The organism is Cocleimonas flava (genome assembly GCF_004339015.1).
Taxonomy (GTDB): domain Bacteria; phylum Pseudomonadota; class Gammaproteobacteria; order Thiotrichales; family Thiotrichaceae; genus Cocleimonas; species Cocleimonas flava.
Genome location: NZ_SMFQ01000004.1, coordinates 735,243 through 792,913, shown reverse-complemented (window position 1 = coordinate 792,913; position 57,671 = coordinate 735,243). Strand labels below are relative to the sequence as shown.

Genomic DNA, 57,671 nt, shown 5'->3' with positions numbered 1-57,671 from the left:
TGACAATGAGCATAACAATACGGCAACTCTTTCAACCGGTGCTCAATTGTATACGTGGGATTCACTGACTCCTGCCTGTGAGTTATTAGGAGACCATGGAGCAGCAGCTTCTGTTACCTGTACTCAGCTTTCAGCTGCTATAGATGATATAGGCCCAGGTGCATCAGTTCCAGATGGTTTGAATGATTTAGTGATTCAGATTGATCTAGACAATATTGATGTATCGGATCCAGACAATGATGCGAATTTATTCGAGGTTCGATTAAATGTTTGGTTTGATAAAGTAAATGATATTGATAACCATCAAACCTGTAATGAGTTAAACCAGCCAGAGTGTATTAATACAACAACTAATCGTGTAGGTTTTTGGGATGGGTCAAGTACGATTTTAGACTCATTCGATGAGACTAATGATAATGCTCCTACAGGAAATAACCCTGGTATCGTTTCTACAGAAGATTCAGCGGGCAATCATGTTGACAATTATAATGATGGTGAAGAGCCATTTCCAAATGAGGTTTCATACCCGTTGACGACGTCTTCACCCGGTTCTTTTGTGGTTCATAAAGCATTTACTAATCTTTTTCCTTTTGCTGATAGGAAGTTTCCTGATCAGAACATGGCTGCTGGTGAGACGCGCCCATTCTTAATGAATGTCTATGATTATCGTTTGATTGATCAGGCGGAAACCCAAGTGTGCGATAAAATCGATACGCAAGTGTTTGAATACGCAGGCGTTGCGCCACCAAATCAAATAGGGAGTCCTGCTCTATATGGTTGGAATCAAAACCAACCTTGGAATCCAGTTGTTTCTACATGGGATGGAGCTGTTGGAACGACACTAGCCGATGGTTCGAGTTTAGTAAATTTTCTATTTAGTAATCATCCATACGCCGCTGACCCCATAACTAACCAGGCCGGTTATTTGGAAGAATTGAGAACTGCTAGTTGTAATGATGATATTAACAATGATGGTTTTGTTGTTATACAAAACGAAGATGGATCATTAGTTGATGAAAATGGTGATACTGCCACAGGTACTAATATTGATTGGTGGCGAAATGCTGATGACGTACCTCCTGTAGCAGGTGGTGCTGGTGCAGATGAAAATGTTACCCGTGTTAGACAAAACTCAATTTATGATGCTGCCCTTGCTACTGCACAGGATTCAACGCATAAAAAGTTTGCAGTTACCGTAAATCATTTAATCACTGCAAAACTTATTACAGAAAGTCCCTACGGTACAAATAACCGCTTACCTAACTTTGCTTCATACAACCGTCAAGAAGCTGACGGAACTTACACGGGCTGGACACATGTTGGAGCGAATACTGTAGATCCTTCCGCTGACGCCACGTTTGCTATTCAGTCAGGAACAGTTGATAGAATGACTTTAGTCCCTTCTTCTCATTCCATAGAAAAATACACTGAACCTCGTGGAATTAAAGTAGTACGCGGTGGTGATACTGTCGATTTTATTATAGAACCTGCTGTATTTGGTTTGTGGGATGACACCTCTGTAAACACTGCAACAATCGGTGATAACTTGCCCAATGGCACGGACTATATCGCTAATTCAGAAATGTTTAGTTCTGATGGTGGAACAACCTGGTATACCCGTGCGGAATGGGATGCCCGATTTAATGGTGGTATGGAGGATGTATCTGTAACAAGTGCGGCACATGCGGGTGGTGCAGATCCTCTTAGCTGGGTGTTTGGTTCACTGAATTCTTCAGGAGGAAATAGTGATCAGCTGCCGTTAATAAAATATTCGGTTTATGTTGATCCTGCTAGAGTTTCGGGTACTTTTGTTAATATCGCTAATATTAACTCAGGCGTAATTGGTGGTGATGCTAAAGAAGCGAGATATCAGTTAACCATACTGCCTGAATTTGGGTTAGATGTTTTGAAAAGTGTCGATGAAGCTGTCTACCAAACGAATACTCCGTTTAGTTTTAATTTAGTCTATAAAAACCTTGGTGGTGAGGATTATTCGGGTGCTGAATTCATTGATATTTTACCGTATAACGGTGATGCGGCTACAACTACAGGTGGAATAAGCAGTACACGTGATCCCGAATCACTATTTAATGGCACTTATGAGGTAACTTCAGTATCAGGAAGTAACGGAGAAACCTTTTATGCCACGGTAACAGCGCCCTCAAATATTGAAGAAGACCCTTGTCATGCGAGTAATTTACCGAATGGTTATAACCCTGATGTAGATGGTGGTGTGTGTAACCGTTACTTTGATAATAATGGTAGTTTGCCAGGTGGTGGTAGTGTTGGTACAAATTCGACAGGGTGGGTTCAGTGTAGCGCTTTAAGCCCTTTAAGTTGTGGTGCTCTATCTAATGCAGATATTACTGCAATAAAATTTACGGTGCCTACCTTAGCGGCCACAGATGGAGGCCAAACAGTAACGATTGAAATCACACCTAGCGGTAACAAGGGTGGAACACCAAGCTTAGATGCAGAAGGGAATGTAACGGATGCATCTACCGGTGATATTTACACCAATACTTTTGGTGGACGTATTCCAGAAATCTCATTAAACGTGATCTCTAATGATGTTAGTGTCACTGTTGTTTCAGGTTCAATCGGCAGTGTGTTGTGGATAGATCAGGATGGAAGTCAGACGCAAGAAGGCATTGAAGACATTATCCCGAATGTAACCGTTAATTTATTAGATGGTAATGGCGATCCAATCTTGATCGACCCAGTAACGGGCTTAGTTGTTCCAGCAGGAACACCTGATGCAATTCCTTATACCGTTGTCACAGGTACTGATGGTTCTTACTCGTTTGATAATCTACCCGCTGGCGATTATCAGGTGCAGGTGGATACGAACGATCCTGATTTTCCTCCCAATGCTTCTCAGACCTACGACACCAATGGCACAGGTACGGACAGTATTTCAGACGTTACTCTAGGTGCTGAAGTAGATCCAATTACAGGTGAATTAACCAATGTGTCCAGTGATATGGATCAGAGCTTTGGTTACAGGCAACTATCTGCGCTAGGTAATTATGTGTGGGATGATGTGAATCACGACGGTATTCAGGATAGTGGAGAAATCGGTATTGCTGATGTGACAGTCACCTTGTTAGATACCAGCGGTGATCCGGTATTGAGTGACCCAGCAGATCCGAATTCTGCACCAATAACCACAATGACAGCCTCTGATGGTAGTTATTCATTTACAGATTTAGAACCAGGAACATACTCTGTCAGCTTTAGTACATTCCCCGAAGATTTCATACCGACACTGGCCAATGTCGGTGATGATACAACAGACAGTGATGCCAGTGCTGCCGATCAAGCGACATCACCTGTAACTTTGGTAGCCGGTGAAACCAATAACACTTTAGACCTGGGTTTATATCTACCTGCAACATTGAGTGGCAGACTGTGGAACGATGAAAATAACGACGGTATTCAAGATTCGGGTGAAGCCGATGTTGAAGGCGTCACAGTGACCTTATTAGATGGTTCTGGTAATCCGATACTGGATGCTTCTAATAATCCGATCACAACCACCACCGATGAATTTGGTAACTATGAGTTTACTGGCTTGGTTGCCGGTGACTATTCCGTTGCGTTCTCTAATCTCCCTGCAGGTTTTGAAACCACAAAGTCTGGGGTTGGTTCAGATGATGCTGTCGACAGTAATGTGGGTACAGATGGTAAAACAACCTCAGTCACCTTAGCGGCAGGAGAAACAAACGATACGCTAGATGCAGGTATCTTCTTACCCGCTACCTTAGGTAACTATGTTTGGAACGATCTCAATAACGATGGAATTCAAGACCCAACAGAGGAGGGTATAGAGAACGTTACGGTAACATTACTCGATGGTTCGGGTGATCCAATTCTCGATGAGAATAATGACCCAATCACGACAACAACCGATGAAAACGGGGCATATAGCTTTACCGGTTTAGCACCAGGTGACTATGCCGTTCAATTTAGTGACTACCCCACCGATTTTGAGCAGACCACAGTTAATGCGGGTGCCGATATTGGTTTGGATAGTGATGCCGGAACAGACGGCAAAACAGCTGCTGTAACACTCGAACCCGGAGATAATAACGACACACTTGATGCGGGTCTCTATCTACCTGCATCGCTTGGCAACAGAGTCTGGAATGATCTCGACAGAGACGGCGTACAAGATGCCGGCGAAGCGGGTGTAGCGAATGTGTTAGTAACCTTACTCGACGGTGCAGGTGATCCCATACTGGATGATGCAAACAATCCAATCACCACCACTACCGCACTAGACGGCAGCTATTTATTTACAGGTTTAGCGCCTGGAACCTACTCAGTAGGGTTCAGCAACTTCCCGGCAGGGTTTGGCTTAACACTCAATGATATCGGTGACGATGCTCTGGACAGTGATGTTGGTGCTAACGGTAAAACAGCGCCCGTAATACTCGAACCCGGAGATAATAACGACACACTCGATGCGGGTATATACCAGCCAGCCTCTTTAGGGAATAAAGTCTGGAATGATCTCAATAACGACGGTATTCAAGATGCTGGTGAACCGGGTATTGCTGGCGTAACAGTCACCTTATTAGATGGCTCAGGTAACCCGATACTGGATACTTCAGGTCAGGAAATCACCGTCGTGACAGGTTCAGATGGTAGCTACTTATTCGGTGGTTTAATACCGGGAAGCTATTCAGTCGCATTTAGTGACCTGCCAGAAGATTACGGCTTCACCAAGGCCAACATCGAAACAGATGATGGCGTTGATAGTGATGCGGGCACAGATGGCAAGACAGCGGCAGTAACACTCACCGCAGGTGAAAACAACGACACCCTTGATGCCGGTATTTTCAAACCCGCTTCAATCGGTGATACCGTATTCTATGATAAAAACAACGATGGCATCATAGATGCTGGAGAAGGCTTATCAGGCGTAACCGTTGAACTAACCAAACCAGACGGCACCAAAGTGACGCTGGAAACTGACAGTAATGGTAACTATCTATTCGAAGACCTTATTGGTGGAGCATACACGGTAGAAGTCATCGAATCGACACTACCAGCCGCTTTACAAGGTAACAACACCGTAGAGCCAGGTTCTGAAAGCGACTCGACATCAACACTGGTACTGGGTGAAGGTGAAAATAATCTGGACCAAGACTTTGGTTACTATGCGCCTGGTTCAATCGGAGATACCATCTGGCATGACATCAATGATGACGGCATAGTCGATCCTGGTGAAGCCTTGGCAGATGTAACCGTAGAATTGACTCAGCCAGACGGTAGCAAGATCACAGCGGTAACAGATGTTGATGGTAAATACCTGTTCAGCGATTTACCAGAAGGGGACTATACGGTAGAAGTGGTTGATTCAACCCTGCCTGATGCACTTCAAGGTAATAACATCATTGACCCTGATGAAGACAACGACGCTAAATCGACTGTTTCTTTAGGTTCAGGTGAAGACAATACGGCTCAAGACTTTGCTTATTACATCCCAAGCTCAATCGGTGACACCATCTGGCACGATAAGAACAACAATGGTGTCGTAGACCCGGAAGAAGCGTTAGAAGGCATAACGGTTACCTTAACACTGCCTGATGACAGCACTCTGACAACAGAGACAGATGAAAATGGTAACTACCTGTTTGAAGAACTGCCCGCAGGTGACTATGTTGTTACGGTTGATGAAACCACACTACCTGCTGACCTACAAGGCAACATCAGTGTAGATCCAGACGGTGGCAGTGACTCCATCTCTGCAGTCACCCTTAACGGTGAAGAAAGTAACCTCGATCAAGACTTTGCTTATGTAAACCTGGGTTCAATCGGAGACACCATTTGGCAGGATATCAACTATGACGGTATAGCCGATACTGATGAAGGTCTGCCAGGAATCACTGTTACGTTGCTTCCTCCTGCTGATATCGACTTAGGTAATGGTCCTGGCGTAGCGATAGAAACAGTCACCTTAGCTGATGGTAGTTATGTCTTTACTGAGTTGCCTGCAGGTGAGTATGAAGTGAGTGTCAATACCGATACCTTACCAACTGGTTTAACCAATACGGTTGATCCTGATGGTGACCTAAACTCAATCTCAACCATCGAGCTGGGCGAAGGTGAAGATAATATCGATCAGGACTTTGCTTATGCTGATTTAGGTGTCATCACAGGTAATGTCTCTATAGATACCGACGGTGACAATATCGGTGATGAGCCAATGTCTGGCGTACTGATGAGATTATTAGACAATGAAGGTAATCCGGTAATGGACAGTGAAGGTAATCCAATTACCGCACTGACGGACGAGCTTGGTAATTACAGTTTTGCCAATATCATACCGGGTGATTATCAAGTCGCTCAATCTCAACCGGTTGGTTATCAATCAACCACAGGCGAAGGTCAGCCGGATGATCTGATTAGCGCTATCAATGTTAATGGCGGAGAAACGGCAGTGTCGAATGACTTTGTTGAGAGAGTGGTGAACCCTGCGAACATTCCGACACTCAGTGAGTGGGCAATGATCTTCTTGGTGATGATGCTTGGTTTGATCTCTCAACGCGAAGCATTAGCGAGGAGAAGGCGTTACTAAGCTTAACTAATACGTTTAACGAAAAATGAAAAAGGCGAACTGAAGTTCGCCTTTTTTTTTGTTCGCAATATTAAGTAAACCACTGTCTTATATGGCTTTAGCCTAGACTCAAAGGTGAGGGGAAGTTGGTGAAATCATTATCATGCGAAGACTAGAAGACTTGGTTAGGATCAAGGGTCATTTACGGATAATCAGGAATAAGCCCATACTATGATGCATCTAAAAAAGTGCTTCAAAGTAGGGGGGTGACATTACACTTTTATTTATGTGCTTAATTTGCCTATTCGCATAATTAGGACTACGTTTAGTTAGCGATTAACAACAAATCATATATCCAAACATAATCACTTAATAAAGGAGTTTTAAAATGACCGCTATTACATTACATGGAAATGCCATTCACACTAATGGAGAGCTACCATCTGTTGGAAGTCAGGCACCTGATTTCGTTTTAACAGCAGGTGATCTTTCTGATGTGTCATTGGCTGATTTTGCCGGCAAGAAGAAATTACTGAATATCGTTCCGAGTCTTGATACGCCAACGTGTGCGCTGTCTACCAAGAAATTTAACGAGTCTGCCGCACAACACGATGATACTGTTTTCTTAACCGTTTCTGCAGATTTGCCATTTGCTCAAGGTCGTTTTTGTGAGGCTGAAAGCTTAAACGTGATCAAGCCATTATCTATCATGCGTTCACAAGCTTTCTCTGAAGATTACGGCGTTAAAATTGTTGATGGTCCACTTGCAGGGATTACTAGCAGAGCGATTGTTGTTATGGATGAGAACAATAATGTTGTCTATAACGAAATGGTTCCTGAAATCGGTGACGAGCCTGACTATGACAAAGCTTTAGCTGCACTTTAAATTTTTTTAAGGGCCTTATTTTTTTAAATATTTTAAAAAAACTGCCCCAAAGTAGGGGGGTGTATTTAACATTCCCTTGCTTCAAAAAATCATTAAAGTATTAAGAATAAAATAGCTAAAAAGTGAATATTAAGATACTTTATGCGAAGTTTGAGATGTACCAAGAACTATCCAGATTTTGGATTCTTAGAAATTAATTAGAAAAGGAAAGTAATAATATGGCCAGCATTAATAAAGTCATTCTTGTCGGAAATTTGGGTCAAGACCCAGAAGTAAAATACATGCCTAGTGGCGGTGCAGTAACCAATATAAGTATTGCAACGACAGATTCGTGGAAAGATAAAGCGAGTGGCGAGAAGAAAGAAAATACAGAGTGGCACCGAGTGGTATTCTTCAATCGTCTTGCGGAAATTGTTGGCGAATATTTACGCAAAGGTTCTCAGGTTTATATCGAAGGTAACTTAAGAACACGTAAATGGCAAGATCAAAACGGTGTTGATAAGTACACGACTGAGATCGTTGCACGTGAAATGCAAATGCTAGGTGGCAGAACAGGTGGAAGCAGTGAGTTTAATCAAGCTCCACAAAGAGAGTCTCGTCCTCAGCAAGGTAGCGGCGGTGGAGAAAGAGGTGCACAAAGAGCGCCACAAAAAGCCCCTTCACGTGATAATACGCCCCCACCACCACAGAATTTTGATAACTTTGATGATGATATTCCGTTCTAGGGAACACCTCATGGTGTGATTGTAGAGATTGAATAGCATTTCTCCAGTACATATAAACAGACAATAAAAAACCCGCTTTAAGCGGGTTTTTTATTGTCTGAATTGTTTTTAAAGTATATCCAGAGAATTTAGATCTGTAGAGTTATTAACTACTGTCCAACAACCTCACAACATCCCGTATAGAACTCACGATTTACCGTAGCATTTACTTCGTAGGTGAATCGGGTTTTTGATAAACCGTTGTAACAAGCATTGGTTTTTTCCAGGTTAACTTCTACATTGTTACGTCCCTGGTTGCCTCCAATATTCATACGCACCTGATTAGGTGTTGCCCAGGCGTGATAGTTAATGGGTACATTAAAGGCTTTGTTTTTGCCGAATTTGATATTCATATTGCGATTAGCAACATTCATTTTAATGTTCCACAACTTAGGGCTTTTACCATTACAAAGCAGCATTTTCGCATTAGGCTGGTTTGATTCGTTTATGTCGAAAGCCGTCTTCATTTCAGTAGCTGCGCCTTCGACAGGTTGATCATAACGATCTCCACCATATTCTGCTGGTCTATCATTGAGTGATTCAACAGGAGCAGCTAATACTTTTGCAGTGCGTTGTGGTGCGTTGATGGATTTATTATTTCTAGAAGCGGCAGCAACATTACTGTTTGCTGGATTAGGTCTTAACAACACCCCCGTTTTTACGAGGTAATTAGAATTGACCCAGCCTTTATCTTTTCTCCAGTTAACTTCCACCCACTTAGTGCCGTTTACAACACGTTGCTTGCCTGTTTCAGTCAGGTCTATGGCGTTGTAAGGTAGTCTTTGTTTGATTCGAGATTTAGTGCTCGGCCACGCACGAAGTTTAAGTGTGTTATTTGGTGAGACTTTGTTTACTTTAAATATTGTAATTTTTTTATCTGTCGTTTTTGCATAAGCCATTGTGATGGACGCATCAACAGTGATTAATGCAAACACAATGAGCGTCGATATTGATACGCGCTTCATAGCTAATTCCCCTTTTTTTATGTACACATCTACTTAAGATTTATACAGCCCGTGGACATATTAGCGCAAACTATAGGATATATCAAACAGTTTACTTTAAGTGATAAGGCCTAAACTGTTGCTAAATATAGTAAAATTAGCTTTTTAGGGTTTTGATGACAATAACGCTAACATCGCGGATAATGGGCGTCCAATTTGTTAAATAGTAATTAGTTATGTCCGTTAAAGAGCCAAATGAAATGGCAGATACAAACATCAATGAAAATGCTGGTGTAAACCTAGGTAAAGACGTCGGTAGAAAAGTCGAGACACAAGTCGATTCACAAGCCATAGACACCAGTAATACTTCAGGCAAGAAAGCCGGAAAGATATTTATCCAGACACATGGTTGTCAGATGAATGAGTATGATTCAGCGAAAATGGCTGATGTACTCAATGATGCTAATGGCATGGAATTGACAGATAACGCTGAAGAAGCGGATGTGTTGTTATTGAATACCTGTTCGATTCGTGAAAAAGCGCAAGAGAAAGTATTCCATCAACTAGGTCGCTGGCGAAAACTCAAAGAGAAAAACCCTAATGTGATTATCGGGGTAGGTGGTTGTGTGGCGAGTCAGGAAGGCAAAGCCTTGCATGATCGTGCGCCGGTTGTGGATGTGGTTTTTGGTCCTCAAACCTTACATCGTTTGCCTGAAATGGTTGCCGAAGCGAAAAGAGATAAGTCGTTCGTTATTGATACCACATTCCCTGAAATTGAGAAATTCGATCGCTTGCCAGAACCAAGGGCAGATGGGGTAAGCGCGTTTGTATCGATCATGGAAGGTTGCAGTAAATACTGTACGTTTTGTGTTGTGCCTTACACACGCGGTACTGAAATTTCTCGACCTTTTGATGACATCATTGTTGAAGTCGCAGAGCTTGCGAATCAGGGCGTTCGTGAGATTAATTTACTCGGTCAGAATGTAAATGCCTACCGCGGAACCATGCACGATGGTGAAATTGCTGATCTGGCAATGCTTATTCATTACGTTGCTGCGGTTGAAGGTATTGATCGAATTCGTTACACCACATCACATCCGGTTGAGTTCAGCGATAGTCTGATTCAAGCATATGCAGAAGTTCCTGAACTTGTTGACCATTTACACCTACCCATCCAAAGTGGCTCAGATAGAATTCTGGCAGCGATGAAGCGCGGGCACATGGCAATCGAATATAAACAGAAAATTCGTAAGCTTAGAGAGGTTCGTCCGAATATCAGTTTATCGTCTGATTTCATTATTGGCTTTCCGGGTGAAACCGATAAAGACTACGAAGATACGATGAAACTGATCGAAGATGTGGGCTTTGATAAAAGCTTTAGCTTTATCTACAGTGCACGTCCGGGAACACCTGCGGCATCGTTTGAAGATAATGTACCAGATGCGGTTAAGAAAACGCGTTTATACCGTTTACAACAACGCATTACTGAGATGGAACAGGAAATCAGCCAGAAGATGGTTGGCACTGTACAGAAAGTATTGGTAGAACGCGCTTCTAAACGTGGTGAAAATCAGGTTGCTGGTCGAACTGAAAATAACCGCATTGTGAATTTTGATGGCGATGCGTCATTAATCGGGAATTTTGCTGAAGTTGAAATAACTGAAGCACAACCAAATTCTTTGCGTGGCACGTTGATTTAGAATTCTAAATGAGAAAAAGTAGTATATTTGTATGACTTTACAATATCTTTACAAGTAATAAACAAAGGTTCCAGGTATGAAATGGCGTGATAGAAAACAAAGCACACATGTTGATGATAGACGTGGTCGCAGCGGTGGTGGAGGCGGAAGAGGATTGCCTTCAATCGGTACATTAATGTTTTTATGGCCGATAGTTAAGCCATTATTACGCTCGAAACTTGGAATCGCAGTAGTAGGCATTGGCGCTGCAGCCTACTTTATCGGTCCATCATTATTAGGCATGGGTGGCAGTTCTAGCTCAAGTGATATTGATCCTAATAGTGAAGATGCGGCATTTATCAAAACCGTTCATGGTGATATAGAAACAGTATGGGCTAAGATTTTTGCTCAGGCAGGGCAACGTTACCCAGTGCCGGAATTGGTTTTATATACAGGCTCAACCAGCAGTGGTTGTGGTCCTGCAAGTTCGCGTATGGGGCCATTCTATTGTCCTGCCGATACAAAGATTTATGTCGACATGGGTTTTTTTGATGATTTGAAGAACAAGCATGGAGCAGGTGGTGATTTTGCTCGTGCTTATGTGCTTGCGCATGAAGTAGGGCATCACATTCAAAATCTTGAAGGTACGCTGGATAAAGTTGAAACGGCTAAACATCGCGTTACCGGAAATGACAAGAATCAATTGCAGGTTCGTGTTGAACTTCAAGCTGACTGTTATGCAGGTGTTTGGGCGAATCACGTGCAAAAGCAATTTAAAGCGTTAGAACCAGGTGATCTGGAAGAAGCGCTTACCGCTGCTGCCTCCATTGGTGATGACCGATTGCAAAAGCAGGCTCAAGGGTTTGCAATTCCGCATACGTTTACTCACGGTAGTTCAAAACAACGCGTTGAATGGTTTGCTCGAGGTGTGAAAAACGGTCGGGTTCAAGATTGTCAAACCTTTGGTGGTTAAAGCTAAAAGTTCTCAAAGCTCAAATTTATTAATCATAAAGACAAGGCTCTGATTGTTAGAGTCTGGTCTTTATGCATTATTCAGTCTGTATTTGCCTTTCTAAAAAAGTGCTTGAGAGCCATTATGATAATGGCACCCCCCTACTTACAGCCCTTTTTCATAAGAATTTCGTATAAATCCCCCTGTATAGTTTCTCTGACTTGGTTTATTCATGCTAGAATAAATTTTTGAATAAAACTATGAAACGGAAAAATAACCTCATTTGAACATAACAAAAGCAGCTTCACCTGCAGACGGCTCTAAGCACGTCACTGACTCTAATCGTCACTCCCTTTCTTTACACCTTGAACCAGAAGACAATCAACGACTGACAAATTTGTGTGGTCAGTTTGATCAGCACTTGCATCAAATAGAAAAACATTTTGATGTGATCGTGAGTAATCGCGCCTTCGATTTCACTATTTCAGGGTTGCCGTTACAAATTCAGAAAACGATTAATCTGTTACAAGAGCTTTACGATTTAACGGCTACGGAGCAATTGGCTCCTGAAAAAATTCATTTGTTTTTGCAGGAATCAAATCACTCAGAAGCGGTGCTAGATGGCGACGGCAAGGTCGATCCTAATAAAGACGCGAGTGTCACAGCTACAATCAGAACCAAGCGTGGTTTATTGCGTGGTCGTGGTCCGAATCAGAACTTTTATATCCGCAGTATTCAAACACACGATTTAACATTTGGTATCGGCCCTGCAGGGACGGGTAAGACCTACCTTGCTGTTGCTTGTGCCGTAGAAGCTTTGGAGCGAGATGAAGTAAGACGCATCGTGCTGGTAAGACCTGCTGTTGAAGCGGGTGAAAAGCTCGGATTTTTACCGGGTGATTTATCACAAAAAGTTGACCCTTATTTACGTCCGATGTATGACGCACTTTACGAGATGCTGGGCTTTGAAAAAGTCGATAAACTGATAGAAAAGAACGTCATTGAAGTTGCACCATTGGCTTATATGCGTGGCCGTACGTTGAATGATTCTTTTATCATCATGGATGAAGCACAGAACACCACCGCTGAACAAATGAAAATGTTTTTAACCCGTATTGGCTTTGGTTCAACCGTTGTTGTTACGGGTGATATCACTCAAATTGATTTGCCGAATAATCAACGTTCTGGTTTAAAGCATGTAATTGACATTCTTCAAGGGGTTAAAGAAATACGATTTTCCTTTTTTGAATCTAAAGATGTTGTCAGGCACAGTCTGGTTCAGCGCATTGTTGATCTATATGAAAAGTATGAGGCTTAATAAACCGTTGCTGATAGTGCGACAGTTAAAGCAATCTTAAAAAATAGTTAAATTGAGTCATGAAGATTTCTGAAAAATTACCGTCTGTTGATGATATGCCCAGCATAAATGTCGAGGTGGAGCTGCAAAATCCCTGCAATTACTCATCGATTCCTTCGATAGAAGAGTTGGAATCCTGGAGTGCCAGTGCCTTGCAATCAGGAGTTGCCGAACAAAAAAAACTGCTTGAAAGTGGGGGGGTGACTTTAGTTGTTCGTGTGGTTGATGATGAAGAGGGGTTAGCGTTAAATCAGACCTATCGAGAAAAACCTAGTACCACTAATATTCTTTCATTTCCTTATGAGTTTCCAGAGGAACTCTTGGCGATTCCAGAGCTCCAAGATCAACCTGTTCATTTAGGAGATCTGGTGGTTTGCGAAAGTGTTGTGAATAGAGAAGCGAAAGAGCAAAATAAAACAGCAAAGCAACATTGGGCACATTTGATTGTACATGGTGTGTTGCACCTGCAAGGCTATGATCATATAGAAGATGATGAAGCTGAATTAATGGAAGCTTTGGAAATAAAAACGTTAGATAAATTGGGATTTAAGAACCCTTACTCATGAATCAAGAAGATAAAAAAATTAAAGCGCGACCGTGGCTTCATAAATGGTTGAGAAGCACGATAGATACCAGTGTCATAGATCAGGAGGAGTTAGTTGCTGAGCTAAGACAATCACAAAAAAATAATATTATTTCATCTGAATCTTTGGGAATGCTTGAAGGTGTTCTGCAGGTGGATAATCTTCAAGTGCGCGATATTATGATTCCGCGTGCCAATATTGGTTTTTTACACCTGAATGACAGCTATCACGATATTTTAAAAACGGTGATGAAGGCAGGGCACTCACGTTTTCCGGTCATTGATGAAAACAAAGATGATGTTGAAGGCATTTTGCTCGCCAAAGACCTGCTGAAATATGTCGGCGATGAGGAAAGTTTCGATATTGATGACATTATCAGGCCGCCTTCGTTTGTGCCTGAAAGCCAAAAACTCAATACACTGCTAAGCCAGTTTAGAAATAGTCGCAACCACATGGCGATGGTAGTCGATGAATATTCAGGAACTTCAGGATTGGTAACCATCGAGGATGTTCTGGAACAGATCGTCGGTGATATCGATGACGAACATGATGATGTCGACGAAAAGAAGAATATTCTGGCGCAAAGTGATGGCAGATATACGATTCAGGCGAGCACTGAGCTAGAAGAATTCAATGAATATTTTAATTGTGATATGCCATTGGATCAATATGACACCTTGGGCGGCTTGATTTCACAAAAAGCGGGCAAGATACCAAGGCAGGGCGAGGAAGTGAAGCTGAATAAGTTTTCCTTCAAAATATTACGCAGTGATGGCCGCAGAATACAATTGGTAGAAGTACGAAGATTAGAGAAGTTATAAGAATAAAAGTATGAAGCTGCCTGGGATTCAATCACATTTATCTAAATGGAATTACTTGCTCGTATTGCTTGCAGGCGCGATGCTGGTTTTTGCATTTTCCCCTTTTAATATTTATCCGTTGGCGTGGTTTAGTCCTGCCATCTTGTTTTATTCCTTAAGCAAAGCGCAAACCAAAAAGCAGTATTTTATGCTGTCCTGGTTTTACGGAATAGGCATGTTTGGTGCAGGTGCATCCTGGCCTTTCTATAGTTTGTACTTTTTTGCGCATGCTCCTTTGTTTGTTGCAATACCGGCTACAGTGGCATTTGTCTTGATCGTTTCTTTATTGAGTCTCGGCTCCTTTGGTTTGCTCGCCTCTTTATTTAGGTACAGACCGTTATTCTTAAAATTGCTGATTTTCTATCCGGCGTCATGGGTGATCGCTGAATGGTTTCGTTCATGGTTTCTCACGGGATTCCCCTGGCTCTATTTAGGCAATAGTCAAATTGATACTTTTTTTGCAGCTTTTGCTCCAGTGGCGGGTGTATTTGCGGTGAGCCTATCGAGTGTCATTATTGCTGGTGCCTTACTGAGTTTCGTCCTGGGTAATTCAGTGCAACGACAGGTGTATATAAAATCTGACCCTGTGCATCAATCTGTCAGTGATAATGCCTTGGTGGAAGAACGTTTTGGTTCATCTATTCGAATTTTATCGGCGCTAATTATTGTGCTGTTGGTGAGTAGTGCGTTTGCGTTACAAAACATAAACTGGACAGAGAAAGTTGATAAGCCATTGAAAGTGAGTGTGCTTCAGTCGAATATTTCTCAGCTTGAAAAATTGAATCGCGATAACTTGATACCCTCGATAGATCTTTATCGCAGTATGACGTTGAAAAGCATGGGCAGTGATTTGATCGTTTGGCCGGAAACGGGCTTATTCGACTCATTTGATCGGCACATGGAATCACTCATTCAGCCATTACAAAAATCAATTGCTAATACTAATAAAACCATACTGATTGGTGGCTTTTATATCAATGAAAATCAGGGAGTAGAGAATAGCGTATTGGCAGTCTCTGCGGATAATCGGGAAATATATTCCAAACGACATCTGGTGCCCTTTGGAGAATATACGCCTTTATTAGAGTACATTCGCTGGTTGAGTAAATGGATTCAATTGCCTTACGACAATATAACCCCGGGCGTGAATAACGGCACACTGAATATTGGTGACCAGATTGCCCAAATGACAATTTGCTACGAAGATGCATTTGGTTCTGAGATTATTCAATCCTTGCCGCTGGCAACTATGTTAATAAATGTAACGCATGATGGCTGGTTTACGGGGTCTTTAGAGCCGCAACAACACATGCAAATAGCCAGAATGAGAGCGTTGGAAACAGGGCGCTATATGGTGCGTTCTACAACCACGGGACCATCGGGAATAATTAATGAAAAAGGCGAGTTAATTGAAACTGCGCCATTAAATACTAAAAGTATCATTACAGGCAAAGTTCAGCCATTTGTTGGTATGACGCCTTATGTGCGTTGGGGAAATTGGTTGATTATTGGCATCTTAAGTGTCATTTTACTACTAGGCATAAGCTGGAAAAGGGAAATTTAAACAATGGCTACGATAAAGAATGTTGCTCAATATATTCATGAATTACTCGACGTTGATGCATTCAAGGATTACGCACCAAATGGCCTGCAAGTTCAGGGTAAAGAAAAGCTGAAGAAAATAGTCATGGGTGTTTCTGCGACTCAGGCATTCATTGAAGCTGCCATTGAAAAAGAAGCCGATGCCATACTCGTTCATCATGGTTGGTTCTGGGATAAAGAAGACCCAAGAATAATCGGCATGAAGCATAAACGACTCAAGTTATTGATGGAACATGATATAAATCTACTCGCGTATCATTTGCCTTTAGATGCTCATCCTGAACTTGGTAATAATGCTCAGCTAGCCAAAGTATTGGATATTCACATGGAAGATGTGATGGATGGACAAGGCGTTGGTAATTATGGTCGTTTAGAAGAATATATGAGTCTTGAAGAGCTGGGACAAAGTATCGAAAAGAAACTGGGGCGTAAGCCGATGCTGATAAATGCAGGTGACCATGCTATCAGAAGAGTTGCCTGGTGTACTGGTGGTGCGCAGGGATATATTGATAAAGCCGCCAAGGCAGGGGTCGATGCTTATATCAGCGGTGAGATTTCAGAACATACCACGCATACAGCGCGTGAAAATGGTGTTCATTATATAGCGGCGGGTCATCATGCGACCGAACGTTATGGTGTGCAGGCATTGGGAGAGCATGTTGCTGCTAAATTTGGCTTACTCTATGAATTTGTGGATATCGATAACCCTGCTTAAAAAAACGCCTCAAAGTAGGGGGGTGACTTATAGAGTAATGAGTTAGAAGTACTATCTAAGTAACTTTAAATAGTCCTGTTTAGTTCTATTTATTACGTTCTGATATGTTTAAAAAGAGATTTATTGTGTGGTTACGGTTACGGTCACGACATCTCTGTAGATACCAGCCGGAATAAACGCATCAAACCCAGCCAAAGACCATCCAACAAGAATAAAATCTAAATCAGTTGGATTTGTATTACATGGAATGCTTAGCTGAGGATTGCTTGTCTCTTCAAAAGTCACCGTTCTATAAATGATTCTATAATTCGCTAAATCATCATTGTTCACTGTGTGACGAAGTTTGAAATTATTCTGTGTAGAAAAGTCTAAATCACAATCTCCCGATACATTTGATGCAAGTCCCATCGTTCCCAGATTTACTTGAACTGGAAAGATAAAATTCAATACATCGCCATTGTCGTAAAAACGTGACGCACCAGGTGCTGTCCCTGTGAAATTCACATAAGGGGCGTAAGTATGAGATAGTGTTATTTCTGTATTATCCGACGCTGCGTGAGCTGTAGAAAATGCAGATACAGTTAATAGTAAAGCTATTGCTGTATTTAAGGGTTTGTTTAATTTCATTATCATTATTAGTATTATTTGGTGGGTTGCCAAATTTGTATGCATCAACAATATCTGATTTTAACTGAACCTTACCTGAATACACCGTTCAGTTTGTCGGAATGGCGTGAACCTATTGCAATTCCAGATTGTTATTTCAGGGTAAAAGAAACCCTTTAATTCGCAGCATTTCAGAAAGTTTAATTAAAGGTAGGCCTATCAAGGATGATGGGTCTTCACCTTCTAATCGTTTGAATAAGGTTACCCCTAATCCTTCAGATTTAAAACTGCCAGCGCAGCCATAGGGTTGCTCTGCCTGAAGGTATGATTCTATTTCTCTTGCAGACAGATCACGAAAATCAACATGAAAAGGTACCATTTCTAGTTGATAGCTCTGGTCGCTGCAATCATAAAGGCAAAGACCAGTGAGGAAGCTCACCCGGTTGCCGGAGCTTTCTGTTAATTGTGTGACTGCGTTCTGATGATTGCCTGGCTTGCCTCTAATTTCGCCATTTAAAACTGAACACTGGTCTGATGCAATGATCAAGGCATCGTCATGCCTTGTTGCAACTGCTTTTGCTTTTTCCAGAGACAGGCGAATCACATAGTCTTCCGGAGTCTCGTCTTGTAATGGGGTCTCATCGATATCAGGTGAGTCAGTGCTGAAATCGAGCCTTAACCTTTCCAGTAGTTCTTTGCGGAAGGGTGAGGTAGAACCTAAAATGAGGGGTTTTTGTTGCTTATCTGGCATGATTTTTTAAAAGACTCTGGTGTAAAATTTATGATAATTACGGTTGGAATCGTATTTTAGCGTTAGCGTATAAAATAAAGAAGTAAATAAAAACATCGTAATAGTATTAATAATACTTTACAGCAGGGGTATATGCTTAATATAATTCCGCTCTTATGTCGGATAACAGTCAAATACAACGTTTACCGGTTGAGGTAGACCCATTCAAACTAGTAGAACAGGGTCGTCAGTTCGAAGGCAGAATGCCTTTAAGTGATTTTCCTCGCCTTAAAGATTTACTTTATAAGAGTGAATCTGAGACTAACGAAAAACTCGTTAAGGTGGATTTAGAGTTCGCCCGAAACGAAACAGGTTTACCTGTTATCAAAGGACAGATTACAGCAGAAATGCAAATGATATGTAATCGATGTCTTGATGCTACAGCGTTAACCGTTGAAACTCAGACTGAAGTAGTGCTGGTTGGAAGCGATGCGCAGGCAGAAAGATTGCAGGATAGTTTTGATATTTGGTTGGTAGAAGACCAAACACTGGTTTTAAAAGACTTCATCGAAGATGAATTATTACTGGCAATGCCTTTAGTGATAGCACACGATGAATGTGAACCAGCAAGAAGATTGATCGAAGCTTTACCTGAAGATGAATATAATGATGAGCAGAAAGAGAAAGATAACCCTTTTGCTGCTTTAAAAGATATAAAACTTAATTAAGAAACTAGAGTTGATAAATATTGTATTTATTAATTTTTTTTACGTATTGGAGTAACTCATGGCAGTTCAAAAAAGTAAAGTAACGCGTTCAAGAAGAGGACAGCGTCGCTCTCACGATTCTTTATCGAATCCTACATTATCTGTTGATCCAGTTTCTGGTGAGACTCATTTGCGTCATCATATGACACCAGACGGATTTTACCGTGGTCGTCAAGTTATCGCTTCTGCAGTAGAAGTAGAAGACGAGGATGATGACGAGTAAAAATTGTGTTTTACCATATTGAACATTAAAATCGCGGGCATAGACTCGCGATTTTTTGTATATAAAACATAAAAGGTTTGCACGTTAATGACAGAGTTACATCGTATTGCAATAGATACAATGAGCGGAGACAACGGCTTATCAGCTGCAATACCTGCAGCATTGTTATTTTTAAAAGAATACAATGATACCGCTCTAATCCTGGTTGGCGATGAATCTAAAATATTAGATGAGTTAAGAAAGCATAATCAGGAACCTAACGAAAGAATAAAGGTTCAACACGCATCTGAAGTCGTGTTGATGAATGAGTCACCCGCTTTGGCCTTACGCGGTAAAAAAGACTCATCAATGCGCGTAGCGATTAATCTTGTTAAAGATGAGTCTGCTGATGCTGCTGTAAGTGCTGGTAATACTGGTGCTTTAATGGCCACTGGCCGTTTTGTTCTGCGAACATTGAAAGGCATCGATCGTCCAGCTATTTGTGCGCCAATACCTGCCGCATCGGGTCACACTTATGTGTTGGATCTTGGTGCTAATATTGACTCAACTTCAGAACATTTATATCAGTTTGCTATTATGGGTTCAGAGCTAGCAACGGCTATTGATGGTGTTGAAAAACCGCGTGTGGGTTTGCTCAATATCGGCTCTGAAGATATGAAGGGTAATGAGCAGGTAAAAGCTGCACATAAACAATTACAAGATGGTGGTTTTAATTATATTGGCTTTGTGGAAGGTAATGATATCTTTCATGGCGAAGTTGATGTCATCGTTTGTGATGGTTTCGTGGGTAATGTTGCACTGAAAACCTCTGAAGGCCTGGCAAAAATGCTTTCACAAGAAATTAAAGCAGGCTATACCAAATCTATATTTACCAAAATTGCAGCTTTGGTGTCTTATCCGGTTCTTAAATCGTTCCGTCAACGTTTTGATCACAGGCGCTATAATGGTGCCAGCTTTCTGGGCTTGAAAGGTATTGTGATAAAAAGTCATGGTGGGGCGGATGATGTCGCTTTTGCTAACGCGATAGGGATTGCGCGAAAAGCGGTTATCGAAAAAGTACCTGATAAAATAGAAGAGCAACTGCAAAAACATTTAGTCGATTAGTTCTTTAATATGTCTGTAGTAATATAGTAACCAAATAAAATAGAGAAAATAATAGGATACAGGATGAATTCTAAAATCACAGGCACAGGTAGTTACTTACCTGAAAAGGTATTAACCAACCATGATCTTGAAAAGATGGTTGATACCACGCATGACTGGATTGTAGAGCGCACAGGTATCGAAAAACGTCATATTGCAGCAGCGGATGAAACGACTTGTGATCTTGCTGAAAAAGCCGTCTTAAAAGCCATGGAAATGGCGGGTAAAACGGTTGATGATATTGATCTTATTGTATTTGCTACAACCACTCCTGATCTCATTTTCCCAAGTACTGCGTGCCTATTACAAAAAAAATTAGGTATTAGCGGCTGTGCGGCTTTTGATATACAGGCTGTTTGTACAGGCTTCGTTTATGCATTAGGCGTTGCTGATAAGTTTATTAAAAGTGGCTCTCATAAATGTGCGTTGGTTATCGGTGCGGAAAAATTCTCCAATATTATCGACTGGACCGACAGAGGAACCTGTATTTTATTTGCAGATGGCGCTGGAGCTGTGGTTTTAGAAGCAACTGAGGAAGAGGATGGTATTCTTTCTACTCATCTACATGCTGATGGTAAGTATGAGAACTTACTCAATACCACAGCTGGTGTCTCTAAAAACAAAGCCTTGATGGATTCTGGTGGGGCTTTTGTGCAAATGAAAGGTAATGAAGTTTTTCGTGTGGCGGTGAATACGCTTGGCCGTATTGTTGACGAAACACTTGAATACAATAATATGGAAAAGTCTGATATCGATTGGTTAGTGCCACATCAGGCTAATATTCGCATTATAAAAGCGACAGCTAAAAAGCTTAAGATGCCAATGGATCGAGTTGTTGTTACTGTGCATGAGCATGGTAATACCTCTGCAGCGTCTGTTCCGCTAGCCTTAGATGTGGCAGTTCGTGATGGACGCATCAAGCGCGGTGAGGTTATTCTGCTAGAGGCCTTTGGTGGTGGTTTCACCTGGGGTTCTGCGCTCATTAAGTTTTAAAAGGTTATTCCAGCTAATTAATGATAGCTCGATCTGCGATAAACGGAATTGGTATTTGTGCTTCGCGAGTTGTTTCTTATTGAGTGCTCTTCGTTTGCTATTATGATGCTTCTGTTTAGTAAGTTATTATGATTTTTCCATTGTTGTAACACTCACGACTCTTCTTGGTTTTTTGTTGTTTCACCGCTAGTTATTAATATCTTCTTATAAATTATATGACGAACGATCCTAATCAAGATGCTGAAAATCACGAAGAAGGTAGTCAAACCTTTGACAGTAAGTCTTTCTTAAAAACAGTTCCACATAAACCCGGCGTATATCGCATGATTTCGGAGGATGAAAAAATCCTCTATGTGGGAAAAGCAAAAGATCTCAAAAATCGAGTATCCAGTTATTTTCGTGGAAACATCGTAAACTCTCGGACCTATTCAATGGTCAAGCAGATTCGAGACGTACAGGTAACGATTACTGCGACGGAAGCTGAAGCCCTATTGCTCGAAAGTAATTTAATCAAAAAACATCAGCCTCGTTATAACATCTTGCTTCGAGATGATAAAAGTTATCCGTATATTTATCTGTCTAAGCATAAATACCCGCGTTTAACATTTCACCGTGGTGCTAAAAAAGGGAAAGGACAGTACTTTGGACCTTATCCAAGCGCAGGTGCAGTGCGTGAAACCCTCGCTTTGTTGCAGAAACTGTTTCAGGTGCGACAATGTGAAAATAGTTATTTCAGTAATCGTTCGCGGCCTTGTCTGCAATATCAAATCAAACGTTGCACAGCACCCTGTACAAATGAAATATCCGAAGAAGAATATAAAAAGCAGGGAGTTAGTCATACCATTAAGTTTCTTCAAGGTAAGAGCCAGCAGGTTATTGAAGAATTAGTAGAATTGATGGATAAGGCTTCGAATGAATTAAATTTTGAACAGGCTGCTAACTACCGTGATCAGATAGAACAATTGCGACAGGTGTCTCAACAGCAAAGTATTAGTGTCGGTCAGTCTAGTGTGGATGTGATTGCATTGCAGTTCGCTTCTAATATTGCCAGTGTTCAAGTGTTAACGATTAGAAATGGGCACAATTTGGGTAATAAGAATTTTTTTCCTAAGTTGCCTACTTTTTTTAAAGAAGCTAAGGGAGAGAAAGGCAAGGGAGAGGATAAGAAAGAATCGGATATTATCAGCCCTGAAAAAAGAATTCTTTCTTCATTTCTTTCCCAGTATTACATCTCGCGTGAAATTCCCTCTGAGATCTTATTGAGTCACAAACCTGAAGATAATGAACCACTGGAAGAGATGCTGTCACTGAAAGCTGAAAAGAAAGTGACTTTGGCTTATAAGCTCCGAGGAGATCGACAACGCTGGGTAGACATGGCAGCAAGAAATGCTCAGCATGCCTTGTCTACGCATTTGGCATCTAAAGCAGGTGTTCAAAAACGTGTATTGGCGCTTCAGGAAGAGCTGGGTCTGGATTATATACCTGCACGCATGGAGTGTTTTGATATCAGTCACATGATGGGTGAAGCAACGGTGGCTTCTTGCGTAGTGTTTGGTCTGGAAGGTGCAATCAAGTCCGAATACCGACGATATAATATCAGTGGAATTGTAGGTGGCGATGATTATGCCGCGATGCATCAGGCTTTAGAAAGACGTTATAAGAAGGCCATAGAAAAAGACAGCAAGCTACCTGATATACTCTTTATTGATGGGGGTAAAGGTCAGGTTACACAAGCCGTTGACGTACTCAATAAATTGCAAATAAGCGGTGTTGAGATAATTGGCGTGACCAAAGGTGAAGGGCGTCGTCAGGATATGGATACATTAACGGTACTTTCGCAGGAGGACGGCGTTTCATCGGTGAAAGAGAAAATAATGTTGCCTGCACATTCAAGTGCGCTGCATTTAATACAGCAGGTACGAGATGAAGCGCATCGATTTGCCATAAGTGGGCATCGACAAAGACGTAAAAAGACGAGAAATACTTCTCCTCTGGAAGGTATTGAAGGCTTGGGCCCAAAGCGGCGCCAGGATTTATTAAAACGTTTTGGTGGAATTAGAGCGATCACCAGAGCAAGTGTGGAAGAGTTAAGTAAGGTCAATGGAATTAGTGCGAAACTGGCTCAAAAGATTTATGATGTATTTCATTCTGAATGATTTATATGAAACCCAACAAACACCCAATTTATAAAGGTAACCGTGACTTTTAATCTACCTATTTTTCTTACAATACTGAGAATACTTGCGATTCCTTTGGTGGTTTTGTTTTTCTATCTGGATATGCCACTTACTGCATCTACCATATTTGGTTTGGCAGGCCTGACAGATTTTATTGATGGCTATTTGGCTCGAAAATATAATCAGGAATCACGGTTTGGTGCTTTTCTTGATCCAGTAGCGGACAAACTCCTCGTCGCTGTAGCCTTACTGTTGATTGTAGAACGCGAAGGCACGATGTGGATAACCATGGCTTCCGTTCTGATTATCTCTCGTGAGATTACAATATCAGCGCTTAGAGAGTGGATGGCAGAAACAGGCCAGCGAAGTAAAGTTGCAGTGGCTTATATTGGCAAGGTTAAAGCCGTTACCCAAATATTATCGTTAATCTTTTTGTTGTATAACCAGGACTTGTGGGGACTCCCACTTAGAGAAGTCGGACTGGTTTTCCTTGTGATCGCGACGGTATTGACTGTTGTTTCGATGGTGCAATATTTACAATCGGCATTTTCATCAGGAAACACAGAGAAATAAATTAAAAAAAGTGCCTGAAAGTAGAGGGGTGTATTAAATGTTTAAATTACCCTTCATTCAACGATATTCACCAGAGTACCTACTTCTACTTGATCGAAAAGGTCTATGATTTCTTGATTTCCCATGCGAACACAGCCATGAGATGCCGGTGTACCTAAGCGGCCTTCTTCGTCTGTGCCGTGAATATAAATATATCGATCGTGACTATCAACGTTTCCACCTGCGTTAACGCCTTGTTCCATCCCTGAAAGCCGGAGAATACGTGAAGTGATATAATCACCATCACTTTTCTCATCCGGTTTTTTGAGAATTTTTACGATCTTTTGGGTGTTTTTACGTGCTTTGAATATTGTACCTAACTCAGCGCCTTCACCAATTTTTTCATCAATTTTGTGCACGCCTAATGGTGTTTTAAAGCTGCCTGATAAATTACCTAGACCTGCTTCTGCGGTAGATATGGAATAGCTGGAAATAACTTTGTGGTTTTTAATTAGAATTAATTGCTGACGCGTTGCAGAAACAACGATTAGAAGGTCGTGAGGGGAGTCAGGAAAGCGCTGCTTCAGCTCATCAAGCATTGGTAACAAAGCTAGACTATCGGGCTTAACAGCGCTCATCGTTTAAATGGTATGTAACGTCATTAGATTATTATGTGTCTATTAATCGGTATCTGACATATCTATAGCAACCATATTGGCTTTATCTTTCTTTTTGCCGTCATTACGACGTGCTTCCAAGTCAGTAAAGTAGCTTTCTGATTCACCAGTGATATATTTTCCTGTAAATACCGAGCAATCAAACTGTGTGAGTTTAGAATTACCTTTGGTAATTGCGTCAATAAGGTCATCCAGTTCTTGATAAACAAGTCGATCAGCGCCGATTTCTTTAGCTACTTCTGCTTCTGTTCTGCCATGCGCAATAAGTTCTTTTGCGGCAGGCATATCGATACCATAGATATTAGGATAACGAATCGCAGGTGATGCAGAAGCGAAATAAACATTCTTCGCGCCAGAGTCTCTTGCCATTTGAACAATCTCTTTTGAGGTTGTTCCGCGAACAATAGAATCATCAACAAGCATGACGTTCTTGCCTTTGAATTCAATGTCGAGTGGATTCAATTTACGACGGACAGATTTCTTGCGTTGCTTTTGTCCTGGCATAATGAAGGTACGACCGATGTAACGATTTTTAATATAACCTTCGCGATATGGCACGCCCAGGGTAATGGCCATTTCAAGTGCGGATGTTCGGCTGGTGTCGGGAATAGGGATGACCACATCAATGTCGTGATCAGGCCATACCTTCATGACTTTTTCAGCAAGGTTGTGCCCCATTCTCATACGGGCTTTGTGCACATATACCTTGTCAATAACAGAGTCAGGGCGAGCGAAATAAACATATTCGAAGATACAGCTATTGTAAGTCGCTTTGTCAGAACATTGTTTGGTATGCACTTCGCCATCTTTGGTGATGAAAATAGCTTCGCCAGGTTCGATATCACGAACAATTGCGTATCCCTGAGTTACCAGAGCAACACTTTCAGAGGCTAGCATGTAATCAGTGCCTTGCTCAGATTCGCGTTTTCCAAGCACTAACGGGCGAATACCATTAGGGTCGCGGAAACCTACAATGCCATCACGAGTTATCATGGCAATAACCGCATAAGCTCCGACACAGCGTTTGTGTACGCCTTCAACTGCAGCAAAGACTTCTTCTGGGTGAACACTGTAAGCTTTGTATTTCTGTAATTCCTGAGCAAATATATTAAGAAGAATTTCAGAATCAGACGATGTGTTTATATGTCTTCTATCCTGTTTATAAAGTTCTTTCTTTAATTCGTGGGCATTGGTCAAATTCCCATTGTGCGCCAAAGAAATACCGTAAGGAGAGTTAACATAAAAAGGCTGGGCTTCAGAGTTTGAAGAACCACCTGCTGTTGGGTAGCGCAGATGACCAACGCCCATATTACCTACCAGGCGTTTCATGTGTTCTTTACGGAATACATCGGTTACTAAGCCGTTTTTACGACGAATATAGAGTCGTTTGCCATCGCTGGTGGCCATTCCAGCAGAATCCTGGCCTCGGTGTTGTAGGACGAGCAAGCCGTCGTAAATTTCTTGATTGACGGGTGTATTACTTAAAATACCAATTATTCCACACATGGAAGATGACCTGAAAAATTAATTACTAGAAGGGACGATTGTATTGATGGGGGTTTCTGTGTCATCTATGGCAGAGTCTCCAGAATTAGAACCATCAGATGGCGTGAGTGTCGTTGTGCCACTCCCACCGTTGTTATCATTAATGTACTGATTTAGATTATCAGGAATTAGCGTCTGTAACCATGCTGAAGCTTCCTGAAACTTAGGTATTAAGGCAGACTCGCTCCACGATTTTTGATTGGGTAACTCTGTCAAGCCCAATAGCATAGTCAATAACGTAATGGCCAACGCACCCAGTGCTACGCCGAGACCAGCACCTAAAATTCGATCAAATGCACCTAAGCCTACGGCATCTACAGCTTTACTAAAGAGGAAGTTAATTATTGCCCCTAATATCAGTACGCCAAGAAAAATCAGAAGTGCTGCTAAACCAGTCTGTGCAATTTCACTACTAAGTTTGATAGGTAACGCTGCAGCGACTGCATCTTTGTACTTAATCGCTAATAAAATTGCGGCTGCCCATGTGGCAAGGAAAATTCCCATCCATACTATACCGCGCATAAAACCAATCAAGGCAGTAATTAATATAATGACAACTATCGCTATATCAAAATAGTTTAAGTCCATTTAAATATCCTGTGTTTTCAAATAAGTGTCTAAAAAGTTTTTCATGATTATAGTTTCTAAAGAGTATGAGTCATGAAAGAAAGTATAAAACTAATTTAGAAAGACTATTTTGAAACCACTAAGCTATTTTGTACAAAGAAATTTTTCTTATAGCGTCTTTTCATTGAGTCTTGAGCTTTGATTGCGCTATTACGATCGTTATGACCACCAACACGAACACGGTAAAGTATTTTGTTGTTGCTTGTTGTTTGTGTGATGAATGCTACATAACCTTCGCTATTCATAGTGCTAGCTAGTTTATTAGCGCGTGATTGGCTTGATGTCGCTAATAACTGGATAGAGTATTTCCCGCCAGTAGGGTTAGTGTTAGCTGCAGGTGCTGCTTTCTTTGGTGCAGGCTTCTGTTCCACTTTCTTTTTTGCGACCACTTTTTTCTTGGCAGGTGGTTTTGCTTTAGGTTCTTCTTCGATAGTTGGTTTAAATACTTTTTTAGCAGGCTTAGGGTTACTGCTTGCGACTACAGTGTCTTTTTTTACTGGAGCTGCTGTAACAGCCGCCGTGGTAGCTTCGGTCGCGCCTTGGTCCGATGTGCCAACATTATCAACAATTTCTTTTTGTTCATTAAGATTAGGAGGTCTGAATGAAAAGCCAGGTTTAGTGCCGTCATTAGTAGCAGAGTCAGTGTTTGCAGAGGTTACATTTTCAACCGCTGTTTTAGCTGAATCGGTAACAGATTTTACACTATCAGTTGCTGTTTTTAAGGTGCCAGTAGCAGATGCGACAACCGCACTTCCTGCATTTGTTACTGTGTCTTTCGCTTCGCCAACTAAGCTGGCAGCCGAATCTGTTACTTTGCTCGTCGCTTCGGATAGGCTTGGTATATTAATTTCAGGTGCTCCAGGGAGTTTCATGTCAACCACTTCCTGACGCTCGCGACTCTTGTCTTTTAGCAAGTACCCTAATAGTAACGCTGCAATTATTGCTAAAACAATTGCCCCAATTCCACGTTTTACCATTGCATTATCCATGATTAAAAAATCTCCTAAAATTACTATTATCTAATACTTCTGATACTACCAGAAAAGAGCCAAAGGCAACTACTCTATCTTCATCTTTAGTGATGTTTTTAAGTAGTTGGCAGGCATCAGAAAAGCGCTCGTGTGTGACTAAATTTGAATCTATAAAACTGTCTGTAAACTGTTGTTTTAAATCGGTTAAGCTTGTGCCTCGTGATCCTTCTAACGGCACTATATGCCATTCGTCTATGACTGGATCCATGAGTTTTAATACTTCATCGATATCTTTGTCTTTCAGCATGGAGAAAAGCGCAAATGTCTTTCCTGATACCTTGTGCGTATCGATGTATTTTGCTAATTCTTTGGCTGAATGAGGGTTGTGTGCGACATCTAATAACCATTCGGGAGATTCATTGATAATCTGTAATCTTCCTGTGATGCTGGCTTTTTGTAAGCCTGCAGAGATTGATTCTGGGCTTGTAGGTAAACGATCTTGAATGGCCATTAAACCAGCTATGGCAGTTGAAGCGTTATTGATTTGAAAGTCTCCCTGTAACCTGGGTTTTGGTAAGGAGAGTTCTATTTTTTCATCGCGCCAGATCCAATGCTCAGGATCATTCTTATCTATCGAAAAGCTAAAGTCTTCGTTTAACTGAATCAATTTTATACCTAGGCGTTCGGCCTCGGTTTTAATCATTTCAGGTGGGGTAGGGTCACCGCAAATTGCAGGAGCGGTAGCTCGCATAATTCCGGCTTTTTCTTTGGCGATTAGCTCGCGATCGTCGCCTAACCAATCGATATGATCGACATCGATACTGGTAATAATTGCCAGATTGGTGTCCCAAAGATTTGCAGCGTCTAGCCTGCCACCAAGGCCTACTTCCAGAACTGCGACATCAATGTCTTGCTGTTGAAAGCACCACATTGCCGCGAGTGTTGAAAATTCGAAATAGGTTAAGCTTACTTCTTCTATCTCATTGTTTTTGTTAGTGATGAATCTAGCTTGGTTGATTGCATCAAAGGCTTCAATAATTAGCGCATCACTGGCTTCGTTACTATTGATGGTGATGCGTTCGTTGTAATTAATGAGGTGTGGAGAAGTATAAGCCCCGGTTTTATAGCCCTCAGCCTGTAACATTTCATTTAGAAAAGCGACAGTAGAGCCTTTGCCGTTTGTGCCTGCAACAGTAATGATAGGAAAAGATGGGGTGAGAAGTCCAAGTTGTTCCGCTACACGACCAATTCTTTCTAGCCCGAGATCTATCTCAGAAAGATGTAGTGTTTCCTGCCAGCTCAACCAGTCTTGTAAAGTTTTTTTCATTAGTGGTTAGTATGGAACGCGAGAAGAGAGTTCAAATTTAATGTTGCGTTCAAATAAATAGTGAAGAATCAAAATATAAGTATTAATCAATTAAATCAAACAGTGTAAAAAAGTGCCCCAAAGTAGGGGGGTGACTTTATTGAATGAATAAAGTTAATTTCCTGTATTTATTTAAAGTGAGACATTTGTGTGAAAGAAATGATTGCTGAAACTGAATTAAAAATCAGAAGCTTATAATCATCGTACTTTCACACAAAGGTATTATTGTCCGTATCATGAATGATACTAGCAGTTATTGCTCTGCTGGCTTTTCTTCAGTTTCATCATCTTCAACTGGCTTAATGACTTCTGGCTTTGCAATGGCGTCGATCTCTTCCATGTTTGCTGGTTGTGGTTTGTGCGTCAACATACACAGCATATCGATAATATCAGCACGAAGTTTGTGGCGGGTGATGATTCTATCAATCGCACCTTTTTCAATCAGAAACTCGCTTCGCTGGAACCCTTCTGGAAGTTTCTCACCCACTGTTTGTTCGATAACTCGAGGGCCTGCAAAACCGATTAACGCGCGCGGCTCTGCAACGATAATGTCACCTAACATGGCGAAACTCGCCGAAACACCACCCATGGTAGGGTCGGTAAGAACAGAAACATAGGGGATGTCAGCTTCAGCCAGCTTGGTAAGAACAGCACTTGTTTTCGCCATCTGCATTAATGAAGAGAGTGCTTCTTGCATGCGTGCTCCGCCACTGGCAGAAAATACGATGTAAGGAATGTTTTGACGAAGCGCTTCGTTGGCACCTTGAACAAATCGTTCGCCAACGACAGACCCCATAGAGCCTCCAAGGAAACGAAAATCAAAAGCAGCAGCGACTAAAGGCACACCATGAACTTGACCTTTGATCACGATCAATGCATCTTTCTCATCGGTTTCTTTTTGAGCTGCAGTTAAGCGATCTTTATATTTTTTGCTGTCTTTGAATTTTAAGAAATCAATAGGCTCTATATTGGCCGCAATCTCTTCGCGATTACTTTCATCCAGAAACATTTCGAGGCGTTTGCGTCCGCTAAGTCTTTCGTGATGATTACACTTTGGGCAAACTTCCAGATTACGCTCTAAATCTGCACGATAAAGCACTGCTTTACATGCAGGGCACTTATGCCAAAGCCCCTCAGGTATGGTTTTCTTTTTTGCTGTAGTAGCATCAGTACGAATTCGTGAAGGTAATAGTTTTTCGAACCAGCTCATATTGAGGGCGTCTCTCATTTGTTTGTCTCAGTGTTACTTTGTGCTAAATCTATCTCAAGTTATTGAAAATACACTGTTGTTTAATTGATGTGTAAATTTCCAGTAACTGTTATTTGTCCATTGCTTCACGCATAGAACTTAACAATGCACCGATTTGATCCAATATTGTATCAGTATCATCTGGATTGTTTTCAATAATTTTTACAATTGCGCTACCAACAATTACGCCATCAGAAACTGCTGCAACCGCTGAGGCACTTTCCGCATCTTTTATACCAAATCCAACTCCGACAGGAAGCGTCGTATGTTTGTTGATTTTTGCGACATTAGAAGCTACTTCGTCGACATTTAATGCGCTCGAACCAGTAACACCTTTAAGCGAAACGTAATACAGATAACCCGAGCCAGCATGAACGATTTTATCAATACGTTCTTCGGTCGTTGTCGGAGAAAGTAAGAAAATAGGGTCAATCTCGTACTTTTTCAACACATCAACAAGTTGTGTGCTCTCTTCTGGTGGTAAATCTACCGTGAGTAAACCATCGATACCGCACTCTTTGGCGGCTTTGGCAAATTCTTCATAGCCAAACGCTTCAACGGGGTTTAAATACCCCATTAGTACGATAGGTGTTGTTGTATTGGTTTTACGGAACTCTGATACCATGTCGATAACATCGTGCAAACTCGTGTGGTGCTCTAACGCTCTTTCACAAGCAAGCTGAATTGTCGGGCCATCAGCCATAGGATCCGAAAATGGAATGCCCAATTCGATGATATCTACGCCCGATTCAACCATGCGATGCATTAATGGTACGGTGATTGTAGGGTTAGAATCACCTGCAGTAATGTATGGAATTAAGGCTTTGCGATTATTTTCTTTAAGAGTGGCAAAGCACTCGGTTAATCTGCCGCTCATAACTTGATCCCTTCTAATGCTGCTACTGTATTAATGTCTTTATCACCGCGGCCTGACAGGTTGATGATAATGGTTTTATCTTTATCCATAGTTGGTGCAAGCTTCATTGCATACGCAAGCGCGTGACTGCTTTCCAGTGCTGGAATGATGCCTTCAATACGGGTTAATGAATGGAAAGCTTCCATCGCTTCATCGTCAGTTACTGCAACTGCGTGAGTTCTACCCAGATCTTTGAGCAAGCAATGTTCTGGCCCAACACCTGGGTAATCCAAACCTGCAGAAATTGAATGTGGTTCAACGACTTGGCCATCTTTATCTGCCATTAAGTACATGCGGTTACCGTGCAATACCCCAGGTTTTGCCATACTCAATGGAGCAGCATGTTCACCAGTTTCCAGACCGTGGCCTGCAGCTTCAACACCGTAGATGGCAACATCCAGATCAGGTAAAAACTCGTGGAACAATCCGATGGCGTTTGATCCACCGCCAATACAAGCGATTAGTGCATCAGGTAGGCGACCAGTTTGTTCAAGACATTGCTCTTTCGCTTCGCGACCAATAATGGTTTGGAAATTACGTACCATGCTTGGATAAGGATGTGGGCCAGCAACAGTACCTATGCAGTAAAAAGTATTATCTACATTGGTTACCCAGTCACGCATCGCTTCATTCAAAGCATCTTTCAGGGTTTTAGAACCTGAAGAAACAGGTCTAACTTCTGCGCCTAAGAGTTTCATTCTGTACACATTAGGTGCTTGTCTTTCAACATCGACTTCGCCCATGTAAACCACACACTCAAGACCTAAACGAGCAGCGATTGTAGCTGTTGCAACGCCGTGCTGACCTGCGCCAGTTTCAGCGATGATGCGTGGTTTGCCCATGTGTTTAGCTAATAGAGCCTGACCAATGGTGTTGTTGATTTTATGTGCGCCAGTGTGATTTAAATCTTCTCTTTTAAGGTAGATTTGCGCACCACCAAGCTGTTTAGACCATCTTTCTGCATGATAGAGTGGGCTAGGGCGACCGACATAGTTTCTTAAATCATTATCGTAATTCGCCTGAAACTCAGGGTCATCTTTTAATGAATTGTAGGCTTCGTCGAGCTCTTGTATGGCTTCCATTAATGTTTCAGAAGCAAAGCAACCACCATAGATTCCAAAGTGTCCATTTTCATCTGCTAAGTTGTCCCAATCAATCGTGCTTAAGTCAACATTGCTTAAATCGTGATCGTTTAGGTCATTCTTTATTTGGCTGTTTTTACGGCCATTTACTGTTTCAGTTCTTACAGTGGACACGTTGTACCTCTTTCATTAACTGTGTAATTTTTTGTTTGTCTTTAATTCCTGGCTGGCTTTCTACGCCACTACTGAGATCAATACCATACACATTACAGGCTTGCATAGCATCAGCAACATTATTGGGGTTTAATCCACCTGCTAAAATGATGGGTTTAGCGTAATTTTGTGGAACATGACTCCAGTCGAATGTCTTTCCCGTGCCGCCTGCTTTTCCGGTTGCATGGCTATCAACTAAAAAACCTTTGGCTGTTGTGTATTGATCTGCAAGCTTTTTAAAATCATCTTCTGTCTCTACAGATTCCATACCTATCGCTTTGATGTAAGGGCGTGGAAATGATTGGCAAAAGTCAGGTGTTTCAGAGCCGTGAAATTGTAACAAGTCTAAACCCACATTAGCTAGTACAGTTTCTACAAATTCAATATCTGGATCCAGAAACAAACCAACGCAAGTGACAAAGGGCGGTAATGAAGCATAGATTTCAGTTGCCGTTTCTATACTTACATTTCTTGGGCTTTTTTCATAAAAAACAAGTCCAATAGAATCAGCACCAGATGCACAGACATGTTGAGCCGCTTCAACGGAAGTAATGCCACAGATTTTCACCCGTGTTCTTGAATATTTTTCGTTTCGATTTGCCATTAGCGGAAGTTAGCATAAGCGGCTGTAACAATGAAGTTACAGTTATAAAGTTAATGATTATAAAAAATAATGTTTAGAGGGTATTGCTAAGCTTATTTTAATTTCTGATAAAAAAGCCTTCCAAAGTAGGGGGGTGTGTTTAAATATACGCTTTTATCGATTGCGATATAGATAACGGTTTTTGTGATGAATTTATATGAACAGGCGTTCTTATGTTTGATGCATAGGGATACTAGCGAAAAACAAAGCATGGTTGCTCAATTAAGAGAGGCTTGGGAAAAAGGGGAACTGGATAGAAAGGATTCTGCGTTGATAGAAATTCCTGTTCCTGGTCGTCCTGATCGTCCAGATTTATTAAACCCTGGGTTACTGAAGCAACGAAAGTTGGGTTCTGAGTTAGGTCGTGCAACGCTTGTCCACGCTATTTTGCATATTGAATTCAATGCGATTAATTTGGCGCTTGATGCGGTTTATCGTTTTCGCGATATGCCAGAAGCGTATTATTCTGATTGGTTAAAAGTAGCTGCAGAAGAAGCATATCATTTTTCTTTACTGGAAAAGCGCTTAGCCGATTTAGGATATGCGTATGGGGACTTTCCTGCGCATAATGGCTTGTGGGAAATGGTTTTGAAAACAGACCATGATGTGTTGATAAGAATGGCATTGGTGCCCCGTGTTTTAGAGGCTCGTGGTTTGGATGTAACACCGGGTATGATCGAACGTTTATTGAAAGCGGGAGACAATGAAACGGTAGACATTCTACGCATCATTCTTAACGATGAAATTGGCCACGTAGCGATTGGATCTCGCTGGTTTAAGTATTGTTGTGCAAATAAAGAACTGAATCCGGAAGAAACCTTCCGTAATCTCCTCATCGAATATATGGGGAAGGGCTTAAGCGGTCCGTTTCATGAAGAGGCTCGCCTGCAAGCGGGGTTCAGTCAGGAAGAAATCGATGATTTAGTCAAAATGGTCTAATTTTATAGGCTATTATCCACTTTAACTTGTTAGGCCATAAGAAGTTGTCGTTTAAATATGTTTTCTGAAATCCTTTAAGCTATCTATGTATTCCCTACGATTGTTTCCAATTCGCTTGTTTTTCCCAGGAACTGGTATGGCTCTTTTAAAGTCATGTCTTTTGATTGTCTTGTTTGGCTATGCAGTAACTGCGAGCGCCATAGACACAGAGTCTCATCCGGAAAAGTACTGTAGTGTAGGGAAGATGGAAAGCTTTAAGAAAAAGTTGAAGACTTATAATCAGTTAATTTCAAAATACAGTCAAAAATATGGGGTGTCAGAATCCCTGATTAAAGCGGTAATAACTGCTGAAAGTTGCTTTAATTCATCGGCAGTTTCTCCGGTAGGTGCGCAAGGTTTAATGCAGTTGATGCCTGCCACAGCGGCACGTTTTGGTGTTCTCGACAGTTTTGATCCAGAACAAAATATTCAGGGTGGAACCAAATACCTGAAGTTTCTACTGTCTTATTATGATCAATATATCCAGAAAGCGGTTGCTGCCTACAATGCAGGAGAGGGTGCTGTAGATAAGTATCAGGGTATTCCTCCATACAAAGAAACGATTAACTATGTTTCGAAGGTCTCTCAGTTACATAAGATCTATTCTAAAGGGGTCAAGGTTCATGCGGTGTTTCGACAAGGTAAATCTCGATCCTATCGTCCTTTTAAAACGACGAAATCTCGCCTAAGTCCTTATAAAAACGGCAAACGAAATTATGCACGTAGTAGCTGTTATAAAACAACATCTCGTCTTAAAAGGGCAACTCGTTACGTCAAAAGGGGCAGGATAAAACAAAGGCTTTATTTTGCCAAAAAAGGCGATACCTTGATGAAAGTGATGCGTAAAACAGGTGTTAATAAAAGCAAAATTAAACTAATGAATAACTTACGATCCAATGCAAGATTGAAAAGAGGGCAAAGATTGTTACTGTGGGAATGTAGATAATTAAACCGTAAAATGTCGTAAAAACAAGAAGCTTATATTTTAGCCAATAGCTTTTAAGAATGAACGGTAAAGAAAAATTTATCTACATACGTTATAATTACGCACTATAAACGCGCTTTACTGGGCTGTAACAGTGCGAGTTGTAGTTGATGTATCCGGAATCTTATAGACCAGCTATAAGGCTCCTCAAGTTAGTCAAATATAATTACTAAAAAGTTATCAGAGAATAAATATGAGACCTGCAAGAGTCATTCTGAACGCTAAGTCACCTCTAATCAATACACCCGCCTGGGTTGCACTGCTTGAGCATTTTGAGCGTATAGAAAAAGTCCACATGGTCGAGCTCTTCGATCAAGATCCTGAAAGATTCAAGAAATATTCTATTCAGTTCAATGATATGTTGTTGGACTATTCCAAAAACCGCGTTACCGACGTGACGATGAAATTGCTGTTTTCACTGGCTGAACAAGCGGGTGTGGAAAAGTGGCGCGATAAAATGTTTTCTGGTGAGAAAATCAATAATACTGAAGGTAGAGCAGTATTACATACGGCGCTTAGAAACAGATCGGGCAAACCTGTTTTTGTGGATGATGAAAACGTCATGCCGCTGGTCGATGCCGAGCTAGAGAAAATGCGGGATTTCTCGGACAAGGTGCGTAATGGACAATGGATTGGCTATGCCGGCCTACCCATCACTAATGTAGTTAACATTGGTATTGGTGGTTCTGATTTAGGCCCTAATATGGTTTGTCGGGCATTAGAGCCTTATTCGCACAAAAGCCTTCGTGTACATTTTGTATCGAATGTAGATGGTTCGCACATCGGCCAGATGCTTAGTTATCTTCGTCCTGAAACTACGTTGTTCATTGTGGCGTCTAAAACCTTCACCACACAGGAAACACTCACTAATGCCAATACTGCGAAAAAGTGGTTTTTAGAAGGCGCTGGGCGTGTTACTGAAGGCGATATCGCAAAACACTTTGTCGCAGTGTCAACAAATGAGAAAGAAGTAGAAAAATTTGGAATAGACCCGGTCAATATGTTCCGTTTCTGGGATTGGGTGGGCGGACGTTATTCATTATGGTCTGCCGTAGGTCTGGCTAGTGCGATTTATGTTGGCATGGATAACTTCATCGAAATGCTGGAAGGCGCTCATGAAATGGATAATCATTTTCAAGAGCAACCACTTGATCAGAATATTCCGGTGATTCTGGCAATGCTAGGAATCTGGTATGGTAACTTCTTCCATGCGGAATCCAGCGCTGTTCTTCCTTATGATCATAACTTGCGTATGCTACCCGCTTATCTTGAGCAGGCAGATATGGAGAGCAATGGAAAATCTGTCGATCGAGAAGGTAGGCAGGCAACTTACTCAACAGGAAAAATTATTTGGGGAGCTGAGGGTATTAATGGTCAGCACGCTTTCTACCAGTTATTGCACCAAGGTACGCGTTTAATCCCGACGGATTTTATTGCGTCGATTCAATCTCACGGCAATCATAAAGAACATTGTGACATCCTTGCTTCTAACTTCCTCGCGCAAACAGAAGCGTTGATGAAGGGAAGGACGATGGAAAAGACGCGAGAACAGTTAAAGGAAGCTGATATCGAACTTCATAAGGCAGAGAAACGTTTGCCTCATATGATTTTTAGTGGAAATCAGCCTAGTAATTCAATCGTTATCAAGAAATTGACGCCAAAAGCTTTAGGTTCTTTGTTGGCTATGTACGAGCACAAGATTTTTGTACAGGGCATCGTCTGGAATCTAAATTCTTATGATCAGTGGGGTGTTGAGCTAGGCAAGAAGTTAGCGAAAAATATTCTTGAAGAGCTCGAAGACGGTGAAAACCTGTATGAACATGATAGTTCTACGCTTGGTCTGCTCGATTGGTTTAGAAAGAATAGTGCAGATTAAATGCACAAAAAACCCCCTATAAGTAGGGGGGTGTGTTTTGATTTTTATAGATGTGTGTTTTTGCTGATTAACAACAAATTTAACGTTTAGTCACTTTGGTTAAAATCCCGCCTTTACCTAAAGCAAAGATACTGTTTCCATCTACTTCAGGCTCGATTGAATAACCACGTGGATCACCTTTGCTTCTCGCGCTGAACTTTCCGTTCGTTGCGTTTATCCAGTGGATATTGCCTTGTTTGTCAGTAATGACAATATCTGAGCTTCCAACAATAGCTGGCACTGAAGGTAATCGTCTTTGAAGGTCGTCCATGCTCCATACTGGTTCTCCAGTTTGTGGATCATATTTCCAGACGTTGCCTTTGTCATCGCTGCTGTAAAGTCCCAATTGGTTTGCGTTAACACCTGTGGGTGTTGAATAAGCGCGAGACCAGGCTTTTTTGCCATTCTCGATATTAATTCCAGTAGAACTACCATTCATTGATGCGGCAAATAAAGCGTTACCGAGTTGTTTGATTTTTCCATCGACGTCTGTGATTTGTTCTGGCTCAGTGCTGGCACGAGGCAAGGCTAGAATTGCTTCCCAAATTCCCTGACCATTTTCAATGTTGTATGCAGCTACCTTGCCGTTATCAAACCCTGCGATAACTAATGGTGGTACTAATATTGGTACACCCGCGCCTAATTGACTAAGGGCAGGGGGGCGTTGAGAACGTTGCCAGACTAGCTCTCCGGTAGTGACTTGTAGTGCATGAAGTTTGCCATCAACCGTTCTGAATATGACTCTATTGTTGGCGCTGGCAGACACTGAAAGTATTTCGCTACTGAGTCTTTCAATCCAGAGAATTTTACCCGTTTTGGCATCCAGTGAAATCGCATTGCCATTTGTGGTACCTATAAATACCTGATTGGTATTAACAGTATTTGAATTGCTGAAATTACCATTAACGCCTGCGCTAATGGTTTCGCCAATAGCGCTTCTCCACAACATTTTGCCGTTGCTTTTTTGCCATGCGCTGGCAGAAGTGCCGCCAGCAACAAAGACATATTGTTTGTCGATAAATGGGTGAACCTTGTTCTCCCCCATTGCACTTCCTGTAGCAATTTGCCAATCAGTGCTAGCTTTTATGGTAGGAGTGACGGCTTTTAATGCTTTAAGTGGTGCTGGAGCAGATTTTTTGCCAGTAATTTGGCTGCATCCACTTTGTAGAGCGAATAGCCCGATTAAAAGCAGTACGTAAGGTTTTAAAGTCACTATTTAAGCTCCGCTTTTTAGTTGGTTACCCAGATCATCGCGCTTCATTTTTAACAACTGTGTATTTTGATCACCTGCGCTCAAAATAGCTTTATCGTATGCTTCGTATGCCTGTTTCAACTCTTTCTTGGCAAAATGGATATCGCCATTTAACTCACTAACCAGTGATTGGTATGACGCTGGCATTTTTTCAGCAAGAATTGATTTAGCTTCATCTAATTTGCCGGTACTCACTAGCGCTCTAGCGAGACGAAGTTTAGCCAGATTTGCGAGACTATCTTGTGGGCTCTCAGCAGCTTTTTTTAATTGCGCTATACAGTCATCTGTTTTACCTGCTTCACAGCTGGTTTTTGCAGATTCTAAAGCGGCTAGATATGAATACGACGTGCCACTGTATTCATCATTGAGTTTTTTCAATATTTCTGCAGAGTCAGTGCCTTCCTGGCCAAGCTGAGCATATAGTTTTGAAGCGCCTTCAGACTGAGTTACTTTGTGTTCTTTCCAGTAATTCCAGCCAAACATGCCGCCAACGGTAAGTGCAACGCCTGCAATTACAGAGGTTCCGTTTGAACGCCACCAGGCTTTCAGTTCTTCTGCTTTTTCTTCATCTGATTTAAGATCGTAATCTGCCATTTCTGTTACTGTCCTATAAATAAATTGTGTCTTTCAATACGGTATTTCTTAAGGTGGAGCGACTATACCATGTTGATAATATGTTCTGCTATGAATTCGCTTAGCGCATCTTGCGCTAAGGTTTGTTGTTGGAAATCGTCTTGTAAGCTTTTCAATAAAGGTTTCACTGTGATTTCGTTATTATTTAACTCACTCTCTCCTAGTATGAAGGCAAAAGCCGCCCCAGATTTATCGGCGCGTTTGAGCTGAGATTTAAAACTGCCTGAACCTGCATTACACATTAAGCGTAGCTCAGGGGTTGAGTCGCGTAATGACTCAGCTAAAGCAGTACCTGCTAATTCAGCCTCATCTCCAGCCATCACAAAGTAAGCGTGTGGGAGTGTTTCATTCTTATTAAGGCCTTGCTCTTCAACCAGAAGTTGAAGTCGATCTAGGCCAATGCCAAAACCGCAGGCTGAGGTTTCTCTTCCGCCTAATTGTTTTACTAAGCCATCGTACCTGCCGCCTGCGCAAATAGTGCCTTGCGATCCGAGGTCTTCAGTAATCCATTCAAATACAGTTCGGTTATAGTAATCGATGCCACGAACCAGACGCGAGTTAACCTCATAGCTAATGCCGATTTGGTCTAAACGTTGTTTCAATCCTTCAAAGTGTATTTTAGATTCTTCATCTAAATAGTCGAGTAGGTTGGGGGCATTCTCAACCAGCTCTTTCATCGATGGGTTTTTGGTATCCAGAATTCTAAGTGGATTTTTGTGTAAACGTCGTTGAGAATCTTCATCGAGTTGGTCTTGATGAGCGCTAAAATATTCGATTAACACATCTCGATATTGTTGGCGTGCTTCATTACTGCCAAGTGAGTTGATTTCAAGCCTTACGTTTTTAAAACCAAGTTTCTTCCAGAAGCGAGCAGCAATTGCTATTACTTCTGCGTCTATTTCAGGGCCATCAATGCCATAGGTTTCAATGCCTGCCTGATAAAATCCTCTGTAACGTCCTTTTTGAGGGCGTTCATGACGGAACATGGGGCCGATATACCAGATGCGTTGTTGTTGGTTGTGAAATATACCGTGCTGGATTCCAGCTCTTACACAGCCAGCTGTGCCTTCAGGGCGTAATGTGAGGCTATCACCATTTCTATCTTCGAAGGTGTACATCTCTTTTTCAACGATATCGGTGGCATCACCAATTGAGCGTTTGAAAAGGTCAGTAGACTCAATAATTGGAGTGCGTAACTCGCTATAGCCATAACTGTTAAAAAGCAGGCGTGCGGTGTTTTCGATATATTGCCAGGAGGAGGATTGTTCAGGGAGAATGTCTCGCATTCCGCGAACTGATTGCAGATTTTTTGCCATTATGTATACCGAACTTGTTCCTGAAACTATTAAACGTTTATTCTAAGGTGAAATTGGCAATACTGCCATTGATATACTGGCTGATATCAACCGCTTTGTCATCAACAAATAGTGATAAACCCTGAGCATTTCCTACTCTAAAAGTTAAAGGTTTTTCGATGGTTAGGTCTTTATTGGTGCCTACTTTGTTCAAGCCTTCAAATACGGTTTTGTTATCTTTGTTTCTGATTCTTAACCAGACATCTTTATTGAACACTAATTTAATCTTTAGCTGATCACTTGATCCTGTTGAAGGTGTTTCTTCGTCAGCGGAAGCTTGTTCTGTGTTCTCGTCTGAAGTGTTAGCGTCATTTGTTGTGCTTGTTTCTGTGTTAGTTGCTTGTTGAGTATCTTCTGTTGCCGCTTCAGCGGTGTTTGAGGTATCCGCGGCAGTTTCTGTTTGAGTGTTTGGTGTATCAGTGCTTGTAGCATTGTTTTGATTGTTTGCAGTCGTGTTTGTCTGGTTATTTCCAATATTCAATGGAAGATTAGTGGTGTTATTGTTATCAGGAAGATCGCTATCAGGTAACGGGACGGGTACAGGTAAAGATCCAGTTAGCAAAGGATTGCTACCAGATTCACCGTTAGGTGATTGCAACTGTGTCGATAAGCTACTCCACGTGGTTTTAAACCATTGGTTAACACCAGGAATCATGGCTAACAGGCTAATACCACCTATTAAAAAGGCCAGTAAAATGAGCTGTGCCCAGATAGGGGACATGCTTTTACGTTTGCTGATATCGATATTAGCTGATGTCTTTATCTGATAATTGAGTTCATTTGCATCGGCACCACGTAATGATTCATAGCGATTAATCAGCTCGTTAGGATCCGTGTCACCAAGTTTCGCATAGTTGCGTAAATATCCGCGTACATACGGTGGTTCGGCTAACTGGTCGAAGTCTTCATTTTCGAGGTGAAGAATTACTTCTTCAGATAAGCACATCGCATCAGCGAGTTGCGATGTCGAATAACCAGCATCCTCTCGAAGTTGAATCAGGCGAGCCTGTAATTCGCCTTCGAGGACGACTGGTTGTTCCGTTTTATTTTTTTCTTTGGCCATTGAATCTTCGTGTCTGGTTAGTTGTGCAGTTGTATGGGTCAGTGATGCTGAGATGTTAGTTAGCCTGTTGTGCTTCTTTGCTGGCTGGGAAAAGTCTTAATAATGCGGCTTTACATTTTCCAGCTTTTGCGTGGTCACCCATTTTAGTGTTGATTTTACTACAGAGCTCTAATGCTTCTGGAGATGAATGTCCCACACTCTCATAGCGTAACATGAATGCTTGTGCTCTTGGATAATTCCCGCGATCACTATATAGCTTCGCCATTTCTAGTAATGCGGAAGGGAAAGCTGATTTTTTCTTTAGCGCCTGACGAAAATAAGTTTCGGCTTTAGCATCGTTGTTGGTTTTTCTTAAGCAAATTCCAGCATTAGTATAGGCAAATTCAGGAGTGCGATATAGTGGGTCGTTAATTGCAACGTTAAACTGTTTAATCGCTGCCTGTGGGCGTCCTGAGTCGCATAAAAAAGAACCGTAGTTGTTCCTGATTTCAGGGTTTTTAGGACTAATATTTACTGCTTTCAGAAAATACGTTTCTGCTTTTTTTGTGTTGCCTAATTTCTGCTGCAAAATCGCATAGTAATGATTCGATTGTGCTGAATTTGGGTTTTGCTCAAGGGCTTTTAATAACTTTTCATTGGCAAGGTTCAAACGACCTTTTTGTAAATAACGGATACCTAAATCAGAATTATAATTTGAAGCTTCGCTAGATTTAACGGTAATAGAAGAACATGCACTCAGAAATAAAGCGCTTGCAATAAATGCAGAAGTTAATAGTGTCTTGGTTTTTATAAGGTTAAAAGAGTTAACATTGTTAACCGAAGCTTTTATGTCAGTAATCCCGGAGCTATATATGGTGCTCATTGAAAATCCCCTTTAGTAAGCATCGTAAGCATTGATGATTAGCAAGTAATCAGCAAACTATTCTTATTTTTTTAAATCTTAAGCTATAAAAAGCCAAAAGCTACATTATAAATTAGGATCATAGTTTCGATAGAAGGTTCAGAATTAAGATTCTATCCGCGCAAAATGTACTTCTCTACGACTTTTGTCATTAACTTTTCCAGCTAACTGCCCGCAAGCGGCGTCGATATCTTCGCCTCTTGTTTTCCTGGTCATCACGATTAGCCCACCGCTTTCCAGTATTTCCCTGAATCTATAAATTCTATTATTAGAAGATCGCTTATAACGCGTTTCGGGGAACGGGTTAAATGGTATCAAATTCACCTTTACAGGTACATCCTTTAATAATTTTATCAACTCTCGTGCGTTTTCGTCGCTGTCATTGACCTTATCTAGCATCACATATTCGATAGTGATTTTTTCTCTAGCTGCTTTACCGTCCATAAAACGTAAACAGGAATCGAGCAATTGTTTGATAGGGTATTTACGGTTTACAGGGACTAGCTGATCACGCAATGCATCATTTGGTGCATGTAATGAAATTGCCAGACTCACATCAACGCGGTCGCGCAGGCGATCAAGAGCGGGCACAACACCAGACGTACTCAAAGTAACACGACGTTTACTTAGTCCGTAGGCATTGTCATCAAGCATTAATTCCATCGCTTTAACGACTTTTTCAAAGTTAAGCAATGGTTCACCCATTCCCATCATCACCACATTACTAATAACGCGGTCAGATTCAGGATCAGGTTGTAGAATTTTCTTGGCTATCCATAATTGACCGATGATTTCACCAACGGTCAAATTACGGTTAAAGCCTTGTCGAGCAGTCGAACAAAATGTGCAGTCAAGTGCACAGCCGACCTGTGAAGAAATACACAGCGTTCCGCGTCCATCTTCAGGAATGAAAACGGTTTCTATACAGTTACCGTCTTCAAGTCTAAGCAACCACTTGTGTGTACCATCTTCTGATTTGTCATCGATGGCTACTTCAGGTGCGCGAATTTCAGAAATATTCTGTAATTCTTCGCGAAGTGCTTTGCTCACATTGCTCATGTCATCAAAGTTATCAACGCCATGCTGATGAATCCATTTGATTATCTGCGTGGCACGAAAAGGCTTTTCTCCTCGCTCGAGGAAAAAGGCTTTTAAGTCTTCTGTATTATAATCCAGAAGGTTGATTTTCTTTGTTGTAGTCATTTTATGTTTTTACTCTAAAATTGCGTTAACAATTTTAAGATTAAATTATTAACGAGTACGTGGGCAGATTTCATCTGCTGAGAAGAAGTAATCAGTTTCGATCTGTGCATTCTCTAAGCTGTCTGAACCATGTACTGCATTCTCGTCAATGCTTTGAGCGAAATCAGCACGGATAGTTCCAGCGTCTGCTTCAGCAGGGTTAGTAGCACCCATAAGCTCACGGTTTTTGCTCACTGCATCTTCGCCTTCAAGAACCTGAATCATTACAGGACCTGAAGTCATGAACTCAACTAGATCACCAAAGAAAGGACGCTCTTTGTGTACTGCGTAAAAACCTTCTGCGTCAGCTTTAGAAAGGTGCTTCATTTTAGCTGCAATGATTTTAAGTCCGCCTTTTTCAAAGCGAGAATAGATTTCACCGATAACGTCTTTACCGACTGCATCAGGTTTGATGATAGAAATAGTGCGTTCAATAGCCACGATAGTATACTCCAAAAACGTGTATTCGCGAGTATGCGAATATCATTAAAATAAGACTCACCACGGATATTCCAGAGATGAGGGTCAAAACCGCGCTATTGTACTGTTGTGATGGGTATCAGTAAAGGGTGCTGTCCATTATTAAAGTGATAAAATTAAGGGCTTTTTAAGGTTAAAAATAAATAAAGTATTTGGTTTACACACTCTGCGCGGTTATATTTTCTTTTTTATTTACTATTACACGGCAAAACACATGGCAGACGATCAATTAAACGAACAAGAAAGCAAAGAATTCTACGCAATGGCAGATACATTTATCGATGTGGCGAATGGACATTGTGATAAAAAAGAAACCAATCATGTAGGTTCAGCAATGCTTTTTGCGACTGCTAGATTCAGCTCCTTTGTGGTTGCATCACAATCACCAGACAAAGATGCGTACGAAGCAGAAATAGAAAATGCTACGGAATTTTTCAGCAACGAATTTAAACGCATGCTGACTCAGAATCTTGAAGATTATAAAACCGCATTTAAAGCGCAGGAAGATGAAGCTCGTTATGAGCACCTAATGAAAAAAGATTAAAAAAGGTAACAAGGTAAAACAAACAGTCTAAAAAACTGCCCCAAAGTAGGGAGGTGTGTTTAAACCGTTAATTTAAGCAGGACGATGTAATAGATTGAAACTTGAAGAAATCATCGATTTAAATCGTTATCTGATTATGGACGACGCCTTCAAAGAGCAATCGCGTCAAAGGGTGGCTAATAAAGGTGCCTTAGCGATGCCTGGCTTTTTAACTGAAGCGGCATTAAACGCAATCCGTGAAGAAGGTGAGCAGAAACAAGATCAGGCTTTTTTCAGTCGTCAGTTGCACAATGTTTATCTGACCGAGAAGAATCCTGAGTATCCTGATGATCACGCATTTAATCGTCAGGTAGAATCTTCTAAAGGCTGTATTACGGATGATATTGTGGGTAAAGAGTCTAAACTTCGTGTGTTGTATAACTCGACGCTCTTCAAAGATTTTTTGAGTTATGTGTTTGGCGAAGATGCCCTTTACCCTTACGCCGATCCTCTCTCTTCGATTAATTTACATTACGCAAAGACTGGTCAGGAATTGGGGTGGCATTTCGATAATTCGTCATTTGCCATTACCCTCATGATTCAGCCCACTGAAAAAGGTGGGCAGTTTGAATACATCAAAGAAGTGCGAGACGCGGACGCGGGCGAGATGAATTTCGATGCAGTGAATGATGTGCTTGATGGGAAAGTAACACCGAAACAATTATCGATGGATGCTGGCGCTCTAGTTTTATTCAGAGGGCGTAATGCAATACATCGTGTGACACCCAATGAAGGTGAGCGCACTCGAATGTTGGTTGTTTTGGCGTATAACTCGCAGCCTAATATTGCCTTGTCAGAATCTGCACGAATGACGTTTTATGGAAAATTGGTCGAATAAGTTAATGTGTTGTGTTTTCAGCCCTGATTGGCCGGGCTGAATGTTTCATCCGCCTTCCAGATACGATATTTGACTAACTGCCCTTTCGGCACATAAATCACAATCGGCAAGCGGCTATTGTAATCGATGGTTAATGGTTGGCCCGATACGAAAGTCTGTAACGATTGCGTACCTGCGGGAACCCCCATCATAGTGCTCATACCCACATCTTTACCTGTTACTTCGTAATACGTATAACCCCAGCCTTTTAATGGGCGAGATTCGATACGAGTTCCAAGGCGAACTCGGTTCACGCCATCTGTCATCATCATTTTTCCTGGCAGTAACTCAACTTTGAATGCGTTTTCTTCGCCACGTTCTTTATGCGGTAAGGAAATCACAAATCGTTCCATACCGGCGGCTGCAGCAGGAAATGCCTTGAGTTCTTTGTGGGTATTGTTTTGTGATGAGTCTTGAGACATTGCTGGCGAAACCGTAAGCATTAGACTAATAAATATCAGAGCACTTAAAATCAGACTGTTTTTCATGGTAGTTTTGGCTGTATTTTATAAAATAAGTTCAACGTGTCTTTACGACGCTAAGTCAAAATTATCAGGCTAAAAATCTACTCCTTAATCATGCCCCATAGCACCTTCAGTGCAGCACCACTATCACCACGTTCGTTATAGAACTCGACATGTTGAGTAGGTTTGGCATTGGGTGATAGTTCGATCCCCCATAAAGGAATGATTTGATGCGGTAATAGTGAGTAACGTATGTCGACAACACGATGAGGATTTTGTTTATCTAAAGCTATATATCCATTTGAGAACCAACGAAATCGCTCGATATCTTTTCGTTGTTGCGATGATTTGTCTAACCATGGTAAATCTCTATCGATATCCAGCTTTTCTACTGTATCTCCTTCCCAGATTTTTACTTTTGTGAGACCTATTTTAATCGCATCCACATGATAGCTGTCGTTTGTTTCAGTGATGATTTTCCAGATGAGTATATTGGCAAAGCTGGGTTTTGCTTCAATACTCAACGTATCTAGTCCACGAGTTGCAGCGAGTTTTTTGCCTTCTTCTAACGCACGTGCGTGTTGATAAGTCGATATACCAAAATAAAGACCTATCCAGATGAGGCCGAAAAGGACATAACGACGCGCTTTTCTTCTCGCTGCAATGATTACCATGGCCAATAGGGGCAAAGTAACCAATGGGTCGATTACGGAAATTACATCCCAGGAAAAACGCTTGTCCGTCAAAGGCCAGAGTAATTGTGTGCCGTAACTGGTACAGCCATCTAATAAGCCATGTGTTGCATAGCCAATGATGCACCAGATAAGGGTTTGCCAAAAAGTGATGCCAAAACGACGCCCTAATAAGGGATGGAGAAATAAGCTACAAATTAATCCGCCGATGGGAATAAAGAGTAAAGAATGGGTGAAATGACGATGGTATTCTATGGCTAACAGTGAATCTTCGGATGAGCGAATCAGAATATCTAAATCAGGCGCCATGCCAGCAAGTCCGCCAATAATAGCGGCTTTGGCGATGTGTTTAACATTGCCCTGAGTTTGTGCAAAGACTGCTCCAAAGGCGCCTTGAGTAATTGGATCCATAGAATTCCTAATATCTGCGCCATAAAGCGTGTGTTTTTGGCAATCGTTGTAATGTTGAATAGTGAATTAAGGCTGAGTTTTTATCAACATAAAGTGGATAACTATTTGGTGATTACTTTGTAATCGTTATTGCTTATGCCACCCCCCACCTTTGGGGCACTTTTTACAGATATTAGTGAAAAATGAATGAGCGAGAGGCAAAACGATCAGCGTTCAATTCATCATTTTGATCGTAGCGCTTTCTTGAAAACGCACCTCTTAAGCTGATAGCTTTTGCATGATTTCTATTGCTATAGTAGTTGTTCGTGAGGCATCGGATTTGATGTGGATCTCGTATAAGCATAAATTCATCGTGTTTTAAAATCACGTGTAAACAAGTGCCTATCTACACAATGTTTACACGCAGATTCAATTCGTATTTATTTCGTATGTATATAAAAGGGAGCTACCATTAAAACGATTCTTTTTACGGTCTTAGCGCTTTTAGCCTTTGCCGGAAACTCTGTTTTGTGCAGACTCGCTTTGAAAGGTGATGTCATTGATGCGGCCAGTTTCACTGCGATAAGACTGTTCTCCGGAATCGTATTTCTAATGCTTTTAGTCGCCATCCAGACAAAAGGAAAAGTGAACCTTAAAAAGGGCAGTTGGTTATCTGCTTTTCTTTTGTTTTTATATGGAATCACTTTCTCGTATGCCTACATTTCATTAGATACGGGAACAGGTGCGTTGATTTTATTCGGCGTGGTTCAGGTCACTATGATTTTGACAGGTTTATTGCAGGGTAAGAGCCTGATTCCGATAGAGTGGATAGGTCTATGTTTGGCGTTTTCCGGATTGGTTTTGTTTTTGGTTCCAGGAGCCTCAGCGCCATCCTTAAGTGGTTTTGGGTTGATGACATTGTCAGGCATCGCCTGGGCGTTTTATACACTAGCCGGCAGAGGATCCCAGAATCCCTTGTTAGATACGACGAATAACTTTTTAAGAACCTTGCCCTTTATATTACTGCTGATCCTTTTCACTGTTGATAAAGCCCAGCTATCCAGCCAAGGTGTGTTGTTGGCAATACTTTCTGGCAGTGTAACGTCTGGATTAGGCTATGCCATTTGGTATTCTGCTCTTTCAGGGTTAGCCATTACAAAGGCTGCGATTATTCAGTTGTCAGTGCCCATAATCGCGGCGATAGGTGGTGTCATTTTCGTTAGCGAAGAGATCACTACTATATTGATAGTTTCATCATTGCTGGTACTGGGTGGGATTTTGGTGGTTATTCTTGGTAAGAATATTGGCAAGAGGATTGGTAAGAACATTGATTAGATCTACTCAAGATATTGAGCAGATCAGGATGAAGTATCTTAATCTGACATATCCATTAATATATTAATAGCTAATAAAACGTTTGAAAAAAAGCGCTCCAAAGTAGGGGGGTGGCTTTGGTATTAAAAGAACTAAAAGTATTAAAGCTTGGTGTATTGCTGGACCGAACTGACTGTTTTAGCAAATGCAACGTCTTCGCCTTTTTTAAGGCGTGCGATCAAGTCATGTAAACCCTTGGCACCAACTCCTTTATACCAGTTTTCCATTGCCTGTCTGGCGATATTATAAACGGGTTTCTCATCGCGAACTGCATCTAGCCATTGGTCGTGAGTTTTTAGTTTATTCAAAGGCATTGTCGGGACTGTTTTAGCGTATTTCGGGTTTTTGCAAATCAATACGGCTAAACCTTCATCAAACCACATCGGTACTTTATTCCAGTGAGATTTGCCTAAGCGTTTGTTGAACTCGGCATGTGCAAGCTCATGGGTGATGGTGGTTTTATTCTGCCCTTTGTTGGATAGAAAAACCGTATCATCATTAATGGTCTTGGCATTTGCATACACGCCGCCAAATTTTTTGAAGCACTTTCTTGTCGAGCAGGCGTATATCTTGGGCGATGACTCTGTGCCACCAAAAAAGGTATGAATACTTTCTTTGGATTGTTTGATGTTAGATAAAAGTTGTTCTCTTTGATGGGTTGACATCTTAGGGTCAACGTAGATATTTGGGGCAATACGCATCATGCCAATGCTAAAGTGATTGGCATTGGAGCTTGTCTTGGGTTTAGGATTCTTGTTGCTAACCTTGATGGGGGCATGGCTACAGGCAGAAAGAAAACTTAACGATATTGTTAAGAACGTTACAACTTTTATCATGGTTGGAATTACTTTTTCCAATGGTAAGTATTTGATTATCATAATATAGAGGTTTTAGTTTAAGCAAATAAAATAAAATTATATGTGTTTGGTTTGCTTTTCTATTTAGATATCGGTTTTTTTTGTTAGTGTTTTTAGGGTATCACCGGGCTTTATTAGAGTTTGATCAGAGTTGAATAAGAGTTGGATAAGAGTTTGATCAGAAATTAAACGTGAAAAATGGCTCATAAGTAGGGGGGTGTGTTTTAATAAAAACCTATAGTAATGACCTTATTTTAAATTTGTATGACAAAACAATTTTTAAAACGACAAAACATTTTTAAACGACAACACCCTAAATAACCCGATAACTTTTATAGCCTGAAAAACCATGTTAAATATTACTACGCCACAAATAATGGGAATCCTCAATGTTACGCCAGATAGTTTTTCTGATGGTGGGCAGAACTATCAAACAGAAGTGGCGATTAAACGCGCATTTGAAATGATGAAAGAAGGCGCTACGATTATTGATATTGGCGGTGAGTCGACTCGCCCTGGTGCGGATGAAGTGTCTGCCGATGAACAAATTGCCAGAGTGGTTCCCGTCATCGAAGGCATTCGTCAGCAAGATAAAGATATCACCATAAGTGTTGATACCACGTCTAATAAAGTGGCGGAAGTCGCGATTGATGCCGGCGCAAACTGGATCAATGATATTTCCGCTGGTGAAGATTCGGTAAGCGCCGATGGTTCTGAGGAAATTCTTAGATTAGCCGCGGATAAGAAAGTACCAATTGTGTTAATGCATCGTCAGGGCAAATCGAAAACCATGCAGGATGCTCCTTTTTACGAAGATGTGTGTGCTGAGGTTAACCACTATTTGAAAGAGCGTGCGGAACTGGCACAGGCTTCTGGTGTTCCTAAAGATAATATTATTCTCGACCCTGGAATAGGTTTTGGCAAGTTACTGGAACACAATCTGGCTTTACTGGCTAATTTGGAATCGTTAGTTAATCTGGGATATCCGATATTGTTAGGAACCAGCCGCAAACGCTTTATTGGCGAAATTATCGGCGCAGGGAATGGCGATAAACAAGGGAAAAAAAATCCTGAGCAGCGTGTTGCAGGTACTTGTGCAACAACAGTATTAGGAGTTCAGGCAGGTGTTCTTGTATTTAGGGTGCATGATGTCATTGAAAATAAACAAGCTTTGGATGTCGCGTGGCGAATTAAAAACAGCTAATAGTATTAAGTAATTAAATTCAATAATAAATACTTATTCGACAAGTTTTGTTGTTCGCCTGTAGTATTCATTTAAATAGAGCGAACGCTCGCTTTTTATTTTTATCCGAATTTTGTGTAAATATTTAACGGTCATTAACACTCAACACTCCATAACCTCTACATAACCACCACATAAGCACTAAAGGTATCGCATGAAAGAAGATGATCGAATTTCTCAAGTATTGTCATTCTGGTATAGCGATGAGATGAAAAAGCAATGGTTTTCATCTACCCCCGAATTGGATACGCATATAAGGATGAAATTTGAATCTCTTTGGGAGGAGGGGGCAAATCATCAACTGGATTCATGGAAGGATAGTGCGGATGGCTGTTTAGCTTTGTGTATTGTTCTGGATCAATTTCCTTTGAATATGTTTAGAGGAGAAGCAAAATCCTTCTCGACAGAACAACAGGCTGTGACTGTTACAAAGCATGCCATTGAACATGGGTTTGATGATGAAATTGACAATAGTCAGCTGTCGTTTTTGTACATGCCTCTTATGCACAGTGAAAACCTGAGTGATCAGGATTTATCCGTCGAATGTTTTAAACGAAGGAAGCTAGATGGCAATACGCGTTTTGCTGAGCACCATAGAGGACTCATTGTTAAATTCGGGAGATTCCCACATCGAAATACGATTTTAGGCCGACAAAGTACTGCGCAAGAAATCGAATATTTACAATCTGATAAGGCTTTTAATGGTTAGTTTTTAACCATTTTCTACTATACTAATTAATAAAGAATCGTTCATAAGTAACTTACTTTATGAGATTTTTGAGGAGCAACCTTGGAAACAACACATCAGCAAACCTTAAAACCTTCAAACGTATCTGGGCATCGCGTTATTCAACTCTGGAATAAGTTGGGCCATAACAAAGCAGGTCGCTTTCTCTATAATATTCTTCTGGGTCGTGCTGTACCTTATACGGGATCTATCGGCGCTCAGGTGTTAACGCTTGAACCGGGTTATGTAAAAGTTGCACTTAAGGATAGAAGAGCCGTTCGAAATCATTTGAAAAGTATTCACGCAATAGCATTGGCGAATTTAGGTGAAATGGCCAGTGGGTTGGCAATGATGTCGTGTATTTCAACATCAACCAAAGCCATAGTGGTTAACTTGGAAATTGAATATGTCAAGAAAGCTCGTGGTCGTTTGATTGCAGAAGGGCACGCTAATCCACCTGCTAATGTCACCGAGAAAACCACCACAATCGTTGATGCGGTGATAAAAGATGCTGACGGAGATGTGGTATCACGTTTGAAAGTACATTGGTTACTTTCCCCCGCAACCGAGAGTAAGTTGACAAAATGAGCCTGGCTTCTGTAACAGACATAACTACTTCAACAAAAATAAACTCGGGGCATTCTCCTATGAAGACAGCATTTACCGAACATGCAAAAGTTGAAGTTCCACTCATTTGCGGACCTATGTACCCTTGTTCGAATTTAGAATTGGTGGCAGCTGTATCAAAAGCAGGTGGATTGGGAGTGGTGCAGCCGGTATCGCTTACCTTTGTCCATAAGCAGGACTTCAGACAAGCCCTTCGGGATATCAAAGCAATTACCGATAATCCAATCGGTATGAATGCGTTGATTGAAAAATCATCAAAACGCTACCATGATAAAATGGTGGAGTGGGTCGATATCGCTTTGGAAGAAGGCGTACGCTTTTTTATCACGTCTTTAGGTAATCCAAAATGGGTGGTTGATGCCGTAGAGCCACACGGTGGTATTGTTTACCACGATGTGACTGAAAAAAAATGGGCGCAAAAAGGTATTGATGGCGGCGCGCATGGTTTGATCGCGGTGAATAACCGGGCAGGCGGACATGCCGGTGCGAAAAGCAAGCAACAGTTGCTGGATGAGTTACAGGGGTTCAATGTACCCATTGTATGCGCTGGCGGGATAGGAAACGAACAACAATATGTCGAAGCAATGGACATGGGTTTTGCGGCGTGTCAGTTAGGTACTCGCTTTATTGCAACTAAAGAGTGCACTAGTAGCGTACCTTATAAAGAAGCAATCGTTAAAGCTGATGAAGATGATATTGTATTGAGTGAACGCATTACAGGCGTTCCTGTTTCAATCATCAATACGGACTTAATTCAGTCTCAGGGCACAAAGCCAGGGAAGTTTGCTAGCTGGTTATTGAAACATCCCAAAGGTAAGCACTGGATGAGAATGTTTTATACTATTCGGGCAGCGTTTAAATTACGTAAGTCTTCGATGGATGAAACGGGTAAACAGGAATACTGGCAAGCCGGAAAAAGCGTGGCAGGTATAAATGAGATAGAACCTGCGGGAGATATTGTTGAACGTTTTAAACAAGCATTAATTAAACGTTAATCAAAACATCGATAAAGACATAGATAAAGAAGGAATAAGCGTAAACCGAATTTTAAACAATTATTGCTATCCATCTGAAAAACCAAAAAAATTAGAGAATTAGAGCTATATTAAAGACATAGACAGTTTGAGTGAGTTATCAGACTACATAGTTTCATATAGTTACATAGTTACATAGTTACATAGTTACATAGTTACATAGTTACATAGTTACAAAATAACGATTAAAAAATAAAAAGACAGATAGAACAATTACCAAGGAGATATTTAGTGGAAAAGGTATGGTTGAAAAGTTACCCGGAATGGGTTCCAGAGTTCATAGATACGAATGAGTATAAATCGTTAGGGGATTTATTCGAAAAGTCGATTAATCAATTTCGCGATAGACCTGCTTATTCCAATCTCGGTACAACTATCTCGTATGATGAACTTGACCAGCAAACCCGAGATTTTGCTGCATATCTGACCAATGTACGTGGTTTGAAGAAAGGCGATCGTATTGCGATTATGATGCCGAATCTTATCCAGTATCCTATTGTTTTATTCGCGGCGTTACGTGCTGGGTTAATCGTGGTTAATACGAATCCGCTATACACGGACCGTGAGCTAGAGCATCAGCTAAAAGATTCCGATGCTACTGCGATCGTGATTCTGGAAAACTTTGCGCATACTTTAGAAGAAGTTATCCAGCATACCAATATTAAAACCGTTATCACCACCAAGATAGGTGATATGGCGCCTTTCCCTAAATCACTGCTGGTAAATTTTGTAGTGAAATATGTGAAGAAAATGGTGCCTTCTTTCAGTTTACCAATGGCAATAAGCTTTAAAACAGCGCTTGCTGAAGGTAAAGGTAAGCCGTTTACGGAAGCAGAAGTTAGTCATGATGATGTCGCCTTTCTCCAATATACTGGCGGCACTACAGGAGTCGCAAAAGGTGCTGCATTAACGCATGAGAATATGATTGCGAACTTGCTTCAGGCATATCACTGGGCGTCTAAAGATTTAATCGATGGCCAGGAAACATTTATCACTGCCTTGCCGCTTTATCATATCTTCTCGTTAACTGCGAATGCGATGTTTGCGTTAAAAATTGGTGCAAAAAGTGTATTAATAACTAATCCAAGGGATATGCCGGGTTTTGTAAAAGAGCTATCTAAGGAAAAGTTCTCGTTTGTGACAGGGGTAAATACACTCTTTAATGGCCTGTTAAACACCCCAGGGTTTGACCAGTTAGACTTTTCAAACCTAAAACTGGTTTTAGGTGGTGGTATGGCAGTACAAGAATATACCGCTAAAAAATGGAAAGAAGTTACTGGGCATGTTCTTGTAGAAGCTTATGGTCTTACCGAGACTTCTCCAGCGGCTACCATTAATCCGCTCGATATTGATGGTTTTACCGGAAGCATTGGTTTACCTATATCTTCGACCGAGATTAGTATTCGTGATGAAAGCGGCAAGGAACTTGGTTTTGGTGAGGCGGGTGAGTTGTGTATCCGTGGACCTCAAGTCATGCAAGGTTACTGGAACAGACCGAAAGAAACAGACAATGTGTTGAGTAAAGATGGCTGGTTAAAAACAGGTGATGTTGCTGTCGTTTCTGAGAATGGCATGGTAAAACTGGTTGATCGTTTAAAAGATTTAATCATCGTCTCAGGCTTTAATGTATATCCAAATGAGATAGAAAACGTCGTAGCCTTACATCCAAAAGTACTCGAAGTAGGGGCGATTGGTGTTGAACATGCAAAATCAGGTGAAGCGGTTAAAATATTTGTCGTTAAAAGTGATGAAAGCCTGACTGAAAAAGAACTTCAAGATTATTGCCACGAAGAAATGACAGGATATAAATGTCCTAAGTACATTGAATTTGTTTCTGATTTACCTAAAAGTAACGTAGGTAAAGTGTTACGTAAAGATTTGCGAAAACTAAACGAAGCAAATGAAGCATAATTGAGTCTTTAGAAGTAGTAATTGAAGAGTAATTGATAGAAAACCAATAACCGGTTTATCTATTCATACCTTGATCATTTTGAGATTCTAATCTTAAGCTTAAAAAAATGCCCCAAAGTAGGGGGGGTGTATTTGGTTTGTTTCTATACTAATCAGTGTAATAGAAATTATTTTGCATGCTATGTATCCGACTAACAGTAATGACTACAGAATAGTTTTATGAGAAAATAGAGTAATAATTAGGCAAATCGTTATATTTGCGAAGGATTTGCTGGGCTTAATTATTTTTTTAATTTTGGAAAATACTAATAATGAAAAAAACAAAAGAAATCCGTAAAGCTGTCATTCCTGTCGCTGGTCTAGGTACACGTATGTTGCCAGCTACAAAAGCAATTCCTAAGGAAATGTTACCTGTCGTTGATAAACCAATGATTCAATACATCGTTAATGAATGTATTGCTGCCGGTATCACTGAAATTGTATTGGTAACGCATTCTAGTAAGAATGCCATCGAAAACCATTTTGATACGAGTTATGAGCTAGAGTCTACGCTTGAAAAGCGTGTGAAACGTTCATTGCTTGATGAAGTAAGATCTATTTGCCCTGAACATGTAACGATTATGCATGTAAGACAAGGCGTTGCTAAAGGTCTTGGGCATGCCGTTTTGTGTGCTAAACCGCTTATCGGTGATAACCCTTTCGCGGTTGTATTACCTGATGTTTTGATCGATGAAGCGAGCAGTGATCTGTCGACTGAAAATATGGCGGAAATGCTCAGATTATTTGATGAAAATGGCGAAAGCCAGATTATGGTCGAACCTGTTCCTATGGAATTGGTTAGCAGCTACGGTGTAGCCGATTGTAATGGGCATGAAATTTCTGCAGGCAAATCAGCGAAAATGACACAGGTTGTTGAAAAACCTCCAGTGGATCAGGCGCCATCTAATCTTGCTGTTGTTGGTCGATATGTTTTACCTGCTACTATTTGGGATTTATTAGCACATACACCCGCAGGTGCTGGAGACGAAATCCAGTTAACGGATGCTATTGCGATGTTAATGGATAAAGAAACAGTAAATGCTTTCCATATGACAGGTAAAAGTCATGACTGTGGATCTAAGCTGGGTTATATGATGGCTAATGTTGAATATGGTCTACGTCATCCAGAAATTGGTGATAGATTTAAAGCGTATTTGAAGACTATAAAATAATCTATAGCTGATCTATCAGTGGTCTAACATTGATAGTTCACTCGCCTATTACTCAAGATATACCGTCTATTAAGACGCGTAAAATAATTCTTTAAAAGTACTGCTGTAAGTCTAATAAATAGACTTACAGCAGTCACTTATCTCACTCTTCTGCAGTATTTTTAATTAGGTTTTTTACAGTATAAATTACGTAAATACCTAATTTTTCTATGATTTTAATTTCTTGATTATCCGTTAATTGCTGACATCTCAAATACTTTCTCTGCAAAAGTATTAGGCGCTATTTGTTACCGTTCTATTAAAAACTACCTATTAAATGGTACATGCTACCAATTATCTCAACTCCATTTGGTTAATCTTTGATCAGTTTTAGAATATTCGCATAACAAAAATAATTTATTTAATTTCTAACAAATATAAGAATTATTATGATCTATGTAACCAAAATATACATGCCTGATAGGGAAAAGTTTAAGTCATATATCGATGGTATCTATGAAAGCGGATGGCTAACGAATAATGGTCCTTTAGTTCAAGAACTCGAGAAAAAGCTCGAAGATTTCCTTGGAGTAAAAAACTTACTGTGCCTTTCTAGTGGTACTGATGCGCTTCAATTTGCGTATCGTTTACTTGAAGTAGAAGACAAAGAGGTAATAACAACGCCTTTTAGTTTTGTATCTACAGTAAGTGCAATAGCAGCGGAAAGGTTAACACCTGTATTCGCTGATATTGATAAGGATACATACAATATGGATCCTAAAAATATTGAACGATTAATCAATGATAAAACCTGTGCAATCGCACCGTGTCATGTGTTTGGTAACGCTTGTGAGATAGATGAAATTGACGCTATCGCAAAAAAGCATGACCTAAAAGTGATCTACGATGCTTCTCATGCATTTGATGTGGAATACAAGGGTAAACATATTCTGGGATATGGCGATATGTCGATAATCAGTTTCCATGCTACCAAGATGTTCCATACCGTTGAAGGCGGAGCCATCGTTATAAAAGATGATGCACTTTACGAAAAGGCCAAGGTCGTTCGTAATTATGGTATTGATGCGCCCGATTCTGTTTCAATGTTAGGAGTTAACTCTAAGCTTAATGAAGTAGGCGCTGCAATGGGTCTATGCATGCTTGAAGAAGAAGACATCATCCACAAAGAGCGTAAAAAAAGTCACGAATTTTATACACGTAAATTAAGAGAGTTCGTTCAACTGCAAGAAAAGAACCCTTCAGCAGATCAGAGCTATAGTTATTTCCCTGTCGTATTTGATGACGAGAATGAAATGGATCAGGTAAGAACAGCATTGTTTGAAAAGGGCGTGGCAGCTCGTCAATATTTCAAGCCATCTTTAGATACACTACCTTATGTGAATTGTAGTGAAGTCATGGAAAACTCAAGAGATATTGCTAGCCGTATTTTGGTTATCCCAATGCATTCAGGCGTAGAGCCAATGGTTGCCGAAACGATTATTGATACGCT

Annotated in this window: 51 protein-coding genes (2 of these 51 cut by a window edge); 29 read left to right on the top strand and 22 right to left on the bottom strand. The window is 41.0% G+C overall.

The window, feature by feature from the left end; all coding sequences use genetic code 11:
- The 3 genes from EV695_RS15300 to ssb form a co-directional block, all read left to right on the top strand.
- On the top strand, positions 1-6,586 hold the 3' portion of the coding sequence (locus EV695_RS15300) for an SdrD B-like domain-containing protein (protein ID WP_131906839.1). The gene continues 893 nt to the left of window position 1, outside the view; only the last 6,586 of its 7,479 coding nucleotides appear in the window; its start codon lies beyond the left edge, outside the window; it ends in the stop codon at positions 6,584-6,586.
- A 367-nt stretch (positions 6,587-6,953) separates the two neighbouring features.
- Positions 6,954-7,451 carry a thiol peroxidase gene (gene tpx / locus EV695_RS15295; RefSeq protein ID WP_131906838.1) on the top strand — a complete coding sequence of 166 codons (498 nt, stop codon included), beginning with the start codon at positions 6,954-6,956 and terminating at the stop codon, positions 7,449-7,451.
- Positions 7,452-7,669: 218 nt separating this feature from the next.
- On the top strand, positions 7,670-8,176 hold the full coding sequence (gene ssb, locus EV695_RS15290) for a single-stranded DNA-binding protein (protein ID WP_131906837.1): 507 nt from the start codon (positions 7,670-7,672) through the stop codon (positions 8,174-8,176).
- Positions 8,177-8,325: 149 nt separating this feature from the next.
- Here ssb and EV695_RS15285 read toward each other — a convergent pair whose 3' ends face one another.
- Entirely contained in the window at positions 8,326-9,180 is an 855-nt protein-coding gene (locus EV695_RS15285; protein ID WP_131906836.1) for an SH3 domain-containing protein, read from the bottom strand.
- Positions 9,181-9,395: 215 nt separating this feature from the next.
- Between EV695_RS15285 and miaB the strand changes: the two genes are divergently transcribed.
- The 7 genes from miaB (at position 9,396) to EV695_RS15250 (ending at position 16,908) form a co-directional block, all read left to right on the top strand.
- Entirely contained in the window at positions 9,396-10,859 is a 1,464-nt protein-coding gene (gene miaB / locus EV695_RS15280; protein WP_165874728.1) for a tRNA (N6-isopentenyl adenosine(37)-C2)-methylthiotransferase MiaB, read from the top strand.
- A gap of 76 nt (positions 10,860-10,935) precedes the next feature.
- Positions 10,936-11,811, top strand: coding sequence for a KPN_02809 family neutral zinc metallopeptidase (gene ypfJ, locus EV695_RS15275; protein ID WP_131906834.1), 876 nt, complete (start codon positions 10,936-10,938; stop codon positions 11,809-11,811).
- Positions 11,812-12,079: 268 nt separating this feature from the next.
- A complete protein-coding gene (locus EV695_RS15270; protein WP_131907091.1) occupies positions 12,080-13,108 on the top strand; it encodes a PhoH family protein in 1,029 nt (342 codons plus the stop codon).
- A gap of 59 nt (positions 13,109-13,167) precedes the next feature.
- Positions 13,168-13,713: an rRNA maturation RNase YbeY gene (gene ybeY / locus EV695_RS15265; RefSeq protein WP_243651657.1), complete on the top strand. Its 546-nt coding sequence runs from the start codon at positions 13,168-13,170 to the stop codon at positions 13,711-13,713.
- Positions 13,710-14,552, top strand: coding sequence for an HlyC/CorC family transporter (locus tag EV695_RS15260; protein ID WP_131906833.1), 843 nt, complete (start codon positions 13,710-13,712; stop codon positions 14,550-14,552). Before ybeY ends, EV695_RS15260 begins: the two co-directional genes overlap by 4 nt.
- 10 nt (positions 14,553-14,562) lie before the next feature.
- Positions 14,563-16,155 carry an apolipoprotein N-acyltransferase gene (gene lnt, locus EV695_RS15255; protein ID WP_131906832.1) on the top strand — a complete coding sequence of 531 codons (1,593 nt, stop codon included), beginning with the start codon at positions 14,563-14,565 and terminating at the stop codon, positions 16,153-16,155.
- A 3-nt stretch (positions 16,156-16,158) separates the two neighbouring features.
- Positions 16,159-16,908 (top strand): Nif3-like dinuclear metal center hexameric protein, encoded by a 750-nt coding sequence (locus EV695_RS15250; protein ID WP_131906831.1) that lies wholly within the window; start codon positions 16,159-16,161, stop codon positions 16,906-16,908.
- Positions 16,909-17,028: 120 nt separating this feature from the next.
- Here the strand turns inward: EV695_RS15250 and EV695_RS15245 are convergent, their stop codons facing one another.
- Complete coding sequence (locus EV695_RS15245; protein ID WP_165874727.1) at positions 17,029-17,541, bottom strand: hypothetical protein; 513 nt, start codon at positions 17,539-17,541, stop codon at positions 17,029-17,031.
- Between the two features lie 130 nt (positions 17,542-17,671).
- Positions 17,672-18,265 carry a Maf family protein gene (locus EV695_RS15240; RefSeq protein WP_131906829.1) on the bottom strand — a complete coding sequence of 198 codons (594 nt, stop codon included), beginning with the start codon at positions 18,263-18,265 and terminating at the stop codon, positions 17,672-17,674.
- 155 nt (positions 18,266-18,420) lie between these two features.
- Between EV695_RS15240 and EV695_RS15235 the strand changes: the two genes are divergently transcribed.
- The 6 genes from EV695_RS15235 (at position 18,421) to pgsA (ending at position 24,120) form a co-directional block, all read left to right on the top strand.
- Positions 18,421-18,972 (top strand): YceD family protein, encoded by a 552-nt coding sequence (locus EV695_RS15235; protein WP_131906828.1) that lies wholly within the window; start codon positions 18,421-18,423, stop codon positions 18,970-18,972.
- Positions 18,973-19,030: 58 nt separating this feature from the next.
- Positions 19,031-19,234: a 50S ribosomal protein L32 gene (gene rpmF, locus EV695_RS15230; RefSeq protein ID WP_131906827.1), complete on the top strand. Its 204-nt coding sequence runs from the start codon at positions 19,031-19,033 to the stop codon at positions 19,232-19,234.
- Positions 19,235-19,321: 87 nt separating this feature from the next.
- Entirely contained in the window at positions 19,322-20,338 is a 1,017-nt protein-coding gene (gene plsX / locus EV695_RS15225; protein WP_131906826.1) for a phosphate acyltransferase PlsX, read from the top strand.
- A 63-nt stretch (positions 20,339-20,401) separates the two neighbouring features.
- Complete coding sequence (locus tag EV695_RS15220; protein WP_131906825.1) at positions 20,402-21,370, top strand: beta-ketoacyl-ACP synthase III; 969 nt, start codon at positions 20,402-20,404, stop codon at positions 21,368-21,370.
- Positions 21,371-21,585: 215 nt separating this feature from the next.
- Positions 21,586-23,526, top strand: a complete 1,941-nt coding sequence (gene uvrC, locus EV695_RS15215; protein ID WP_131906824.1) for an excinuclease ABC subunit UvrC — start codon at positions 21,586-21,588, stop codon at positions 23,524-23,526.
- 42 nt (positions 23,527-23,568) lie between these two features.
- Positions 23,569-24,120 carry a CDP-diacylglycerol--glycerol-3-phosphate 3-phosphatidyltransferase gene (gene pgsA / locus EV695_RS15210; protein WP_131906823.1) on the top strand — a complete coding sequence of 184 codons (552 nt, stop codon included), beginning with the start codon at positions 23,569-23,571 and terminating at the stop codon, positions 24,118-24,120.
- A 53-nt stretch (positions 24,121-24,173) separates the two neighbouring features.
- Here the strand turns inward: pgsA and EV695_RS15205 are convergent, their stop codons facing one another.
- From EV695_RS15205 to EV695_RS15165, 9 genes are all read right to left on the bottom strand, one after another.
- Positions 24,174-24,737 carry a L,D-transpeptidase gene (locus EV695_RS15205; protein ID WP_131906822.1) on the bottom strand — a complete coding sequence of 188 codons (564 nt, stop codon included), beginning with the start codon at positions 24,735-24,737 and terminating at the stop codon, positions 24,174-24,176.
- A 42-nt stretch (positions 24,738-24,779) separates the two neighbouring features.
- Positions 24,780-26,282, bottom strand: coding sequence for an amidophosphoribosyltransferase (gene purF / locus EV695_RS15200; protein ID WP_131906821.1), 1,503 nt, complete (start codon positions 26,280-26,282; stop codon positions 24,780-24,782).
- An 18-nt stretch (positions 26,283-26,300) separates the two neighbouring features.
- Entirely contained in the window at positions 26,301-26,909 is a 609-nt protein-coding gene (locus tag EV695_RS15195; protein ID WP_131906820.1) for a CvpA family protein, read from the bottom strand.
- A gap of 104 nt (positions 26,910-27,013) precedes the next feature.
- The gene (locus EV695_RS15190) at positions 27,014-27,937 is read right to left on the bottom strand and encodes an SPOR domain-containing protein (RefSeq protein ID WP_131906819.1); all 924 of its coding nucleotides are present in this window, start codon (positions 27,935-27,937) and stop codon (positions 27,014-27,016) included.
- Positions 27,930-29,246, bottom strand: coding sequence for a bifunctional tetrahydrofolate synthase/dihydrofolate synthase (gene folC / locus EV695_RS15185; protein WP_131906818.1), 1,317 nt, complete (start codon positions 29,244-29,246; stop codon positions 27,930-27,932). The genes EV695_RS15190 and folC overlap by 8 nt, the downstream gene beginning before the upstream one ends.
- Positions 29,247-29,538: 292 nt before the next feature.
- Positions 29,539-30,495: an acetyl-CoA carboxylase, carboxyltransferase subunit beta gene (gene accD, locus EV695_RS15180; RefSeq protein ID WP_131906817.1), complete on the bottom strand. Its 957-nt coding sequence runs from the start codon at positions 30,493-30,495 to the stop codon at positions 29,539-29,541.
- 109 nt (positions 30,496-30,604) lie between these two features.
- Positions 30,605-31,411, bottom strand: a complete 807-nt coding sequence (trpA, locus tag EV695_RS15175; protein ID WP_131906816.1) for a tryptophan synthase subunit alpha — start codon at positions 31,409-31,411, stop codon at positions 30,605-30,607.
- Positions 31,408-32,607 (bottom strand): tryptophan synthase subunit beta, encoded by a 1,200-nt coding sequence (trpB, locus tag EV695_RS15170; RefSeq protein WP_131907089.1) that lies wholly within the window; start codon positions 32,605-32,607, stop codon positions 31,408-31,410. The genes trpA and trpB overlap by 4 nt, the downstream gene beginning before the upstream one ends.
- A 79-nt stretch (positions 32,608-32,686) precedes the next feature.
- A complete protein-coding gene (locus tag EV695_RS15165) occupies positions 32,687-33,349 on the bottom strand; it encodes a phosphoribosylanthranilate isomerase (RefSeq protein WP_131906815.1) in 663 nt (220 codons plus the stop codon).
- A 186-nt stretch (positions 33,350-33,535) separates the two neighbouring features.
- Here EV695_RS15165 and EV695_RS15160 point away from each other — a divergent pair, with 186 nt between their 5' ends.
- From EV695_RS15160 to pgi, 3 genes are all read left to right on the top strand, one after another.
- Positions 33,536-34,327 carry a ferritin-like domain-containing protein gene (locus EV695_RS15160; RefSeq protein WP_131906814.1) on the top strand — a complete coding sequence of 264 codons (792 nt, stop codon included), beginning with the start codon at positions 33,536-33,538 and terminating at the stop codon, positions 34,325-34,327.
- A gap of 136 nt (positions 34,328-34,463) precedes the next feature.
- On the top strand, positions 34,464-35,312 hold the full coding sequence (locus EV695_RS15155) for a transglycosylase SLT domain-containing protein (protein WP_207907107.1): 849 nt from the start codon (positions 34,464-34,466) through the stop codon (positions 35,310-35,312).
- Between the two features lie 232 nt (positions 35,313-35,544).
- Positions 35,545-37,227 carry a glucose-6-phosphate isomerase gene (gene pgi, locus EV695_RS15150; protein WP_131906812.1) on the top strand — a complete coding sequence of 561 codons (1,683 nt, stop codon included), beginning with the start codon at positions 35,545-35,547 and terminating at the stop codon, positions 37,225-37,227.
- Between the two features lie 79 nt (positions 37,228-37,306).
- Here pgi and EV695_RS15145 read toward each other — a convergent pair whose 3' ends face one another.
- The 7 genes from EV695_RS15145 to ndk all read right to left on the bottom strand — a co-directional run bounded on the left by EV695_RS15145 (position 37,307) and on the right by ndk (position 44,153).
- A complete protein-coding gene (locus EV695_RS15145; protein WP_131906811.1) occupies positions 37,307-38,479 on the bottom strand; it encodes an outer membrane protein assembly factor BamB in 1,173 nt (390 codons plus the stop codon).
- A gap of 3 nt (positions 38,480-38,482) precedes the next feature.
- Positions 38,483-39,112: a YfgM family protein gene (locus tag EV695_RS15140; protein ID WP_131906810.1), complete on the bottom strand. Its 630-nt coding sequence runs from the start codon at positions 39,110-39,112 to the stop codon at positions 38,483-38,485.
- A gap of 62 nt (positions 39,113-39,174) precedes the next feature.
- Positions 39,175-40,467: a histidine--tRNA ligase gene (gene hisS, locus EV695_RS15135; RefSeq protein ID WP_131906809.1), complete on the bottom strand. Its 1,293-nt coding sequence runs from the start codon at positions 40,465-40,467 to the stop codon at positions 39,175-39,177.
- 37 nt (positions 40,468-40,504) lie between these two features.
- The gene (locus EV695_RS15130) at positions 40,505-41,569 is read right to left on the bottom strand and encodes a RodZ domain-containing protein (RefSeq protein WP_131906808.1); all 1,065 of its coding nucleotides are present in this window, start codon (positions 41,567-41,569) and stop codon (positions 40,505-40,507) included.
- Between the two features lie 55 nt (positions 41,570-41,624).
- A complete protein-coding gene (pilW, locus tag EV695_RS15125; protein ID WP_131906807.1) occupies positions 41,625-42,431 on the bottom strand; it encodes a type IV pilus biogenesis/stability protein PilW in 807 nt (268 codons plus the stop codon).
- A gap of 144 nt (positions 42,432-42,575) precedes the next feature.
- On the bottom strand, positions 42,576-43,673 hold the full coding sequence (gene rlmN, locus EV695_RS15120) for a dual-specificity RNA methyltransferase RlmN (RefSeq protein WP_131906806.1): 1,098 nt from the start codon (positions 43,671-43,673) through the stop codon (positions 42,576-42,578).
- A 48-nt stretch (positions 43,674-43,721) separates the two neighbouring features.
- Positions 43,722-44,153 (bottom strand): nucleoside-diphosphate kinase, encoded by a 432-nt coding sequence (gene ndk, locus EV695_RS15115; RefSeq protein ID WP_131906805.1) that lies wholly within the window; start codon positions 44,151-44,153, stop codon positions 43,722-43,724.
- A gap of 253 nt (positions 44,154-44,406) precedes the next feature.
- Between ndk and EV695_RS15110 the strand changes: the two genes are divergently transcribed.
- Together EV695_RS15110 and EV695_RS15105 are read left to right on the top strand one after the other, a co-directional pair.
- Positions 44,407-44,736, top strand: coding sequence for a DUF3144 domain-containing protein (locus EV695_RS15110; protein WP_131906804.1), 330 nt, complete (start codon positions 44,407-44,409; stop codon positions 44,734-44,736).
- A 94-nt stretch (positions 44,737-44,830) separates the two neighbouring features.
- A complete protein-coding gene (locus EV695_RS15105) occupies positions 44,831-45,613 on the top strand; it encodes a HalD/BesD family halogenase (RefSeq protein ID WP_207907106.1) in 783 nt (260 codons plus the stop codon).
- Between the two features lie 17 nt (positions 45,614-45,630).
- Here the strand turns inward: EV695_RS15105 and EV695_RS15100 are convergent, their stop codons facing one another.
- Both EV695_RS15100 and EV695_RS15095 read right to left on the bottom strand, forming a co-directional pair.
- Positions 45,631-46,140 (bottom strand): ecotin family protein, encoded by a 510-nt coding sequence (locus EV695_RS15100; protein WP_131906803.1) that lies wholly within the window; start codon positions 46,138-46,140, stop codon positions 45,631-45,633.
- Positions 46,141-46,217: 77 nt separating this feature from the next.
- Positions 46,218-47,219 (bottom strand): metal-dependent hydrolase, encoded by a 1,002-nt coding sequence (locus EV695_RS15095; protein WP_131906802.1) that lies wholly within the window; start codon positions 47,217-47,219, stop codon positions 46,218-46,220.
- 450 nt (positions 47,220-47,669) lie between these two features.
- Here EV695_RS15095 and EV695_RS15090 point away from each other — a divergent pair, with 450 nt between their 5' ends.
- Complete coding sequence (locus EV695_RS15090; protein ID WP_131906801.1) at positions 47,670-48,533, top strand: DMT family transporter; 864 nt, start codon at positions 47,670-47,672, stop codon at positions 48,531-48,533.
- Positions 48,534-48,673: 140 nt separating this feature from the next.
- Here the strand turns inward: EV695_RS15090 and EV695_RS15085 are convergent, their stop codons facing one another.
- Positions 48,674-49,408: a hypothetical protein gene (locus EV695_RS15085; RefSeq protein WP_131906800.1), complete on the bottom strand. Its 735-nt coding sequence runs from the start codon at positions 49,406-49,408 to the stop codon at positions 48,674-48,676.
- Positions 49,409-49,778: 370 nt separating this feature from the next.
- On the opposite strand from EV695_RS15085, the gene folP reads away from it, so the two are divergent.
- The 7 genes from folP to EV695_RS15050 all read left to right on the top strand — a co-directional run.
- A complete protein-coding gene (folP, locus tag EV695_RS15080; protein WP_131906799.1) occupies positions 49,779-50,633 on the top strand; it encodes a dihydropteroate synthase in 855 nt (284 codons plus the stop codon).
- A gap of 193 nt (positions 50,634-50,826) precedes the next feature.
- Positions 50,827-51,381: a DUF924 family protein gene (locus EV695_RS15075; protein ID WP_131906798.1), complete on the top strand. Its 555-nt coding sequence runs from the start codon at positions 50,827-50,829 to the stop codon at positions 51,379-51,381.
- 81 nt (positions 51,382-51,462) lie between these two features.
- On the top strand, positions 51,463-51,987 hold the full coding sequence (locus EV695_RS15070) for a DUF4442 domain-containing protein (protein WP_131906797.1): 525 nt from the start codon (positions 51,463-51,465) through the stop codon (positions 51,985-51,987).
- 59 nt (positions 51,988-52,046) lie between these two features.
- Complete coding sequence (locus EV695_RS15065; protein WP_131906796.1) at positions 52,047-53,021, top strand: NAD(P)H-dependent flavin oxidoreductase; 975 nt, start codon at positions 52,047-52,049, stop codon at positions 53,019-53,021.
- A gap of 270 nt (positions 53,022-53,291) precedes the next feature.
- Positions 53,292-54,971, top strand: a complete 1,680-nt coding sequence (locus tag EV695_RS15060) for an AMP-binding protein (RefSeq protein WP_131906795.1) — start codon at positions 53,292-53,294, stop codon at positions 54,969-54,971.
- 311 nt (positions 54,972-55,282) lie between these two features.
- Positions 55,283-56,182, top strand: a complete 900-nt coding sequence (gene galU, locus EV695_RS15055) for a UTP--glucose-1-phosphate uridylyltransferase GalU (protein ID WP_131906794.1) — start codon at positions 55,283-55,285, stop codon at positions 56,180-56,182.
- A 428-nt stretch (positions 56,183-56,610) separates the two neighbouring features.
- Positions 56,611-57,671: the 5' portion of a DegT/DnrJ/EryC1/StrS family aminotransferase gene (locus tag EV695_RS15050; protein WP_131906793.1), read on the top strand. 34 nt of this gene lie beyond the right edge of the window; only the first 1,061 of its 1,095 coding nucleotides appear in the window; its start codon is at positions 56,611-56,613; its stop codon lies beyond the right edge, outside the window.

Excerpts from the sequence above, each read along its gene's own strand:
- EV695_RS15100 (WP_131906803.1), bottom strand. The coding sequence starts at position 46,140 with ATGAAAAACAGTCTGATTTTAAGTGCTCTGATATTTATTAGTCTAATG.
- pilW (WP_131906807.1), bottom strand. The coding sequence starts at position 42,431 with ATGAGCACCATATATAGCTCCGGGATTACTGACATAAAAGCTTCGGTT.
- EV695_RS15155 (WP_207907107.1), top strand. The coding sequence starts at position 34,464 with ATGGCTCTTTTAAAGTCATGTCTTTTGATTGTCTTGTTTGGCTATGCA.
- EV695_RS15065 (WP_131906796.1), top strand. The coding sequence starts at position 52,047 with ATGAAGACAGCATTTACCGAACATGCAAAAGTTGAAGTTCCACTCATT.
- rlmN (WP_131906806.1), bottom strand. The coding sequence starts at position 43,673 with ATGACTACAACAAAGAAAATCAACCTTCTGGATTATAATACAGAAGAC.
- accD (WP_131906817.1), bottom strand. The coding sequence starts at position 30,495 with ATGAGCTGGTTCGAAAAACTATTACCTTCACGAATTCGTACTGATGCT.
- EV695_RS15235 (WP_131906828.1), top strand. The coding sequence starts at position 18,421 with ATGTCGGATAACAGTCAAATACAACGTTTACCGGTTGAGGTAGACCCA.
- EV695_RS15190 (WP_131906819.1), bottom strand. The coding sequence starts at position 27,937 with ATGGATAATGCAATGGTAAAACGTGGAATTGGGGCAATTGTTTTAGCA.
- hisS (WP_131906809.1), bottom strand. The coding sequence starts at position 40,467 with ATGGCAAAAAATCTGCAATCAGTTCGCGGAATGCGAGACATTCTCCCT.
- EV695_RS15110 (WP_131906804.1), top strand. The coding sequence starts at position 44,407 with ATGGCAGACGATCAATTAAACGAACAAGAAAGCAAAGAATTCTACGCA.
- folC (WP_131906818.1), bottom strand. The coding sequence starts at position 29,246 with ATGAAAAAAACTTTACAAGACTGGTTGAGCTGGCAGGAAACACTACAT.
- EV695_RS15285 (WP_131906836.1), bottom strand. The coding sequence starts at position 9,180 with ATGAAGCGCGTATCAATATCGACGCTCATTGTGTTTGCATTAATCACT.
- EV695_RS15260 (WP_131906833.1), top strand. The coding sequence starts at position 13,710 with ATGAATCAAGAAGATAAAAAAATTAAAGCGCGACCGTGGCTTCATAAA.
- EV695_RS15130 (WP_131906808.1), bottom strand. The coding sequence starts at position 41,569 with ATGGCCAAAGAAAAAAATAAAACGGAACAACCAGTCGTCCTCGAAGGC.
- EV695_RS15165 (WP_131906815.1), bottom strand. The coding sequence starts at position 33,349 with ATGGCAAATCGAAACGAAAAATATTCAAGAACACGGGTGAAAATCTGT.
- tpx (WP_131906838.1), top strand. The coding sequence starts at position 6,954 with ATGACCGCTATTACATTACATGGAAATGCCATTCACACTAATGGAGAG.
- EV695_RS15245 (WP_165874727.1), bottom strand. The coding sequence starts at position 17,541 with ATGATAATGAAATTAAACAAACCCTTAAATACAGCAATAGCTTTACTA.
- folP (WP_131906799.1), top strand. The coding sequence starts at position 49,779 with ATGTTAAATATTACTACGCCACAAATAATGGGAATCCTCAATGTTACG.
- ypfJ (WP_131906834.1), top strand. The coding sequence starts at position 10,936 with ATGAAATGGCGTGATAGAAAACAAAGCACACATGTTGATGATAGACGT.
- EV695_RS15250 (WP_131906831.1), top strand. The coding sequence starts at position 16,159 with ATGGCTACGATAAAGAATGTTGCTCAATATATTCATGAATTACTCGAC.
- EV695_RS15085 (WP_131906800.1), bottom strand. The coding sequence starts at position 49,408 with ATGATAAAAGTTGTAACGTTCTTAACAATATCGTTAAGTTTTCTTTCT.
- EV695_RS15075 (WP_131906798.1), top strand. The coding sequence starts at position 50,827 with ATGAAAGAAGATGATCGAATTTCTCAAGTATTGTCATTCTGGTATAGC.
- uvrC (WP_131906824.1), top strand. The coding sequence starts at position 21,586 with ATGACGAACGATCCTAATCAAGATGCTGAAAATCACGAAGAAGGTAGT.
- EV695_RS15095 (WP_131906802.1), bottom strand. The coding sequence starts at position 47,219 with ATGGATCCAATTACTCAAGGCGCCTTTGGAGCAGTCTTTGCACAAACT.
- EV695_RS15205 (WP_131906822.1), bottom strand. The coding sequence starts at position 24,737 with ATGAGCGCTGTTAAGCCCGATAGTCTAGCTTTGTTACCAATGCTTGAT.
- ybeY (WP_243651657.1), top strand. The coding sequence starts at position 13,168 with ATGAAGATTTCTGAAAAATTACCGTCTGTTGATGATATGCCCAGCATA.
- EV695_RS15160 (WP_131906814.1), top strand. The coding sequence starts at position 33,536 with ATGAATTTATATGAACAGGCGTTCTTATGTTTGATGCATAGGGATACT.
- purF (WP_131906821.1), bottom strand. The coding sequence starts at position 26,282 with ATGTGTGGAATAATTGGTATTTTAAGTAATACACCCGTCAATCAAGAA.
- EV695_RS15140 (WP_131906810.1), bottom strand. The coding sequence starts at position 39,112 with ATGGCAGATTACGATCTTAAATCAGATGAAGAAAAAGCAGAAGAACTG.
- miaB (WP_165874728.1), top strand. The coding sequence starts at position 9,396 with ATGTCCGTTAAAGAGCCAAATGAAATGGCAGATACAAACATCAATGAA.
- EV695_RS15195 (WP_131906820.1), bottom strand. The coding sequence starts at position 26,909 with ATGGACTTAAACTATTTTGATATAGCGATAGTTGTCATTATATTAATT.
- trpA (WP_131906816.1), bottom strand. The coding sequence starts at position 31,411 with ATGAGCGGCAGATTAACCGAGTGCTTTGCCACTCTTAAAGAAAATAAT.
- galU (WP_131906794.1), top strand. The coding sequence starts at position 55,283 with ATGAAAAAAACAAAAGAAATCCGTAAAGCTGTCATTCCTGTCGCTGGT.
- lnt (WP_131906832.1), top strand. The coding sequence starts at position 14,563 with ATGAAGCTGCCTGGGATTCAATCACATTTATCTAAATGGAATTACTTG.
- rpmF (WP_131906827.1), top strand. The coding sequence starts at position 19,031 with ATGGCAGTTCAAAAAAGTAAAGTAACGCGTTCAAGAAGAGGACAGCGT.
- ssb (WP_131906837.1), top strand. The coding sequence starts at position 7,670 with ATGGCCAGCATTAATAAAGTCATTCTTGTCGGAAATTTGGGTCAAGAC.
- EV695_RS15220 (WP_131906825.1), top strand. The coding sequence starts at position 20,402 with ATGAATTCTAAAATCACAGGCACAGGTAGTTACTTACCTGAAAAGGTA.
- pgi (WP_131906812.1), top strand. The coding sequence starts at position 35,545 with ATGAGACCTGCAAGAGTCATTCTGAACGCTAAGTCACCTCTAATCAAT.
- EV695_RS15240 (WP_131906829.1), bottom strand. The coding sequence starts at position 18,265 with ATGCCAGATAAGCAACAAAAACCCCTCATTTTAGGTTCTACCTCACCC.
- plsX (WP_131906826.1), top strand. The coding sequence starts at position 19,322 with ATGACAGAGTTACATCGTATTGCAATAGATACAATGAGCGGAGACAAC.